The 57671-nt window shown below is 69.1% G+C and carries 48 protein-coding genes and 1 tRNA gene (2 of these 49 cut by a window edge); 24 read left to right on the top strand and 25 right to left on the bottom strand.

Annotated features, from left to right (window positions below):
• A protein-coding gene (locus tag ML539_RS02030) for an FUSC family protein (RefSeq protein ID WP_243320188.1) crosses the window boundary here: on the bottom strand, window positions 1–67 show its start. Its footprint begins 1820 nt before the window's first position; the window shows 67 of its 1887 coding nt (coding positions 1–67); it begins with the start codon at window positions 65–67; the stop codon falls past the left edge of the window.
• Window positions 64–1818, bottom strand: a complete 1755-nt coding sequence (locus ML539_RS02025; protein WP_243320186.1) for an ABC transporter ATP-binding protein — start codon at window positions 1816–1818, stop codon at window positions 64–66. Before ML539_RS02025 ends, ML539_RS02030 begins: the two co-directional genes overlap by 4 nt.
• Before the next feature lie 132 nt (window positions 1819–1950).
• Here ML539_RS02025 and ML539_RS02020 point away from each other — a divergent pair, with 132 nt between their 5' ends.
• From ML539_RS02020 to ML539_RS02010, 3 genes are read left to right on the top strand one after another with little or no spacing between them, the layout of a single operon-like run.
• Entirely contained in the window at window positions 1951–3312 is a 1362-nt protein-coding gene (locus ML539_RS02020) for an ABC transporter substrate-binding protein (RefSeq protein WP_243320184.1), read from the top strand.
• A complete protein-coding gene (locus ML539_RS02015; protein WP_243320181.1) occupies window positions 3309–3956 on the top strand; it encodes a hypothetical protein in 648 nt (215 codons plus the stop codon). Before ML539_RS02020 ends, ML539_RS02015 begins: the two co-directional genes overlap by 4 nt.
• Window positions 3953–4660, top strand: coding sequence for a hypothetical protein (locus ML539_RS02010; RefSeq protein ID WP_243320179.1), 708 nt, complete (start codon window positions 3953–3955; stop codon window positions 4658–4660). Before ML539_RS02015 ends, ML539_RS02010 begins: the two co-directional genes overlap by 4 nt.
• A 14-nt stretch (window positions 4661–4674) precedes the next feature.
• Here ML539_RS02010 and ML539_RS02005 read toward each other — a convergent pair whose 3' ends face one another.
• Window positions 4675–5928: an L-serine ammonia-lyase, iron-sulfur-dependent, subunit alpha gene (locus ML539_RS02005; protein ID WP_243320178.1), complete on the bottom strand. Its 1254-nt coding sequence runs from the start codon at window positions 5926–5928 to the stop codon at window positions 4675–4677.
• 360 nt (window positions 5929–6288) lie between these two features.
• Here ML539_RS02005 and ML539_RS02000 point away from each other — a divergent pair, with 360 nt between their 5' ends.
• Complete coding sequence (locus ML539_RS02000) at window positions 6289–6759, top strand: peroxiredoxin (protein ID WP_243320176.1); 471 nt, start codon at window positions 6289–6291, stop codon at window positions 6757–6759.
• Window positions 6760–6883: 124 nt separating this feature from the next.
• Here ML539_RS02000 and ML539_RS01995 read toward each other — a convergent pair whose 3' ends face one another.
• From ML539_RS01995 to ML539_RS01985, 3 genes are all read right to left on the bottom strand, one after another.
• Window positions 6884–7663, bottom strand: coding sequence for an enoyl-ACP reductase (locus ML539_RS01995; protein ID WP_243294240.1), 780 nt, complete (start codon window positions 7661–7663; stop codon window positions 6884–6886).
• Between the two features lie 88 nt (window positions 7664–7751).
• Complete coding sequence (locus tag ML539_RS01990; RefSeq protein WP_243320174.1) at window positions 7752–8069, bottom strand: CcdB family protein; 318 nt, start codon at window positions 8067–8069, stop codon at window positions 7752–7754.
• A complete protein-coding gene (locus tag ML539_RS01985) occupies window positions 8069–8293 on the bottom strand; it encodes a type II toxin-antitoxin system CcdA family antitoxin (RefSeq protein ID WP_243320172.1) in 225 nt (74 codons plus the stop codon). Before ML539_RS01985 ends, ML539_RS01990 begins: the two co-directional genes overlap by 1 nt.
• A gap of 109 nt (window positions 8294–8402) precedes the next feature.
• On the opposite strand from ML539_RS01985, the gene ML539_RS01980 reads away from it, so the two are divergent.
• The 3 genes from ML539_RS01980 (at window position 8403) to ML539_RS01970 (ending at window position 11067) form a co-directional block, all read left to right on the top strand.
• Window positions 8403–9491, top strand: a complete 1089-nt coding sequence (locus ML539_RS01980; protein WP_243320170.1) for a tetratricopeptide repeat protein — start codon at window positions 8403–8405, stop codon at window positions 9489–9491.
• Window positions 9492–9651: 160 nt separating this feature from the next.
• A complete protein-coding gene (locus ML539_RS15355; protein WP_279341423.1) occupies window positions 9652–10194 on the top strand; it encodes a type II secretion system protein in 543 nt (180 codons plus the stop codon).
• A gap of 90 nt (window positions 10195–10284) precedes the next feature.
• Window positions 10285–11067, top strand: coding sequence for a tetratricopeptide repeat protein (locus ML539_RS01970; RefSeq protein WP_243320168.1), 783 nt, complete (start codon window positions 10285–10287; stop codon window positions 11065–11067).
• 21 nt (window positions 11068–11088) lie between these two features.
• Here the strand turns inward: ML539_RS01970 and ML539_RS01965 are convergent, their stop codons facing one another.
• The 4 genes from ML539_RS01965 to pilB form a co-directional block, all read right to left on the bottom strand.
• Complete coding sequence (locus ML539_RS01965) at window positions 11089–11538, bottom strand: prepilin-type N-terminal cleavage/methylation domain-containing protein (protein WP_243320166.1); 450 nt, start codon at window positions 11536–11538, stop codon at window positions 11089–11091.
• Window positions 11539–11594: 56 nt separating this feature from the next.
• Window positions 11595–12797 (bottom strand): type II secretion system F family protein, encoded by a 1203-nt coding sequence (locus ML539_RS01960; protein WP_243320163.1) that lies wholly within the window; start codon window positions 12795–12797, stop codon window positions 11595–11597.
• Window positions 12798–12889: 92 nt separating this feature from the next.
• Window positions 12890–14080 (bottom strand): type IV pilus twitching motility protein PilT, encoded by a 1191-nt coding sequence (locus ML539_RS01955; protein WP_279341422.1) that lies wholly within the window; start codon window positions 14078–14080, stop codon window positions 12890–12892.
• A gap of 12 nt (window positions 14081–14092) precedes the next feature.
• Window positions 14093–15904: a type IV-A pilus assembly ATPase PilB gene (gene pilB / locus ML539_RS01950; protein WP_243320162.1), complete on the bottom strand. Its 1812-nt coding sequence runs from the start codon at window positions 15902–15904 to the stop codon at window positions 14093–14095.
• 100 nt (window positions 15905–16004) lie between these two features.
• Between pilB and ML539_RS01945 the strand changes: the two genes are divergently transcribed.
• Window positions 16005–17963, top strand: a complete 1959-nt coding sequence (locus ML539_RS01945; protein WP_243320161.1) for a hypothetical protein — start codon at window positions 16005–16007, stop codon at window positions 17961–17963.
• A gap of 41 nt (window positions 17964–18004) precedes the next feature.
• Window positions 18005–19162 carry a GGDEF domain-containing protein gene (locus ML539_RS01940; RefSeq protein WP_243320159.1) on the top strand — a complete coding sequence of 386 codons (1158 nt, stop codon included), beginning with the start codon at window positions 18005–18007 and terminating at the stop codon, window positions 19160–19162.
• 105 nt (window positions 19163–19267) lie between these two features.
• On the opposite strand, the gene dnaJ is transcribed toward ML539_RS01940, so the two are convergent.
• From dnaJ to hrcA, 4 genes are all read right to left on the bottom strand, one after another.
• On the bottom strand, window positions 19268–20428 hold the full coding sequence (gene dnaJ, locus ML539_RS01935) for a molecular chaperone DnaJ (protein ID WP_243320158.1): 1161 nt from the start codon (window positions 20426–20428) through the stop codon (window positions 19268–19270).
• 38 nt (window positions 20429–20466) lie between these two features.
• Window positions 20467–22329, bottom strand: a complete 1863-nt coding sequence (gene dnaK / locus ML539_RS01930; protein WP_243320156.1) for a molecular chaperone DnaK — start codon at window positions 22327–22329, stop codon at window positions 20467–20469.
• 78 nt (window positions 22330–22407) lie between these two features.
• Window positions 22408–23097 (bottom strand): nucleotide exchange factor GrpE, encoded by a 690-nt coding sequence (locus ML539_RS01925; protein ID WP_243320154.1) that lies wholly within the window; start codon window positions 23095–23097, stop codon window positions 22408–22410.
• Window positions 23098–23131: 34 nt separating this feature from the next.
• Window positions 23132–24181 (bottom strand): heat-inducible transcriptional repressor HrcA, encoded by a 1050-nt coding sequence (gene hrcA / locus ML539_RS01920; protein ID WP_243320152.1) that lies wholly within the window; start codon window positions 24179–24181, stop codon window positions 23132–23134.
• A gap of 53 nt (window positions 24182–24234) precedes the next feature.
• On the opposite strand from hrcA, the gene ML539_RS01915 reads away from it, so the two are divergent.
• Window positions 24235–25077, top strand: coding sequence for a hypothetical protein (locus tag ML539_RS01915; protein ID WP_243320150.1), 843 nt, complete (start codon window positions 24235–24237; stop codon window positions 25075–25077).
• A gap of 315 nt (window positions 25078–25392) precedes the next feature.
• Here ML539_RS01915 and prfA read toward each other — a convergent pair whose 3' ends face one another.
• From prfA to ML539_RS01885, 6 genes are all read right to left on the bottom strand, one after another.
• Complete coding sequence (gene prfA / locus ML539_RS01910) at window positions 25393–26466, bottom strand: peptide chain release factor 1 (protein WP_243320148.1); 1074 nt, start codon at window positions 26464–26466, stop codon at window positions 25393–25395.
• Between the two features lie 69 nt (window positions 26467–26535).
• Window positions 26536–26784, bottom strand: a complete 249-nt coding sequence (rpmE, locus tag ML539_RS01905) for a 50S ribosomal protein L31 (RefSeq protein WP_243320146.1) — start codon at window positions 26782–26784, stop codon at window positions 26536–26538.
• Between the two features lie 141 nt (window positions 26785–26925).
• Window positions 26926–27687 (bottom strand): hypothetical protein, encoded by a 762-nt coding sequence (locus ML539_RS01900; protein ID WP_243320144.1) that lies wholly within the window; start codon window positions 27685–27687, stop codon window positions 26926–26928.
• Window positions 27688–27700: 13 nt separating this feature from the next.
• Window positions 27701–28027, bottom strand: a complete 327-nt coding sequence (locus ML539_RS01895; RefSeq protein ID WP_243294257.1) for a helix-turn-helix transcriptional regulator — start codon at window positions 28025–28027, stop codon at window positions 27701–27703.
• A gap of 587 nt (window positions 28028–28614) precedes the next feature.
• Window positions 28615–28691, bottom strand: a tRNA-Arg gene (locus ML539_RS01890).
• Between the two features lie 108 nt (window positions 28692–28799).
• Entirely contained in the window at window positions 28800–29591 is a 792-nt protein-coding gene (locus ML539_RS01885) for an N-acetylmuramoyl-L-alanine amidase (RefSeq protein WP_243320140.1), read from the bottom strand.
• Between ML539_RS01885 and hisS the strand changes: the two genes are divergently transcribed.
• Window positions 29590–30837 carry a histidine--tRNA ligase gene (gene hisS, locus ML539_RS01880; protein WP_243320138.1) on the top strand — a complete coding sequence of 416 codons (1248 nt, stop codon included), beginning with the start codon at window positions 29590–29592 and terminating at the stop codon, window positions 30835–30837. The genes ML539_RS01885 and hisS overlap by 2 nt on opposite strands.
• Window positions 30838–30843: 6 nt before the next feature.
• Here the strand turns inward: hisS and ML539_RS01875 are convergent, their stop codons facing one another.
• Window positions 30844–32613, bottom strand: a complete 1770-nt coding sequence (locus ML539_RS01875) for a tetratricopeptide repeat protein (protein ID WP_243320136.1) — start codon at window positions 32611–32613, stop codon at window positions 30844–30846.
• Window positions 32614–32853: 240 nt separating this feature from the next.
• On the opposite strand from ML539_RS01875, the gene ML539_RS01870 reads away from it, so the two are divergent.
• The 12 genes from ML539_RS01870 (at window position 32854) to ML539_RS01815 (ending at window position 53813) form a co-directional block, all read left to right on the top strand.
• Window positions 32854–37179 carry a BadF/BadG/BcrA/BcrD ATPase family protein gene (locus ML539_RS01870; protein ID WP_243320133.1) on the top strand — a complete coding sequence of 1442 codons (4326 nt, stop codon included), beginning with the start codon at window positions 32854–32856 and terminating at the stop codon, window positions 37177–37179.
• Between the two features lie 204 nt (window positions 37180–37383).
• Window positions 37384–38706, top strand: coding sequence for a DEAD/DEAH box helicase (locus ML539_RS01865; protein WP_243320132.1), 1323 nt, complete (start codon window positions 37384–37386; stop codon window positions 38704–38706).
• A 76-nt stretch (window positions 38707–38782) separates the two neighbouring features.
• On the top strand, window positions 38783–39274 hold the full coding sequence (locus ML539_RS01860) for a MarR family winged helix-turn-helix transcriptional regulator (RefSeq protein ID WP_243320130.1): 492 nt from the start codon (window positions 38783–38785) through the stop codon (window positions 39272–39274).
• A gap of 182 nt (window positions 39275–39456) precedes the next feature.
• Window positions 39457–40650, top strand: a complete 1194-nt coding sequence (locus tag ML539_RS01855; protein ID WP_243320128.1) for an MdtA/MuxA family multidrug efflux RND transporter periplasmic adaptor subunit — start codon at window positions 39457–39459, stop codon at window positions 40648–40650.
• Window positions 40651–40654: 4 nt separating this feature from the next.
• Entirely contained in the window at window positions 40655–43765 is a 3111-nt protein-coding gene (locus ML539_RS01850; protein ID WP_243320126.1) for an MdtB/MuxB family multidrug efflux RND transporter permease subunit, read from the top strand.
• Window positions 43766–43850: 85 nt separating this feature from the next.
• Window positions 43851–46949: a multidrug efflux RND transporter permease subunit gene (locus ML539_RS01845; RefSeq protein ID WP_243320125.1), complete on the top strand. Its 3099-nt coding sequence runs from the start codon at window positions 43851–43853 to the stop codon at window positions 46947–46949.
• A 283-nt stretch (window positions 46950–47232) separates the two neighbouring features.
• Window positions 47233–49212 (top strand): aspartate--tRNA ligase, encoded by a 1980-nt coding sequence (aspS, locus tag ML539_RS01840; RefSeq protein WP_243320121.1) that lies wholly within the window; start codon window positions 47233–47235, stop codon window positions 49210–49212.
• Window positions 49213–49335: 123 nt separating this feature from the next.
• Window positions 49336–50703 carry an SMP-30/gluconolactonase/LRE family protein gene (locus ML539_RS01835; protein WP_243320119.1) on the top strand — a complete coding sequence of 456 codons (1368 nt, stop codon included), beginning with the start codon at window positions 49336–49338 and terminating at the stop codon, window positions 50701–50703.
• 88 nt (window positions 50704–50791) lie between these two features.
• Window positions 50792–51628 (top strand): AmmeMemoRadiSam system protein B, encoded by an 837-nt coding sequence (amrB, locus tag ML539_RS01830; RefSeq protein ID WP_243320117.1) that lies wholly within the window; start codon window positions 50792–50794, stop codon window positions 51626–51628.
• Window positions 51603–52184 (top strand): AmmeMemoRadiSam system protein A, encoded by a 582-nt coding sequence (amrA, locus tag ML539_RS01825; RefSeq protein WP_243320115.1) that lies wholly within the window; start codon window positions 51603–51605, stop codon window positions 52182–52184. Before amrB ends, amrA begins: the two co-directional genes overlap by 26 nt.
• Before the next feature lie 4 nt (window positions 52185–52188).
• A complete protein-coding gene (gene amrS, locus ML539_RS01820; protein ID WP_243320113.1) occupies window positions 52189–53292 on the top strand; it encodes an AmmeMemoRadiSam system radical SAM enzyme in 1104 nt (367 codons plus the stop codon).
• Window positions 53293–53297: 5 nt separating this feature from the next.
• Window positions 53298–53813 carry a YbhB/YbcL family Raf kinase inhibitor-like protein gene (locus ML539_RS01815; RefSeq protein ID WP_243320111.1) on the top strand — a complete coding sequence of 172 codons (516 nt, stop codon included), beginning with the start codon at window positions 53298–53300 and terminating at the stop codon, window positions 53811–53813.
• Window positions 53814–53825: 12 nt separating this feature from the next.
• Here ML539_RS01815 and ML539_RS01810 read toward each other — a convergent pair whose 3' ends face one another.
• Window positions 53826–54356 carry a flavin reductase family protein gene (locus tag ML539_RS01810; protein WP_347710736.1) on the bottom strand — a complete coding sequence of 177 codons (531 nt, stop codon included), beginning with the start codon at window positions 54354–54356 and terminating at the stop codon, window positions 53826–53828.
• Window positions 54357–54423: 67 nt separating this feature from the next.
• On the opposite strand from ML539_RS01810, the gene ML539_RS01805 reads away from it, so the two are divergent.
• Complete coding sequence (locus tag ML539_RS01805) at window positions 54424–54819, top strand: SprT-like domain-containing protein (protein ID WP_243320107.1); 396 nt, start codon at window positions 54424–54426, stop codon at window positions 54817–54819.
• Between the two features lie 343 nt (window positions 54820–55162).
• On the opposite strand, the gene rsmI is transcribed toward ML539_RS01805, so the two are convergent.
• The 3 genes from rsmI to ML539_RS01790 form a co-directional block, all read right to left on the bottom strand.
• Entirely contained in the window at window positions 55163–56011 is an 849-nt protein-coding gene (gene rsmI / locus ML539_RS01800) for a 16S rRNA (cytidine(1402)-2'-O)-methyltransferase (protein ID WP_243320104.1), read from the bottom strand.
• 275 nt (window positions 56012–56286) lie between these two features.
• Complete coding sequence (locus ML539_RS01795) at window positions 56287–57120, bottom strand: hypothetical protein (protein WP_243320101.1); 834 nt, start codon at window positions 57118–57120, stop codon at window positions 56287–56289.
• Between the two features lie 112 nt (window positions 57121–57232).
• Window positions 57233–57671: the 3' portion of a YdcF family protein gene (locus ML539_RS01790; protein ID WP_243320099.1), read on the bottom strand. It continues 263 nt past the right edge of the window; only the last 439 of its 702 coding nucleotides appear in the window; the start codon falls outside the window, past its right edge; it ends in the stop codon at window positions 57233–57235.

The raw sequence follows: 57671 nt of genomic DNA, 5'->3' as shown, positions 1-57671 counted from the left end.
CCCAGGCGGAGAGGGCCAGCACCAGCCCCCGCGACACCACGGCGCGGTCGAGGAAGGAAACCTTCACAGGGTTCCCTTCACCAGCTCCCGTTCCAGGCTCTGCAGCCGCTTGAGGCGCGCGAAGAGGCCCGGCTGAGTGGCCAGAACCTCGGGCGTGTCCAGCTGGACCGCACGGCCCTCCTCCAGCACCAGCACCCGGGTGCAGGTCTCCGCCACGAACACCCGGTGCGTGGCCAGCACCAGCGTGGACTTGCCGAGGAAGGCGCGGAGGTTCTCGAGGATGCGGCTCTCGGTCTCCGCGTCCACCGCCGACAGGGCGTCATCCAGGAGGAGCAGGCGGGGGCGGCGCAGGAGGGCGCGGGCCAGGGCCGTCCGCTGGCGCTCGCCGCCGCTGAGGGCCACGCCCCGCTCGCCCACCACCGTGTCCAGCCCCTGGGGCAGGCGGTGGATGAGGTCATCCATGGCCACGACGCGGGCGATCTCCCAGATCTCCTCCTCGGTGGCCTCGGGGCGCCCCATGGCCAGGTTCATGCGCAGCGTGTCCGAGAAGAGGAAGGCTTCCTGGGGCACCCAGCCCAGGCCGGCCCAGTGGCGACGCAGGGTGGCATCCGACAGGGACTCCCCGTCCACGAGCAGGCGCCCCGCCTGGGGAGCGCGCAGGCCCGCCAGCATCTGCAGCAGCAGGGTCTTGCCCGAGCCGATGCCGCCCACCACGGCCAGGCTGTCGCCCGGCGCCAGGGTGAGATCCAGGGGGCCCAGGCCGCGGCCGGTCTCGAAGCGGTGGCTGGCGCCATCCAGGACCAGCGCGGCGGGAACCTCCGGCAGCGCGATGGCCTCGGCGGGCGGCAGGGAGGTTTCCGGGCTGCGCAGCAGCTGGTCCAGCCGCTCCTGGCCGGCCCTGGCCCGCTGGAACAGGTTGGCCGACCAGCCCAGGCTCATCATCGGCCAGGCCAGGGCCACCAGGAAGCCCGTGAAGGCGGTGAGGTCGCCCAGGTTGAGGACGCCCCGCACCACCAGGCTGCCGCCGTAGGCCACCAGCACCAGGGCCGACACGCCGCTGATGAAGGCGGACAGGGGCGCGTAGGCACTGAAGATCACCGACTGCTTCATGCTGAGGGAGGCGTGGCGACGGCTGAGCTCGCTGAACTGGGCCACCCGGATCCGCTCCAGGCCGAAGGCCTGCACCACGCGCTCGCCGCTGATGGTCTCGTGGCTGTGAGTGGTGAGGGCCGAGAAGGCCAGCTGCAGCTTCTGCTGCACCACGTGGCTCCATTTCCCGATGACGTAGTAGCCCATGGCCAGGAAGGAGAAGGGCAGCATGACCGCGACGGTGAGCTTCCAGCTCGTGCTGAACATCAGGCCCAGCGTCACCGGCAGGATCGAGAGCACCTGGAGGAAGCTCATGAGCCCCGGCCCCGTGGCCATGCGCACCGTGCCCACGTCGTCGCCCAGGCGGGACATGAGGTCGCCCACCCGCTGCCGCTCGTAGAAGGCGAAGGGGCGCGACAGCAGGAACGTGTAGAGGGACTCGCGCTGCTCCCGCTCCACGTCGCGGCTGAGGCCGATGAGCGTGTTGCGCATGAGGTAGCGGCCAATCCCCGCCGCCGCCGTGAAGGCCAGCATCCACGCCAGGAAGACCCGCGAGCCATGCCAGTCCTGGCGCTCCAGGGCGTGCACCGCCCGGCCGGACCAGTAAGGCACCACGGAGGCGGCCACGCTGCACCAGACCGTGGCTGCCAAACCCCAGTAGAGGGTCCGCCGGTGGCGATTCATCAGCGGCCACCACCAGAACAGCTTGGATTCCGAAAGATCCGCCACGAGGCCTCCGCCAATCAGAGTAGCAACAGCCATCGTCCGGTGGTGTCCCCTGGCGGTGTCGCCTGGCAGGGTCCCTTGGCAGAGCCCTGGGCACCCGGGCATGCTGGATGAAACTTCCTCGAGCCCCCAGCCATGCGGAATCGCCTTGCCGCCCTGACCTTGGTCTTCCTCTCCGCCCTCGCTCCGGCCTGGGGCCAGATGGTCGAGGAGTCCCTGCCCCGGGATCCCGGGCCCCTGGACTTCATCCGCGGCGACAGCTACGAGCAGTGGATCCTCCAGTCCCTGGCCGGCGACTCGCTCGTGGGCCTAGGGTCCGAGGGACAGGCCGTGCCCAGGCTGGCCGCCTCCTGGAAGATCCAGAGGGACGGGCTGATCACCTTCACCCTGCGCGACGACGCGCGATTCACCGACGGCAGCCTGGTGACGCCGGACGACGTGCTCTGGACCTTCTCCGAGATCCGCCGCGACCCCTCCGCCAGCGCCACCAAGCGGGCGATTCTCGACGGCGCGGTGACCGGACAGCAGGACGGCCGGATCTGGATCCGCTCACCCAAGCCCCCCGGTCGCCTGCTGCTGGAGCTGGCCCGGGTGCCCGTGGCCCAGAAGGGCCATCCCGAGCGCGGCTCCGGCCCCTTCCGCTTCCAGAAGGATCCCGCGGCCTGGACCTTCTACCGCCGGGACCACTTCCTGAAGCCACGCATCGACGGCATCCGGTTCCGCCTGCTGCCCGACCCGACCGCCGTGCTCCAGGCCCTCCAGAAAGGCTGGCTCACCATCGGCGCCCCGCCGGCCCGGCCCCTGCCGCCGCCCACCTCCCATCGCGTGGTCGTCCAGCCCATGAACGCCCAGCTGGTGGTCTGGAGCCACGCCGGAACGGGGCCCCTGCAGCTCCTGGAGCGCTGGCGCCAGGACGCCTTCCCGCCCGGCCTGCTGGGGCAAAACGCCAGGCCCAGCCGCGGCCTGTGGCCCGAGAGCCTGGGCTTCGATCCCCAGGCCATCGACAGTCCGGCTGATCCGCCCAAGCCCCCGGGCCGGCTGAAGCTGCTCTATGCCGCAGGCGAGGCGTCCACCGAGAACCTGCTGCTGGCGCTGCGGGACCGGGCCCGGAAGGACGGCTTCGACCTCCAGCTGATGCCCCTGGAGCAGGCCATCCTGGTGGACCGGCTCCGCAAGGGCGAGTTCGAACTGGCCTGTTCCGTGGTGGTCTTCGAGCCTCATCCCTGGGCCGTCCTGGAATACCTCGAACCCAGGGGCCCCATGAACGTCACCGGCTGGTCCGACCCCCAGGTCGCCTCGCTGGCCGCCGGGCTCCGGCAGGCGGGCGATCTCGGCTGGCGGGAACTCCAGGGTGTCTGGGCCAAGCATCCGGCGGCGCTGCCCATCCTCGACTTCCAGAGCGTGGTCTGGGTGGACAAGCGCCTCGCCGTGACGCCCAGCCCCCTGGGTCTGTACCTGGCCACGCCGGGGGCCGCGGGCTGGCGCTGGAACCGGTGAGGCGGGCCAGCCTGCAGGGCCTGGCCGTCTGGGGCCTCGCCCTGGCCCTGGCCTGGAGCCTGCCCGGCGCCCTCTGGCGGCCGGTTCCGCCCCCGTCTTTTCCGGTTCACGCCCTGCTTCCGGCGGCCCTCGCCCTGGGCGCCCTGGCCATCGCGGCGCCGGTGCTGGCCTGGCTTGGCGGGCCCACCCTGGCGGTCCGGAGCTCCCTGGCCCTGCTGGAAGCCCCACCTGATTTGCTCTGGGCCGGCACCTTGCTCGCCCTCTGGCCCGCGGCCTGGGGCCCGCCGGGCCCGGGCGGCTGGCTCGCGGCCTTCCTCCTGGCCGCCCTCCCTGGCGAGGTCCGGTGGCTGGCGACGGCGCTTCCCGGCGAGGTGCCCTTCCCCGCCGCCTGGGGCCGGGCGGTGACGCTCCGGGCACGGCGGCTCGCTCTCGCACGCCTCACGGGCCGCTGGATCGCGGCGCGGCTTCCCATCTGGCTCACGGCCTCGATGGTCCTGGAACGGATGCTGGGCGTGCCGGGTCTCGGCATGGACTGGATGGATCGCGTGGCCGGTCGGGATCGCGCCGGACTTTCCGCCTGGGTGGCGGCGCTGGCCCTGCTCTGGCTGCTGTCCAGATGGATGGATCCGGAGGCCGCGCCGTGAAATGGCGCCTCGCCTTCCTTCTGGCACTGGCCCTCCCGGACCTGCCCCTCGACCCGTTCCACGGGGGGCTCCCCGCCTCGCCCGGCCATCCCTTGGGGGTGGACGACCTGGGGCGGGATGCCCTGCTGCGCCTGCTGCTGGCGGGTTCCCGCAGCGTGGGATTCGCCAGCGCCTGCGCCCTGCTGGGGCTGGGGGCCGCGCTGCTGCTCGCCTGGCACGGCCGGCGCTGGTCGGGCGCGGCATCCGCCCTGCGCAGCCTGCCGCCGGTGCTCTTCCTGCTTCCCCTGGCCGCGGCCGCCGGAGGCCTCGGCATCGCGGCCCTCTTCCTGCTGCTGGGCCTGCTGCTGGCCCCCCACCTGGAGCCTCCCCTGCGCGTCAAGCTCGACGCCTTCCGCCATTCGCCGGCCAGGGCCGCAGAGCGGACCCTGGGCGCCACGCCGGCCTCCACTCTCCGCCGCTGGTCTCCCTGGGCCCTGGATCAGGCTGCGGGCCTCTTCCCCAGCGCCTGGCTCGGGGCCCTGTGGGGCGAGGCCACCCTGTCCACCCTCGGCCTGGGCCCCGGTCCCGACCACGACAGCCTGGGGCGCCTGTTGCTGGAACAGCTCCCCCGTCTCGCCACGGACCCCACTCCCCTCGGCTGGGCTGCGCTGGCTCTGGTGCTGGGCCTGGCCTGGGCGTCCGTGCCCCGGCGGGCGAGCCTCTGAGGCGGTCTCCCTTCTCAGCCCAGCTTGGCCTGCATGATGTCCAGGATCTCCCCATCGGCGCAGGCCATGCCCTGCTGGGCCAGGCGGCCCAAATGGGCCAGGGAGGCCTCGCCGGTGGCGCCCACGATGCCATCCGTTCCGGGAATGCCGAAGCCCGCCAGGGCCAGTTCCGCCGAACGGAACGCCGCCTCCGCGCCGGTCATGGCCTTCATGGCGCAGCCGATCTTGGCCCCATCGCAGATGAGCCCCGCCAGGTTGCCCACCATGTTGTGGATGGCCAGCTCCATCTGGGGGATGCCGCCACCGCCCAGGTGCACCAGGCCCACGGCGATGCCGATGCCGGCCGCATTGGAGGCCCCGCACACCGCCGATAGCGTCCCCAGGCGGTGGGTGGTGGCCGTGGTCAGGAGGCAGGCCAGGGCCAGGGCCTCCTCGATGCGGGCCTCCTCGTACCCCTTGCGCCGGGCCCACAGACCCAGGGCGACAGACACGGTGATGCCCTTGTTGCCGGAGCCGGCCAGGGACATGACCGTGAGCGGCTCGCCGGACATGCGGCCCAGCACACCGGAGCTCACCAGGCGCGGGATGCGGAGCCAGGGCTCGCCGTCGGGCCCGGGCACGAAGCCCGGCGGGAGGTGGTTGACGCTGTGCTCGGCCATGGCGAGGTTGAGGGCCAGGCCCTCGCGCAGGCGCACCCGGTCCGCCTCGGTGATCGTTCCCGCCAGAGCCACCAATTGCGCCAGGGATCTGGTCCCGACCTGCTCCCGGATGCGGTCTCCCGCGTCCGGGTCCACCTGGGCCGCGGCGAGGGGCACCGCCACGCCATCCGTCTCCAGGCGGGTCAGGCGGGTGTGCTCCTGCTCCAGCACCGCCCGCCCCACGCCCCCTTCGCAGGCCACGGTGCAGTCAATGTAGAGCTCCGTGCGGGAGGCGTCCACCTCCACGTGGAGCGCGCCGCGGTCCAGCAGCCGTCCAGCCTGCTCGAGCGCTTCGGGCGTGACGGTTTCAAACATCTGCAGCGCCGGCGAGGGGTCCGGAAGCACGGCCCCCAGGGCGAGCGCCCAGAGCACCCCGGTGCGCCCGCCGCTGTTGGGAATGCCCACGGCATGGCAGTTCTTGTAGGTGCGCACATCAAGCACCAGCCGGGCCATGCGCGGCTCGCCGCGCCCCTGGCGGGCCGCCAGGCAGGCGGCGTAGGCCACCGCCGCGGGCTCCGTGCAGCCCAGGGCCGGCTTCCATTCGGCGGACAGGTACTCGGTCAGATCCATGGACAACCTCGCGGCCCCCATTCTGGCCGCAAGACCGCATGTCCCCGGTCACAGGCGGCGGAGGAACGGCTTCCGGGAGAAAAGCTATTTCGCCACCAATTTCGCCGATGGCGGTGATTGCGCCTCGGATGCTTCCCGCATGGGCCGTCCTCAGGCCGCTTCCGGCTTTGCCGGAAGTCATGGGGGCGCCAGGGCCTCACCTCCCCAGAAGGTCGCGACCCTGGCGCCCCCATAGAGCCCATGCTGCAGCGAGGCGGCAATCTGCTTTTCATCGACGGAATCATCGAAATCGGTGGCGGAATAATCCTTTCGAGCGGCTTCCCCCACGCCGGGGACTCGACTCGTATTAGGCTACGACCCATGACCTCGCTGATCGGACATCCCCTCCCCGCCTTCTCCCTCCAGGACGACCAGGGCGCCACGGTCACGGCCGCGGACCTCAAGGGCCGCTGGACCGTGCTCTACGCCTACCCCAAGGACAGCACCCCCGGCTGCACCACGGAGGCCTGCGACCTCCGCGACAGCTGGACCCGCATGCAGGCCCTGGGCGCCCAGGTCTACGGCCTCAGCCGCGACAGCCTCAAGAGCCACCAGAACTTCATCACCAAGCAGAGCCTCCCCTTCCGCCTGCTCTCCGACCCCGACTGCGCCCTTCTCAAGCCACTCGGCGCCTTCGGCAAGAAGATGATGTACGGCAAGGAAGTGGAAGGCATCATCCGCAGCACCTTCCTCATCGACCCCAAGGGCGTCGTCCGCCACGTCTGGCCCAAGGTGAGCGTGAAGGGGCATGTGCAGGAGGTGCTGGACGTGCTCGAGAAGCTGAAAAGCTGAGACAGGATTAACAGGATTAAGTGCTTGATTAACAGTACTAAAAAAAGCGATCTCGTTTTTTAAATTCCGTTAATCCGTCTTTCCATCCTGTTAATCCTGTCCCCACCCTTCGAACGGCCGACCCTCACCCCGCCATGATGCTGAAGCCGCCGTCCACGTAGAGCACCTGGCCGGTGATGCCGCGGCCCATGTCGCTGACGAGGAACACGCCGGCATCGCCCACTTCCAGCTGGTCCGTGTCGCGCTGCAGCGGGGTGTGGGAGCGGTGGGCCTTCAGCTTGGAGCCGATGCCGGGAATGGCCGAGGAGGCCAGGGTCTTGATGGGGCCGGCGGAGATGGCGTTCACGCGGATGCCCTGAGGCCCCAGATCCGCGGCCAGGTAGCGCACGGTGGATTCCAGAGCGGCCTTGGCTACGCCCATCACGTTGTATCCGGGCACCACCCGCTCACCGCCCAGGTAGCTGAGGGTCACGATGGAGCCGCCCTCGGCCATGAGGGGCTGGGCCGCGTTGCAGACCGCCGCCAGGGAGTAGGCGCTGATGTCGTGGGCTACGCGGAAGTCCTCGCGGCTGGTCTCCACGAAGCGGCCTTCCAGGGCCTGCCGGGGGGCGTAGGCCACCGCGTGCACCAGGAAGTCGAGCTTGCCCCACTTCTTGCGGATCTCGTCGAAGGCCATGACGATCTGGCTGTCGCTGCCCACGTCCATGGGCAGCAGCAGGGGATTCTTCAGCTCCGCCGCCAGCTCGCGGACGTTCTCGCCCAGGCGCTCGTTCTGGTAGGTCAGGCAGAGCTGGGCGCCGGCCTCGGCCACCTTCTGGGTGATGCCCCAGGCGATGGACCGCTTGTTCGCCACGCCGATGATCAGGCCCCGCTTCCCTTCCAACAATCCGCCCTTGGCGCTCATGCGATCTCCTCCAGAGCCATGTGCAAACAATCACTTAGCATAGCCGAACCCGCGCCGCCACGCTATACCCGAGGTCAGGACGGGGCCTTCAGAATCCTGCCAGCAGGAGGTCGATGGCCCGGAGAACCTCGTTCCGCGCGTCAGGAAGATCCCCGCACGGAACCCCCAGCTCCCTTCGGGGAATGCCCGCCAGCTCCGGGACCATGGCCACCAGGGAGGCACCTTGGAACCGCATCACCGGGGTCAACCGGGAAATGGCCTGCACCCCGGCGGCTTCGGCCCGGTACAGCGGCACCACCAGCCGGGTACCGAGTTCCGAGAACAGCTTCGATTGCACGTCCAGCAGGTAGGGGACCGCGGCGTTCGTCCGGGGATTAGGGTTCTTGAAGACCGTGCACACCGCCATCAGAAGGTCCGGACTCCATCGCTGAACACCCCCTGGGCCTCGATCCGCCGGTTGTAAGCCTCGATCGCCACCCGGTTCTCCTCCGCCCAGCGCTCCGCCTGCCGGGCCTTCACTGCATAGGCGATGGCTTCCTCAGCCACACCCGAAAGGTTGAGCCCCAGATCCCGGGCTTCCTTCAGCAAATCGCTGTCCAGGCTGAGGTTGACCGCCTTCTTGGATGCCATGGACCCTCCCGATACGCATTGAATATGCGCATCATCCATGCATCCGTCAACCGAATCCTGCCTGTCCGCTTTCAATCCTGTTACTCATGTCTTCGCGTTCGCTTGAAGGATGCCCGTGCCCCTCCCCGTCCCCATCGCCCTTGTGTTCCTGGCCCAGCCCGCGGCGCCCTCTTTTCGGGCCGACCTGGATGCCGGGCGCTACCTCAAGGTGCTCGCAGACGCCGAGGCCCGCCTGCGCCAGGACCCGAATGATGCCGCGGCCTGGGCGGCCAAGTCCCAGGCCCTCTCCAGCCTTCAGCGCTTCGCCGAGGCCCACTCGGCCGCGGACCGGGCCCTGGCCTTGAATCCCCGCCTGGCGGACGCCCTCCTGGCCCGGGGTCTGGCCCGGGCGGGCGAGGCCATCCGCCAGCGGGACTTCGGCAGCCTGCGCGGCGCCCTGGACGCCATGGACGACCTGCGCGCCGCCACGGAGGCCGATCCCACGCTGGCCCCCGCCTGGATGAGCCTGGGTCTGGCCTACGAGATGCTGCCGGGCATTCTGGGCGGCTCCACCCGAAAGGCCCTGCGCTGTGCCGACCAGCTCCGCCGCGTGGCTCCGGCCCGAGGGGACCTTCTCCAGGCCCTGGTCCTGGTCGAAGAAAACAAGTGGTGGGAGGCCCAGCCGTACTTCGGTCGCGCCCTGACACAGGCGCCCCAGGATCCCGAAGTGGTGGGCCAGTGGCTCGATGCCTTGGACCGCCGCCCCGCCAAGAAGGCCCTGGGTGAAGCCGGGAAGAACGCCCGCCTGCTCGCCGAGGCCGCCCGCCTGCTGCCCGGCGTGCGCACCCGCGCCCGGGGCGTGGCCGCCGTCAGCGACGCCTACCTGCACGGCGGCCGCCCCGACCTCGCCTGGCAGGTGGTCCAGGACCACCTCGCCCAGGTGGACGCCCCCAGCCTCCTGCGCCTGCAGCTGGGCAAGGTGGCCGCCGTCAGCGGCCTCCACCGCCCCGAAGGCCTGGCCGCCCTCGACCAGGTCCTCCGCGAGCCCCTCGAAGGCGGCGCCGCCGGCACCCCCGGCGCCTGGTGGCGCAAAGGCCAGATCCTCCGCGACCTGGGAAGGAAAGATGAAGCCCGCAAGGCCGCCCAGGAAACCCTGAAGCTCGATCCGAAGCATCGGGGGGCGAGGGACCTGATGGACGCGTTGGAGCAGGGGGACTGACCCATCGCGTCAGTTTCTTGACCTTCGGCCCAGCGGAGAGAGTCATGGGTGCTGAGTTGGGGGTCCTGAGGCCCTGTTCACACAAGGGTTCGGATTCCGGTTGGCCCGTTGGCACGGAGGTTGATACCTTAAGCGCGGCAATCGCCCATAGGAGAACTCCATGAAGAGCCAGAAGGGCTTCACCCTCATCGAACTGCTGCTCGTGCTCGCCATCATCGGCATCATCAGCGCCATCGCCATCCCGGCCCTGCTCGGCCAGCGCGCCCGCGCCCGCGACAAGAGCGCCCAGGAGAACTGCTCCGCCATCATCGGCGACTTCATCTCCGCCTACGACAAGGCTCGTGAGGAAGGCACTGATGTCTCCACCGTGTCCACCTTCACCACCAACATCGTCGGAACTGACGCTGCCACCACGAAGATCAATGCCCTCTGGGTGTCCAAGAACCCCTGGAACACCACTGGTGCCCTCCCCGCCTACAACCAGACGATTGTCTCGGAAACCGCTGTCGACGGAACCGCTACGCGCACAGCCGCTACCGCCACCAACCAGGGCCAGGTCCAGATCGGCTACCTGCCCCCCGATGGCACCGCCACCCCCGCCATCCCCGGCACCCTGGTGACCGCCGTGTACCTCTACAATTCCTTCACCGATGCCGCTGGTACCGCCACCCACGTGTTCTACAAGGTCAGCAACCTGGAGTAATCCAGCCTGACCTCCGAAACCGGGCCCCGAACGGGGCCCGGTTTTCGTTTGAACCGCGCCCTCCTTACACTTATTCCTGGGAACCGATCGATGAACAGCGAGCACATGAAGACCGCCCTGCCCATCCTGCTGCTGGTCAGCCTGCTCCTCCTGCTGGGTTGGAGCATTCTTTTCGGTTTCTATCTGAACCGCATCGGCAGCCAGGGACGGGCTTCTGTCTTCCGACTGCTCCGGACCTTCCGTTGGGCCGGCCCTCTGACTGTGCTGATCTCGGCGATTCTGCTGCATGGCCCCCTGGCCTGGGCCTTCGCCGAAGCGACCTTCGGCAAGGCCGAAGCTCAGCGTGCGCTTGCCATGGACTACTTCTCGGGGAGGGGACTGCTTCCACAGGACCGCATCCAGGCAAGGGCCTGGTTGACCCGGGCAGCCAGCCAGGGTGACCGGGAAGCTGAGTTCACCCTGGCTCAGATGTGGTATGGGGGGACGGGCGGCCCCTCGGATCCCATTGCTGCCCTTCGATGGGCGCGCGCTGCAGCGGCTCAAGGCCATCCGTTGGCGATGCTCCTGGTTGGAGAGATCCTGACTGTTCGCCCCGGCCTTGCCGAACCCGGCGAATCAGCACAACAAACCTATGCGCAGGCCCGAACTTTCATTCAACGGGAGGCGCAGCTGGGGAATACCAATGCGATCTTCGCTTTCGGGCGGATGCTTTCAGAGGGTCTGGGTGGATCTGCCGATCCCGTGGAAGGCTACCGTTGGCTGTTGAAGGCCAAGGCCCAAGGGTTGGACCCCTTCCAGCAGATCTACGTGCAATCCATGGGGCAGAGACTAAATCAACAGCAGAGACGCGCCGTCATGGAGCGCCAGGACTAATGAACCCCTGTCACCCCGGGGTCAGTGGAGGCGTTTCAGTTCCTGACCGGCTTGGTTGGTTTGAAAAGCGGTTGCCCCACCCAGGGTGGTGTCCGTGACCGTCAAGGTGTAGGTGAGACCGCTGGCATCCACCACAAGGGTGTAGTCCATCTTGCTGTTGCCTTGGGGCACGAACGTGGGGAGGAGGGCGGGACCGGTGGTAGCTTTGCCATCCGCCGTCCAATCATAGGTACCCTCCACAGCATAGAGACCCGTTTCGGCCCTGCGGTTCTCAAGAATCATCTGGAGGGTCTTGGCGTTGGACATGGCATCGCCGATGACCCGGGCCCGGCGCCGCTGCCCCAGGTAGCTGGGGATGGCGATGGCGCTGATGATGCCGATGAGGGCCAGGACCAGCAGGAGCTCGACCAGGGAAAAACCGCGCGCCCGGTCGGCACGGCGGGGCGACAGGCGGGACAGCAGACCGGACATGGGGACCTCCAGGATGTTCAGGTAAGCATGCAAGGCGCGTGCGGAACGGCGCCCGCTCAGTCTTTCCCGAACACGTTGGCCAGGTTGAAGATGGGCATATACATGGCGATGACGATGAAGCCGATGATGCCGCCGAGCATGGCGATCATGACGGGTTCCATGAGGCTGGTGAGGTTGGCCACGGCGTTGTCCACCTCGTCCTCGTAGAAGTCCGCCACCTTGGAGAGCATGGCGTCCAGGGCGCCCGTGGCCTCACCCACGCCCACCATCTGCACCACCATGGGCGGGAAGACCTTGGTTTCCGCCAGCGGAGTGGCGATGTTGCGGCCCTGTTCCACGGCGTCCTTGGATTTCAGGATGGCGTTCTGAATGACCATGTTGCCGGCGGTGCGGGCCGTGATGTCCATGCCTTCGAGGATGGGCACGCCAGAGCTGATGAGGGTGCCCAGGGTGCGGCAGAACCGGGCCACGGCCACCTTGCGAAGCACGTCGCCGATGATGGGAATCTTCAGCATGAGGCTGTCAATCTGGAGCCGGCCCGCCGTCGTCTTATAGTACTGGCGCAGGCCCACCACGATGAGGGCGATGGCGATGATGATGAGCCAACTGTAGTTGATGAGGGCATTGGAGAGGGCCATGCAGACGAGGGTGGGGAATGGCAGCTTGCTGCCCAGGCCGTCATACATGGCGGAGAAGACGGGAATCACCTTCACCATGATGATGACCACCACGGCGATGGCGATGGAGATAACGGCCACCGGGTAGGTCATGGCGCCCTTCACCTTGGCCGTGAGCTTGACGGCCTTCTCGATGTAGCCCGAGAGCCGCTGGAGGATGACATCCAGGATGCCGCCGCTCTCGCCGGCGCCCACCATGTTCACGTAGAGGTCGTTGAAGGCCTTGGGGTGCTTGGAAAGGGCCGCCTGCAGGGTGAGGCCCTTCTCCACGTCCTCGCGCACGGCCTCGATGATCTTCTGGAAGCCCTTGTCCACCTGCTGGGCGCCCAGGATCTCCAGGCACTGCACCAGGGGCAGGCCCGCATCGATCATCACGCTGAACTGCCGGGTGAAGATGGCAAGATCCTTGGGCTTCACCTTGCCGAAGGACTTGGTGCCCTTGGCGGCCATGGCGCTGATGCCCGTGACTTCGATGCCGTTGCGCTTCAGGGTGGCGGCGGCGGCATCCCGGGATTCGGACACCAGGACGCCCTCCTGGGCCTCCCCCAATCGATTCTTGCCTTTCCATGCGTATGCGGGCATGCGGACCTCGGCGGACAGCTGGGAACGATGGTGCCTTCAGGATAGGCAGGAATGGATCAGTGGTGAAGAGCTAATGGGTCGCAGGGAATGGTTTAGGTGTACTTGATGTTGGGATTCCGGCCCCCCAGTGCGGGATTGCTGGTGGCGGCCGGCTGGGCCGGAGCCGCCCCGCGGCCGCCGGCCGCGCCGACGCCCACGCCCCGGTTGATGAGCTCCCGCAGCTCGTCGGCGTTCGAGGTGTACTCGAAGGCCTGCTCCTGGCTGATCTCCTTGCGGAGCACCAGGTCCGAGAGGCTCTGGTTGAAGGTCTGCATGCCGTATTTTGTTTGGCCGGACTGCATGGTGCCGTAGATCTGGTGGATCTTGTCCTCGCGGATGAGGTTCCGGATGGCGGAGTTGGGGATCATGATCTCCAGCGCCAGCGCCCGCCCCTTGCCGCCCACCTTGGGGATGAGGCTCTGGCAGATGACGCCCTCCAGCACCAGGGAGAGCTGGGCCCTCACCTGGGCCTGCTGGTGGCTGGGGAACACGTCGATGATGCGGTTGATGGTCTGCACGGTGCTGTTGGTGTGCAGGGTGGCGAAGGTGAGGTGGCCCGTCTCGGCGATGGTGAGCGCCGATTCGATGGTTTCCAGGTCGCGCAGCTCTCCCACCAGCACCACGTCGGGATCCTGGCGGAGGGCCGAGCGCAGGGCCTTCTTGAAGCTGTGGGTGTCCGCGTGGATCTCGCGCTGGTTCACCAGGGCTCGCCGGTGCTTGTGCACGTACTCCACCGGGTCCTCGATGGTGAGGATGTGGACGGGTTCCTCGGCGTTGATCTTGTCCACCATCGCGGCCAGGGTCGTGGACTTGCCGGAGCCCGTCACGCCGGTCACCAGCACCAGGCCGCGGGGCTTGTCGCAGAGGGCCTGGACCGAGGGCGGCAGGCCCAGCTGGTCGAAGCTGCGGATGTTCTCGGGGATGGTGCGGAAGACGCCCGCCGTGGCGCCCCGCTGGTTGAAGACGTTGGCGCGGAAGCGGGCCACGCCCTGGAGGCCGAAGGAGAAGTCCACCTCCAGGTCCTCCTCCAGGCGGTGCTTCTGCTGGTCGGTCATGACGCCGTAGCAGAGCCAGCGGGTCTGGGAGGCGTCCATGGGGGGCAGCTTGAGAGGCACCATGCGACCGTCGATGCGGATCTGCGGCGCCGAGTCCGTGGTGATGTGGAGGTCGGTGCCCCCGTACTCCACCATCGTCTTGAGCAGCTGCTGCAGCGGAGCTACGTAGTTGGAACCGATCTCACTCATGCCGAACCTTTCCTAGAGGACTGTCTCGCGGATGATCTCTTCGATGGTGGTGACGCCGTCGAGCACCTTGCGGCAACCGGAGCGGCGGAGGGTGATCATGCCCTCCTTCTGCCCCTGCTCGCGGAGTTCGATGGCCGAGGCGCCCGTGAGGATCATGTCCTTCAGGGTCTCCGACATCTCCAGCACCTCGTAGAGGCCGACGCGGCCCTTGTAGCCGCGCTTGTTGCAAATATCGCACCCGACAGGCTTGTAGAAGGTGATGCCCCGCTGGATCTCCTCCGGCGTGAAGCCCACCTCGCGCAGGGCCTCCTCGGGCTGATGGTGGGTGTCGACGGCCTTGCAGCTGTTGCAGAGGCGCCGCACCAGGCGCTGGGCGCAGATGATGTTCACCGAGGTGGCCACCAGGAACGGCTCCACGCCCATGTTCATGAGGCGGTTGATGGTGCTGGGGGCGTCGTTGGTGTGCAGGGTTGAAAGCACCAGGTGGCCCGTGAGCGAGGCCTTGATGGCGATCTCCGCCGTCTCGAAGTCGCGGATCTCGCCCACGAGGATGATGTTGGGATCCTGGCGGAGGAAGGAGCGCAGGGCGGCGGCGAAGTTGAGGCCGATCTGCTCCTTCATCTGCACCTGGTTGATGCCGGGGAAGTTGAACTCGACGGGATCCTCGGCCGTCAGGATGTTGGTGTCCACGGTATTGAGCTTGGCGATGGAAGAATACAGCGTGTTCGTCTTGCCCGATCCCGTGGGTCCCGTCACCAGCACCATGCCGTAGGGCTTGGAGATCTGCCGGTCCCAGCGCTCCAGGCTCTCGGGCTCGAAGCCGAGCTTGGTGAGGTCGAGCATGAGCTTGTCGCTGTCCAGCAGCCGCAGCACGATCTTCTCGCCGAAGAGGGTGGGCAGGATGCTCACGCGGTAGTCGATGACCTTCTGCCGGCCGCCCATGTTCACGCGCAGCTTGATGCGGCCGTCCTGGGGCAGGCGCTTCTCGGCGATGTTGAGCTTGGCCAGGATCTTCACGCGGGAGGTGAGGGGGTCCCTCAGCTTGAGGTTCGGCCGCATCACCTCCTGGAGGATGCCGTCGATGCGGAAGCGGATGCGGTAGTTCTTCTCGTAGGGCTCGACGTGGATGTCCGAGGCGCCGCGCTTGATGGCGTCGATGAGCACCATGTTCACGAGCTTCACCACCGGGGCATCCTCGCTGCCCTTCTTCAGGGCGCCGACGTTGATGCTCTCTTCGTCGTCGTCCGTGGCTTCGTACTCGGCGTCGGCGTCCAGCTCCTGCTCCAGGTCCTGGAGGTCGAATTGCTCGTCCTGCTCATTGAATGGATTCGAAGGGCCGGTGTCGGTGGGACCGGCCGCCGCCGCGCCGCCCATGGTGGTCCGCGCGCCCTGGGCATCCGCCAGGCGCAGGCCGCTGGAGCCCCCGTAGTACTTCTCGACGGCCCGCACCAGGCCCATCTCGCTGGAGACGACGGGATCCACGTTGTAGCCGGTGTGGAACCGCACGTCATCCATGGCGAAGATGTCCGTGGGATCGGACATGGCCAGGGTCAGGACATTGCCGGTGCGCTGCAGGGGCAGCACCTTGTGACGCTGGGCCAGGTCCTTCGGGATCAGCGCGATGACAGCGGGATCGATGGGCGGCCACTGCTCCAGGTCCGCTGCGGGGACGCCGTACTGCATGCCCAGGAAGCTGACGATGTCCTGGTCCGAGCAGTAGCCCTGGCGCACGACGATGCTGCCCAGCTTGCCGCCTTCCCGGCGCTGGATCCTGATCACTTCTTCCAACTGGGCATCCGTGAGGAGCTGAGCTTTGACGAGCATTTCCCCTAGCTTGCTGACCACTGGCTGCCTCCGGGTGGGGTGATGCGATGGTAACACCTCCCGGAGGTATCCCACGCCCGGCCCATTGTATGCTTTCGCCATGCCTGCCCCAGGGACTCCGCCCCAGCGTCTGATGCTGGCCCGGCAATTGATCCGGGAGAAAGGCCTATCCAGGACGGACCTGGCCCTGCTGGAGGACATCCTGCGGGAAGGGGCCGGAGACCTGGATCCCCTGCTGGAAGCGCCTTCCGGTGAGCCTGCCAGCAGCGAGGAGTCCCCGGCCCAGGCCAACCTGCGACGCAACCTCGGACTCTTCCTGGCCTTTCTGCACCAGTTCTCGCCCCGCCGCCTCGGCGAAGCCCGGGTCGCCATGGGGCTGGTTCTGCAGCACAGCCTCGGGCGGCTGGCCCACCTGACCGGCACCGCCCATCGGGAGCTGATGGTGGAACACGACCAGCCGGCGTGGGTGGGCCTGCTGCTTGATCTCCTGGCCTCGCTCCGGACCATGGCCGCCCCGCCCGGAGAGGAAGCCGGAACCCTTCAGGCCTTGTGGGCGGCCTTCCTGGAAGATCACCGCGATTCCTTCCGCCAGATCCTGACCGCGCTCCAGACCTGCAAGGACGGACCAGAGGCCGTGGCGCGGCTGAACGCCCAGATGAAGGTGGTGAACCGGGCCATCCAGGGCCAGGGCCGGCTTGAGGAGTCCCTGGCCCGGCTGGCGGAGCACCTGGAAGCCTGCATCCCTCCGGAGTTCCATGCCCGCGTGGAGCCCCTGCTGCTGCTGCAGCACGTGGTGTCCAACCTGCGCCTGGGCCTGATGCGGCCCATGGATCGGGGCATCCATTGGCCTGCGGTGGAGCAGGTGCGAGGAAGCCTGCGCTGGCTCTGGGACCACCTGGGCTGGGTGCTGCCCCGCATGGACGCCGAGCTGTTCAGGGACCGCACCCCGGTCGAGCTGCGGCAGCTGCTCCGGGATCTCCGTGCCGGGGATCCGGCCCTCTTCTCCGTGGTGGCCCGGGCCATGGCCAGCCACATCTCCCTCCTGGGGTTGATGGAGTCCCTGGAACCTTCGGCCGGAGCCGGCGCCCAGGAGATCTACGCGTCCGTGCCCACCTTTCTGGTCATCGAATCCGAGCTGGGGCGGGTGGCGGAACGCGCCTACGACCCTGGCCGGGCCGCCCTGGTGAACCCCGACCGGCCCGAGGCCCCCCGGCTCCGGGCCTACCTCCGCCAGGCCGTGCTGAGCCTGCGCCAGGACCAGGGGACCCTGCGGAGCCTCCTGCAGCAGGCCCTGGCCGGGGCCGACGCCGAGCAGGTGGCCCACGCTCAGGACAGCCTGCGCGGCCTGCTCCTCAATCACCAGAAGCAGCTCATGGGCGAGCTCGTGGGCCTGTTCTCTCCTGACGTGCAGCAGCGCCTGTTCCCGGACTCCCCCAGCCTGATGGAAGAGGGGGATCGCCTCCGGCTACGCATCCAGCGGCTCTGGGAGCAGGTCCCGCCCATCCACACCCACCTCCTCCTGAGCCTGGAGCTCCAGGACTGGCCCCGGCTCGCCCTCGGGCTCGCCCAGGCCTACCGCCACCTGCTGGCCTTCCGCCGCAGTCCGGAGTTCCCGCTGATGAGGCGGCCCGACCGCGAGGAGGCCGAACGGCTCATCGCGGACCTGGGCCAGCTGCTGGAATCCCCGGAGGAGGTCCACCAGGCCCTCCGTGACGCCATGGACGTGCTGGGCGAGCTGCTGCGATTCCTGGAGCTGTTCCTGCTCCGGATCAACGCCCGGGTGCCCCTCATCCGGCAGGACCTGGAAGTGGCCCAGGAAGCCCTGCAGCTCATCGCCAGCCTGAGGGGAAGCCCGGCGGGACCCGAGCGCGCCCGCCTTTCCCACAAGCTGATCCAGAGCACCAAGCGCCTCGGCGTGCGCGACGCCCAGGCCGTGGTCCTTCTCAAGCGCTGGATCCGCGCCGAGCGCGGGCAGCGGGAAGGCTCGCTTCCCGTCCTGGAGCCGCTCGCCGCCCACCTCGGCCAACTCGCCATGAGACTCGAAGCCGCGCTGGGCTGACCGCCCGCGAACGACCCGACCCCCCACCTCCCCGGAGCCCCATGCACCACATCCACTGGCTGGAACCGCAACCGTCCACGGCCGGTCATGCGTTGCGAGCGGCCCTGGAGGCCTGGGGCCACGACGTGGTGCCGGGGCCGGGCCCCGGTTCGCTGGTGCTGGTGGCGGAACGGCCCGATCCGCGGCTGATTCCGGCGGAAGGATCGGAAATCCTGTGGTGGGTCCAGGAGGCGGAGGCGGAGGAGATCAGCGCCGTGCTGGAACAGCGGCCGGGCTGGGTGATGCGCCAGGACCGCCCTCTCGAGGCGGCCCGGGAGGCGCTCCGGCACCTGCGGCAGCGGGACCTCGGCAGCGAGGGATGGCTGCGCCAGATGCTCCATCTGGCCTCCCTGGACGAGCTGCTGAAGCTCATGCTGACCCGCGCCATCCGGCAATCCCGGGCGAAGGGCGGCGCGATCTGGCTCCGCAAGGAGAACCGGTTCTACCAGCGGGCCGGCGACGGGTCCTTCCCGGAGGCCCCCCTGCCCCGCCACGAGGCCCTGGACCTGGTTCGCCGGGGCGAGGCCTTCCTCCTGGCCGCCTCGGAGCAACTGGGCCTCCTGCGCCTGCTGAACCCTCTCGAGCCACCCGAGCGCTTCCTCCTGGGCTTCGAGGACGTGGAGCCCCTGCTGCTCAACGCCTGGCGCCTGGAAGAGAGCAAGGCCCTGTCCTTCAAGGACGACCTCACCGTGGCCCAGAATCGCCGGTGCCTGGAGACGGAGCTGCCCCAGACGGTGCGCGAAGCCGCCGCCAAGGGGGAATCCGTGGCCCTGGTGTTCATCGACGTGGACGACCTCAAGCAGGTGAACAGCCAGTACGGCCACCCCGCGGGAAGCATCGTGCTCGAGGCCGTCGCCCGGACCGCCCAACGTCTCTGCCGCGCCCATGACCGCCTCTACCGCTATGGGGGGGACGAGTTCTGCCTCATCATGCCCAGTACCCGCTCCCTGGGGGCTCAGAAGCTGGCGGAGCGCCTCATCGAAGTCACCCTGGGCCAGCCCGTCGCCATCGGGAACGACCGCCTGACCATCTCTCTCAGCGCCGGCGTGGCCGCCTTCCCGGAGCACGCGGACGGGGCCGGCCACCTCATCGAACAGGCCGACCGCGCCCTCCTGCGCGCCAAGCGGGAAGGCAAGCGGCAGGTGGTGGTGGCAGGGTAAGGGGACAGTCCTCGGTCCTCAGTCCTCAGTTTTGCGTCAACCCACCAGAGCGGCCCGGCAGGTTCGCATCTTTTACTGAAGCCTGAGGACTGAAGCCCGAGTCCCCTACTTCCGCTTCTTCTTCCCGCCCTTCTCGGCCCCGAATACCTTGGCCAGGAAGCCTTCTTCCCCCTCCCCGGCGGGTTCGCCGTCGAGGCTCCGGCGGAGTTGCTCCAGCAACTGGCGCTGCTCGGCCGTAATGGACTTCGGCACGGCCGCCCGCAGGTGCAGATAGAGATCGCCCCGGCCGCTGCCCTGGAGCCGGGGAACGCCGGCGTTCACCAGCTTCACCACATGGTCCGCGGGAGTTCCCGCCGCCAGCTTCACCTTGTCCGCGCCGTAGGGCGTCTCGACGTCGAGCGCGCCGCCGGTCACGAGCAGGGGCCAGGACACCTCCAGCCGCTGGTGGAGATCGAACCCGTCCCGCTCGTACTTCGGATCCTGCTCCACGTCGAACACCACGTAGAGATCGCCGGTGCGGCCTCCGAAGCGTCCGGCCTCGCCCTGATTCTGGAGGCGGAGGCGCGTGCCCCGGTCCACGCCCGCGGGCACCTTGAAGCTCACCTTGGCCTTCCGATGGACCCGTCCCTCTCCGCGGCACTCGCGGCAGGGCTTCGGGATGATGCGGCCCTTGCCTTCGCAGCGGGGGCAGGGCGTGAGCATCTGGAAGAAGCCCTGGCGCATGGCCACCTGGCCCGCGCCACGGCACTGGGGGCAGGTCTCCGGACGCGTGCCCGGCTCACAGCCCGAGCCATGGCAGGTGCCGCAGGCCTCCAGGCGCGGGATGCTGAGCTCCACGCTCTCCTTACCGAAGACCGCGTCCTTGAAGCTGAGCTTCAGGTTGTACTGCAGGTCCGAACCCCGCTCTTCGCCGCTGGCCCGCCGCCGGCCGCCGCCGAAGAGGTCGCCGAACAGCCCGCCGCCGAAGAAGCTGCCGAGGATGTCCTCGAAATCCGCGAACTGGTTCGGGTCGAACTGGAACTGCTGGCCGCCGCCCCCCGCGCCGCCCAGGCCCGCGTGGCCGAACTGGTCGTACACCCGGCGCTTCTCGGGATCCGACAGCACGCTGTAGGCCTCCGCGGCCTCCTTGAATTTCTCCTCCGCCTCCTTGTTGCCCGGATTGCGGTCGGGATGCAGCTCCATGGCCAGCTTGCGGTAGGCCTTCTTCAGTTCATCCGTCCCCGCGTCCTTCGAGACGCCGAGGACTTCGTAGTAGTCACGCTTCATGCACCCATCCTGGATTCCAGGATAGCCGATGGGCCGGCCTAATTCGGCCCCGCCCCTTCATCCTCGCCATCCAGGGAGGCCATCATGGCCTCGCTGGCGGCCAGGACGGCGTCGGTCAGCAGGTTCTGGGCCTCGAGCAGCTGGCCCTCGCAGGCCCGGAGAGCCGTGGAGTCCTGCGAGGCCACGGCCTGCCGGGCGCGGGAGAGCACCTCGCGGATCATGATCTGCTGGTCTTCCGCCAGGTACTTGCCGCATTCCGCGAAGCTCTTGTCGCAGGAGAAGATCAGGCCCTCGGCGGAGGCGATGTACTTCAGCGCGTCGCGCTTCTTCACATCGGTCTCGGCGTTGGCCAGGGCCTCGCGGATCATGCGCTGGATCTCCAGTTCGGACAGGCCGGAACTGGGCCGGATGCTCATGCTCTGCTCCAGGCCGGTCATGAGATCCCGGGCCGAAACCTTCACGATGCCGTTGGAGTCGATGTCGAAGGCCACCTCGATCTGAGGCACGCCCTTGGGGAGGGGCGGCAGGTTGATGAGGTCGAACCGGCCCAGGCTCTTGTTGTGCTCGGCCAGTTCGCGCTCGCCCTGCAGCACGTGGATCTCCACCCGGCTCTGATTGTCCGTAACCGTGGTGAAGGTGCGCGCGTCCCGGGTGGGGATGGTGGCGTTGCGCTGGATGATCTTCACGAAGCCGCCGCCCTGGGTTTCGATGCCCAAGCTGAGCGGCGTGACGTCCAGCAGCACCAGGTCCTTGATGTCGCCCTTCAGGACCGCGCCCTGGATGGAGGCGCCCGTGGCCACCACTTCGTCCGGGTTGATGCTGCGGTTGGGCTCCTTGCCGAAGAAGTCCCGCACCAGGCGCTGCACCATGGGCATGCGGGTCTGCCCGCCCACGAGGATCACCTCGTCCACCTGCTTGGGCGTCTTGCCGCCCTGCTCCAGCGCGTCCTTGATGGGGACCAGCGTCTGCTCCACCAGCGCGCGGGCCATATCTTCGAGCTGGTCGCGAGTCAGGGTGGCCTCGAGGTGCTGGGGGCCGCTTGGGGCCTGGGCGATGAAGGGCAGGCGGATCTCCACCCGGTCCAGGGTGGACAGCTCGCACTTGGCCTTCTCGCTGGCCTCTTTCAGCCGCTGAAGCGCCATGCGGTCGAAGGATAGGTCGATGCCCGTCTTCTCACGGAACTGCTGCACGAGCCAGTTCTGGATGGCCAGATCGATGTCCTCGCCGCCCAGGAAGGTGTCGCCGCTGGTGGCCAGCACCTCGAACACGCCGTCGTTCATCTCCATCAATGTGAAGTCGAAGGTGCCGCCGCCGAAGTCGTAGATGGCTAGGATCTGCTTCAGGCCCTTCTTGTTGAAGCCGTAGGCCAGGGCCGCCGCCGTGGGCTCGTTGATGATGCGCTGCACGTTGAGGCCGGCGATCTTGCCGGCATCCTTGGTGGCCTGGCGCTGGGCATCATCAAAGTACGCCGGGACCGTGATGACCGCGTCCATCACGTCCTCATGGAGGAAGGCTTCGGCCGCCTGCTTCAGAGATCGCAGGACGATGGCCGTGACCTCGGGCGGCGCATAGTCCCGCTCGCCCACGCGCAGCCAGGCATCCCCGTTGGGCGCGGAGACCACGGGGAAGGGCAGCCGGCCGATGGCCTCCTGGACCTTGGGGGCGTTGAACCGCTGGCCGATGAGGCGCTTGACGGCGAACAGGGTGCGCTGCGGGTTCGTGACCGCCTGGCGCTTGGCGATGTGGCCCACCAGCACGTCACCCTTGTCCGTGAAGGCCACCACCGAGGGAGTCGTGCGGCTCCCCTCCCGGTTGGGGATCACCCGCGAATCGCCACTCTCCATCACGCAGACGCAACTGTTCGTCGTACCGAGGTCAATGCCGATCAGTTTGCCTGCCATGGGTGGAACTCCCGGTGAATTGCAACTTCATGATAAATCGGATTCTTGGGTCATCCAAAGGCACGGGGCGGGCGGCCGCTAGGGCTTCCCGGAATCCTGGAGCCGATTCACCACCACGCGGGCGGGACGAAGGAGCTGTCCCTTGAGGTTGTAGCCGCGCTCGTAGACCGCGGCCACCGCGCCGTCCGGAAGGCCCGGATCACTGAAGGTGGTGAGCGCTTCGGCGTGAAGGGCGTCGTACGTGTCTCCGACTTTCAGCGGAAGCGGCTCGACGTTCATGCGGCGAAGCGCTTCCGCGAACTGCTTCTGGATCAGCTCCACGCCGGCCCGGAAGGTGTCGACATCCTGGTATGAGGCGCTGAGTCCCCGCTCGAAGTTGTCGAGGACGGGAAGCACTTCGAGGAGAATCTTCCGCTCGGCCTGCTCCACGGCCAGGGCGATGTCGCGCTGGACGCGATTGCGGAAGTTGTTGAAGTCCGCCGCCAGACGCCGGTGCTGATCCATCAGCTCGGCCTCCCGCCGGAGCATCTCCTCCATCTGCCGCTCGGCTTCGGTGAGGGCCGCCTCCAAACCCTCCCGAGAGCCGTCGAGCTCCGTGAGCTCGCCCTCCTCGAGAGATGGTGCGGGATACCCCGAGGCCACCTCGTCCGCGACGGACTGGAGATCCGCCTCCAAGGCATCGTCCAGGCTGAGATCCACCACATCCTCGGGCTCGCCGGAGGGTGGAGCGGGCAGGTCGTTGGGCTCGCGGGGAGTGCCGGTGGTCATCGCAGCAGTATACGCAGTCCGGCGGGGAACCGCGTCAGGATCCGCCCTGCCGCCGCTGGACCTGCCTGGACCACCACCGCAGGCCACCCATGACCCGGCCGTAGTCCATGCGGAGCGGCCCCACCAGGGCGAAGGTGACATAGCCCGCCGGTCCCAGCCCCACCGTGCGAACGGCGGTGGCCAGAGGCCAGCCGTCCAGATAGGGATTCTCCGACCCCAGCAGTAGCTGGATGTCCTGGGAGGCCCTGTCCGCGAAGGCATTCAGCAGGCGGGCCAGGCGGCCCTGCTCCTCGAAGGCGGCCACCAGGCCACGAAACCGGGCCACATCCTCGAATTCGGGAAGCTGGCCGAGACGCCCCAGCCCTGACACCAGCACGGGAGGGTCGCCAGCTTGCCGCTCCTCGGGCCACTGGGAGGCCAGCTCCTGAAGCCGGGTCCGGAATGTCTCCCCCTCCCGGGCCCCCGCCTGCAGGGCGTCCAGCAACTTCGACCGCATCTCCCCAAGGGTGAGGCCCGCGAACTGGGCAGTGGCGAAGTTCGCCAGCTCAGTCAGCACGGTATCGCTGTAATTCCAAGGGTTATCCATGATGCGGTGATCGACCTCGCCCAGGCTCCCCACCCAGATCGCCACCAGGCGGCCCGGTCCCACCGGCACGAACTCCAGGCGCACGAGGCGGCTCTGGGTCAGAGGCAGAGGCAGGGCCAGGCAGACCCCTCCCATCACCTCCGCCAGCGTCCGGCTGGCGTGCCGGGCCCACGACTCGGGATCCAGGTCGAGGCCATCCAGCGCCGTGGCAAGACGCCCTTCCAGCTCGGAGTCCGGGGGTTGCGCCTTCAGCCAGCGATCCACGTAGTAGCGATACGCCCGCTCCGTGGGGACCCGCCCGGCCGACGTGTGCGGCTGGGCCACCAGGGATTCGTCCTCCAGGTCCGAGAGCACGTTCCGGATGGTGGCGCTGGAGAGGGGTTCCGGGAACCGCTTGGACAGCAGGCGCGAACCCACGGGCTCGCCGGCCTCCAGGTAGGCCTCGATGAGGGTGCGCAGCACGGATTCGCCGCGGGGATTGAGGTTGGGGGTGGCCATGGTAGGTAAACTTTGCGGGCTGTCATACTATATACCCCCCCAACGGAGGTCCCATGCGCACAGCCCTGATCCGAATGTCCCTCGCCGCGGCGCTTGTCCTGGCCGTGGGATGCAACCGCAAGAGCGAAGCCGCCATCCAGGCGGACGAAGCCGCCAAGGCAGCCGAGGCCAAAGTTGCCCAGCTCGAACAGCAGCTCGCCGAGGCCAAGTCCGGCAAGGTCACCGGAGAGGACGCCGAGACCGTCAAGCAGGTGACCAAGTCCCAGGTGAAGGCCCTGGAGCGCCAGGTGGCTGACGCGAAGAAGCGCGCCGAGGCCAAGAAGCAGGAAGCCGCCATGCTGGCTTCCGCCCCCGTCGCCAAGGAGGCGCCCAAGCCCGTGGTGATCGACGTGCCCACCGGCACGAAACTCGAGATCACCCTGGCCCGCGAGCTGGCAACGGACAAAGACCAGGCCGGGGATGCCTGGGAGGGCTCGCTGGCCTCTGACGTCGTGGTGGACGGCAAGCTGGTCTGGAGCGCCGGCAGCCCCGCCCGGGGCGTCGTGACCCAGAGCGCTGCGGCGGGACGTCTCAGCAACGGCAAGGGCGCCCTGGGCATCCGTCTCACCGAGGTCGCCGGCGTCGGCATCGATACGGACACGCATGTGGTGGTGGCCACCGCCCGCGGCGAGCGCAACGCCAAGTACATCGGCGGCGGCGCGGCCCTCGGCGCCCTGGTGGGCCTGCTCTCCGACAAGAAGAACCAAGGTGACCACGCCCTCGGTGGCGCGGCCATCGGCGCCGCCGCCGGCACCGCCGTGGCCGCCGGCACCGCCGACACTGTGATCAAGATCCCAGCGAGCAAGCCCGTCGCCTTCAGCCTGACCTCGCCGGAGAAGGTGACGCTGAAGAAGTAGCTGCCGGCCATCAGCTGTCAGAAACAACAAGGAAGCGGGAGGCTCGCCTCCCGCTTCTGCTTTTACTGAGAGCTGACAGATGATGGCTGATAGCCAGTTCACGCCTCCAGCGCCTGCAGGCGCTCCGCCTCGAACGCGGCGCGCAGTGGCTCGATGATGGGCTCGAGCTGGCCGGACATGGGGGGCCCCGCTCCGTGAGCCCGGGCCCCAAGGGCCGGGCGAACGGGAGGGCGGTCCGGGGGACCGCCCGATCGCGGGCTGCCAGTCGCAGCGTACGCAGAGCCGCGTATGCGGCGAGCGCTCAGCGGCAGAGCTTCACGCCTCCAGCGCCTGCAGGCGCTCCGCCTCGAACGCGGCGCGCAGGGGCTCGATGATGGGCTCGAGCTGGCCGGACATGAAGCTGTCGATCTGGTGGATGGTGACGCCGATGCGGTGGTCGGTGACGCGGCCCTGGGGGAAGTTGTAGGTGCGGATCTTCTCGCTGCGGTCGCCGCTGCCCACCTGGGACTTGCGGAGGGCCGAGTGGGCCGCGTCCGCCTCGTCCTGGGCCTTCTGGAGCAGCCGGCTGCGCAGCACAGTCATGGCCTTGGCCATGTTCTTGATCTGGCTGCGCTCGTCCTGGCAGCTGACCACCGTGTTCGTGGGCAGGTGGGTGAGGCGCACGGCGGAGTACGTGGTGTTCACGCTCTGGCCGCCCTTGCCGCCGGAGCAGAAGGTGTCGATGCGCAGATCCTTCTGGTGGATCTCGATGTCGACCTCCTCCGCCTCGGGCATGACGGCCACAGTGGCGGCGGAGGTGTGGATGCGGCCCTGGGTCTCGGTCTTGGGGACCCGCTGCACGCGGTGGACGCCGCTCTCGAAGCGGAAGAGGCTGTAGGCGCCGTCGCCCTGGATCTCCGCAGTGGCCTCCTTGAGCCCGCCCGCATCAGCGTCGCTCTCATCCAACACGGATACCTTAAAGCCCCGGCGCTCGGCGAAGCGGATGTACATGCGGAAGAGCTCCGCGGCGAAGAGCGCCGCCTCCTCGCCGCCGGTGCCGGCGCGGACCTCGAGAATCACGTTCTTGGCGTCAGCGGGATCCTTGGGAATGAGCAGGCGCTTGATCTCGGCTTCGCCTTCGGCGATGGCCTTCTTCAGGTCGGGGATCTCCATCTCGGCCATCTCGCGGAGGTCCGCGTCCATGGTCTTGTCGCCCAGGATGGACTCGGCCTCCTCCAGCTGCTTGAGACGCGTGCGCTGGGCCTGGAAGGCCTGGACCACGGGCTCCAGCTCCGCGCGGAGCTTGGTCAGCTCCCGCAGCCGCTTGGGGTCGGACACCACGGCGGGATCCTGCAGCTGCGCCTCCACTTCCTGGAAGCGGGCATCCACGGCTTCTAGCTGGTCAAGCATGGGGCCTCCAGAGCACCGGTACGAAAAAGGGAGGGGCCGAAGATCGGCCCCTCCCTCGGAATGGTGCAGCTAGGCTTCGGTCGTCTCGACAGCGGCTTCGGGAGCGGCGGCCGGGGCTTCCTTCTTCGCGTACTTCTTGTTGAACTTCTCCACGCGGCCCTCGGTGTCCATCAGGCGCTGCTTGCCCGTGAAGAACGGGTGGCAGTTGGAGCAGATTTCCACGCGCAGCTCCTTCTTGGTGGAGCGCGTCATGAACTCGTTGCCGCAGGCGCAGTGCACCTTCACATCGTGCAGTTCGGGGTGGATTTTTTCCTTCATCTCTTCCTCCTGGGACCGACCGGATGCCCCCATGGGCGGGGTGAACGCACGCGGCTTGTCCACGCAAGATGGATAGCTTATCGCCAAATCACCCGTCCCTCAAGGAGGATTCCCCGGGCAGGGCCCGGAAACAGGCCTGGATCAGCCCTCCTGCTCCTGGGGCGTCAGCACCCAGCGCTCGGCCAGGACGCGGCGCAGCTTCAGCGCCAGCATCACGCTGACCAGCAAGGTGGCGTTGAAGCTGAGCTCCAGGGGCACTTGCCACCACCGGAAGCGGATCCGGCCCAGGAACCCCGTCTCGAGGGCGAACATGAAGGCCGTGAAGAGGACAGGTTCCAGGAGGGTCTGCCAGAGCGGGCGCTCCTGGCTGTGGCGCTCCAGGAGGAATCCCGTATAGGCCCCATAGAACAGCCGCGTGGGCTTGAACCCGTGGGCCGTGGTGAACCCGAGGGGGATCGAGAGCAGGGAGGTGAGCAGCACGGCCACGGCCGTTCTCGCCCAGGGATCGAGCCGGAGCCAGTGGCGCCGGGCCCAGAAGTAGCCGGCCCCCACGGCCAGCCCCTGGGCCGCGGCGAAGGCCACGCAGATGTACCAGCGCCAGCCTTCGAACCACATGTGGCTGCCCGTGGCGATCCCGATGATCATGCCCGCGGCCAGGGCAGTGCCCCCGCGGTGGGTGGCGTCCTGGCCCTCGCCCGCCGCCAGTTCCCCGGCCAGCAAGCCGGGGCGCTCCTTCTCGGCGAGCAGGGCCGCCATGGCCGATTCACCTTCGATGCCCCTGGCCTCGGCCTCATCCAGCAGGTGGGCCTCCAGCTCCCGCAGCAGCCTGAGGCGCCGCCAGCGGGACACTCCCCTCAGGCCAGCAGCCACTTGCGCGAGGTAGCCGTCGAGCGCGCGGGACACGGTGAGGGATCCTTCAGGCCCTCGGCCCGACGAAGGCCTGGACCATGTCCACGAACTGGTTCCACTCCTTCTTCTTGGCGGTCAGGAAGGCCTGGCCCGCGGGCTGGATGGCGTAATAGCGCCGTTCCCGCCCGTTCTCCTGGGTTTCCCAGTACGAGGTGATGAACTCGGTCGCCTCGAGCTTGTGGAGGGCCGGATACAAAGCCCCTTCCTTGAGGGTGTAGGTTCCCCCCGTTCTCTGGCGGACCGTCTCGATGATCTGGTAGCCGTACATGGGCCCCTCGCAGAGCAGCGACAGCAGCAGCAAGGGAGTGCTGCCTTTCAGGAGTTCACGATCCACTGGGACCTCCGGTTTAGGCAGGATCATTGTGCCTCGCAAAATGAGGCCAGTCAAGGCGCCCCCACAAATGTTTTCACAGGAAGGAACTTCCCACCGGCGGGGGGCAGGCGGCCCGGTCGGGAGTCGAACCGTGCGGCTGCGCCGCCTTGGCCCGCGCCGGCGCCACCGAGGCTCCGGCTCCGCCAACGAGCGGAGCTGAGGAGCGGGAGGACAGCGCTGGCCCTGTCTGTCAGACGGAGGCAGCGCCTTCGGCGGCCAACCCGCTGGTTCGAATCCAGGGAACCGCAACAAAGGCAGGGGGGCCATGCGGCCCGGTCGGGATTCGAACCGCGCCGCTTCGCGCCGCCGGCCCGCTTCGACGCGCCATCTAGGCGCGTCTCGGGCGGTCCACTCGCTGGTTCGAATCCAGGGAACCGCAACAAAGGCATGGGGGCCATGCGGCCCGGTCGGGATTCGAACCGCGCCGCTTCGCGCCGCCGGCCCGCTTCGACGCGCCATCTAGGCGCGTCTCGGGCGGTCCACTCGCTGGTTCGAATCCAGAGACCATCAACAAAGCCAGGGGGGCCATGCGGCCCCCCTGGCTTTGTTGGTGCACCCGACTGGATTCGAACCAGCGACCTTTGGCTTCGGAGGCCAACGCTCTATCCAACTGAGCTACGGGTACTGCGGCCTTCCATCATGGCGGCGATCGGGGTTCTGTTCAAGGTTGAGGCTCGGGAGGCGGGGTTCCCGCGACCATTGGCTTCGGAGGGCAGAGGACGCTGAGGGGCGTTCAGCCTGGTCCGGCCACGGTCTTCCGGCGCACGCTGCCGTTGGCCTGGGCGAAGTAGCGGCGGACGCCGCGGGTGATGGCATCGGCCACCTTGGCGCGGAACGCGGCCTCCTTGAGCTTCCCCTCCTCCTTGGGGTTGGAGATGAAGGCCACCTCGACCAGCACGGCGGGCATGGCCGCGCCCCGGAGGACGATGAAGGGGGCCTGCTTGACCCCCCGCTCCTTGATGCCGGCCAGACGGTTCAGCTGGCCCTGGATGGCCACGGCCAGCCGCTCGGAGTCCTGGAGGAAGGCCTTCTGGGCCAGGTCGTCCAGGATGCTCGCCACCACGGTGTCCGCGCTGGCCGGGGCGTCCCCGGCGCCGGCGTTCTCGGCCGCCACCACCTCCTCGTCATCGCCCTTCCCCAGGCTCAGGAAGTACACCTCGGAGCCCCGGGCGGCCCGGGCGCGGGCGGCGTTCAGGTGGAGGCTGATGAAGAGGTCGGCCCCCTGGGCGTTGGCGGCCTTGGCCCGGTCCCAGAGGGGGATGAAGGTGTCGTCCTCGCGGGTGAGGACGGCTTCGAAGCCCGCAGTCTCGAGCTTGGCCGCCACGGCCCTGCCGATCTCCAGGGCCGCCGCCTTCTCCTTCAGGCCCTTGGGCCCCCGGGCCCCCCCGTCGTCGCCCCCATGCCCCGGGTCGACCATGACCTTCAGGCGGGGGGGATGGAGGGCCGGACCGGCGGGTTTGGGACTCTGGGCCCAAGACAGTAGGCTGAAGGTGGCGAGCGGCAGAAAGCTCAGGAGTCGGATCATGGCCCAGTCGGTGAAAGGTATGCGGGATCTGTTCGGGGCGGAGCTTCGCTGGTTCCAGCATATCGAGGAAACCGCCCGGCGCGTGTTCGGCCGCCACGGGTACGGGGAGATCCGCACGCCCATCCTCGAGGAACTCGATGTCTTCAAACGCAGCGTGGGGGAAAGTTCCGACATCGTGAACAAGGAGATGTACGAGTTCACGGACAAGGGCGGCCGCCAGGTGGTCATGCGCCCGGAGAACACCGCCGGCGTGGTGCGGGCCGCCATCCAGCACAAGCTGCTGGCCTCCAGCGATCCCGCCCTGTTCTATTACATCGGTCCCCAGTTCCGCTACGAGCGCATGCAGACGGGCCGTTACCGCCAGTTCTGGCAGATCGGGGCCGAGAGCTTCGGCGTGGCCACGCCCGAGAGCGAGGCCGAGAGCCTGCTCATGCTCCACAGCTTCCTGAAGGAGCTGGGGCTCAAGCGGATGGTGTTCTCCATCAACAGCGTGGGCACGCCCGAATCCCGGCCGGCCTTCTATGAGGCCTTCCGCGCCTTCTTCGCGGCGCGGGAAGCGCAGTTCTGCGCGGACTGCCACCGACGCATCGAGTCCAATCCGCTGCGCGTGTTGGACTGCAAGAACGAGAGCTGCCAGGCGGCGCTGGAAGGCCACCCGGTCATCACCGATTACCTCGATGAGGCCTCGGCGAAGCACCACGCGCGGCTCAAGGCCCTGCTCACGGAGCTGGACATCCCCTTCGAGGAGAACCCGCGCCTGGTCCGCGGCCTGGACTACTACACCCGCACGGCCTTCGAACTGCTCAGCTCCGACCTTGGCGCCCAGAGCGCCCTGCTGGGCGGCGGGCGCTACGACCTGCTGGTGAAGCACCTGGGCGGCCCTGATGTGCCCGCCTTCGGCTGGGCCATCGGCCTGGACCGCCTGGCCATGGTGCTGGAGCAGGTGCGCGGCGAGGCCCCCCAGGCCGCTCCCGCCCTGCTCATCCCTCTTGGCGAGCGGGCCACCGTCGAAGCCTTCAAGCTCGCGCGCCAGCTCTGGGACGCGGGCATCGCCCTCCAGCTGGAGACCCGCGGCGGGGCCCTCAAGAAGGCCATGGCCACGGCCAACCGCACCGGCATCCAGACCGTGCTCATCCTCGGCGACGGGGAACTGGATGGGGGCACCATCACCGTCAAGCACATGGCCAGCGGCGAGCAGGAGAGCTGGCCCCTGGGCGAACTGGCGGGGCGCCTCGGACGGTCCTGAGCTCTCCTACCGCCGGACGGCCTTGAGGAGATCCTTGAACCGGGGGTCCCGGCGAATGGGATCCGCCATGGGCTCGCGGTCCAGGTAGATCAGGTACTCGCAGCGCTCCTCCAAGGCCCTTTGCAGGCTGCGGAACTCGCCTTCCCGATCCCCCAGGCCGCCCTGGAGCCCAGCCAGGTAGAGGGCCGGCACGTACACCGGCTTCCCATGGAAGTCCGGGGGGTGGTTGAGGAGATTCAGCATCTCCTGGGCCTTGCCGCGGTTCCCCTTGGCCGCGTAGGCCAGCCCCAGGAAGAGCGTCATGCCCGGGGCCCGGCCGGAGCGCTCCCAGCCTTCGGTCAGGGCCGTGATGGCCTCCTCGTGCCGCCCCTGCATGACCAGGGCCCGGCCCAGGTTCAGGTAGCCCAGGATGAACCCGGGGTCCAGCTCCAGGGCCTTCTGCGAGGCCGCGACGGCTTCGCCGTAGCGCCGGTTGAAGTAGTGGGCCTCGGCCACGGCGGACTTCACCGCGGGCGACAGCGGGTCCAGCTCCTCGGCCTTCCGCAGCTCGGCCAGGGCATCGTCGCTCCGGCCCACGGCGCTGAGGTAGAGGGCGTACCACTGGTGGGCGGTGGCGTAGCCCGGGTTCAGATCGAGGGCCCGGTTGAAGGAGGCCTCGGCCCCATCCCAATCCCACTCGTAGATCAGTCGGATGTGGCCGAGCGAAGCGTGGGCCTCGGCCGATGCGGGATCCAGCTCCAGCGCGGTCGTCACCTCCCGCTTGGCCAGGGGCATGGCCTCGCCGGGCCGCAGGGCGCCCATCTCGGCGGAACCCAGGAGCGCGTAGCAGTCCGCGATGCCCACGTGGGTGGGGGCGAAGGTGGGATCCAGCCGCGCGGCCTCCTGGAATCGTTCCAGCGCAAGGTAGAGGTCCTGCGGGGTGCGCTTGTTCCAGAGGAAACGGCCCCGGAGGTAGGCCTCGTAGGCCTCCGGCTTGACGGGCCTGGGGTGGGCCCGTCCGGGCTCCAGCTTGAGGCTGATTCCGCTGGCGATGGCATCCGCCACCTCCCGCTGGAGCACCAGGACATCCCGCACGTTGCGGTCGAAGCTGCTGTCCCAGATGTGCGTCTCGTCGGCGCCGCGCAGCAGGTGCACCGCCACCCGCACCCGGTCGCCCGACCGCCGCACCGACCCCTGCAGCAGGTAGTCCACGCCCAGCTCGCGGGCCACCTGGCGGGGCCGCTTCTCCGTATTCCGGTAGCCCAGGGCCGAACGCAGGGCCACCACGCGGCCACCCTCGCCCTGCTGCCGGCCGAGCTGGGTGATGAGTTCCTCGGTGAAGCCGTCACTGAAGAATTCCTGGCCACGCTCTCCGCCGAGGTCCACGAAGGGGAGCACCGCCAGGGCCGGGCCCGGCCGGGAGGGCCTGAAGCCCAGGCGCCAGACCAGGGCGAGGACGCCCGCCAGCACCAGCGCCGCGGTGAGGGACCAGAGCACCCAGGGCATCGCGCCCCGCGGTTCCGGCCGGATCACCTCGACCGGCGCGGGCTCCGCCGCGGCGACGGCCTCCGGCGCCGCGGCCGGTCCTTCCCCGTCGGGGGCCAGGATCCGCCCGGCCCGCCAGGCGTCCACCTCCGAGCGGTGGGCGAAGACGCTGCCCTGCTTGTCGTGGAGGTGCCGGTGCACGGGAAGGCCCTCTCCCTTCTCCCAGCGCTGGACCGTCCGGACATCGCGGTCCAGGTAGGCCGCGATCTCCTTCCAGGATTCCAGCCGCTCCTCCAGGGCCTCGTCTGCCATCGCCACTCCCGGGGAGAACCTTTCCTCCACCTTCCGACGCCGGATGATCCCATTGAAAATGCAACGGAATTCTACCGATACCCCCTTGACCGTCAAGCCAAAACCGCGGATCCATGGAGGGATTACCCGAATCCCGGAAGGGCACGACAAAGGACGACACCCGCGCCTTGCCGCTGGCCGCTGGCCTCTGGTCACACCCATCCTGCCCGGGAACCCATCGGGTGATCGTAGGGAGACGCCATGGCACGCTTCATCGGCCTCGATCTCGGCGCGGAGACCCTGAAGGCGGTGGAGCTGGTGGGCGAGGCCGGGGCCTGGACCTGGACCCGCCGGGCCCGGGTGCCCCATGGGAAGGAACCCGGCAAGGTGCTCGTGGACCTGCTCGGCGCCTGGGACTGGGGCAGCGTGGACGGCGCGGCGGTGACCGGCCGCATGGGCCGCCCCGTGGCACTGGCGCGGGTGCCGGGGCGACAGGCCCTGGCCGCGGGGTTCCGCCTCCGTCACGGCGCGACGCCTGCCACCGTGGTGTCCATCGGCAGCCGGGGCTTCTCCGTGCTGGAGCTCCGGGGGGAAGGCCGCGAGATCTTCCGGGAGAACGGCCGCTGCGCCCAGGGCACGGGCAACTTCCTGCAGCAGCTGGTGGGGCGGTTCGGCCTCACGGTGGAGGAGGCGTCCGGCCTGGCGGAGGGCGTGACGGACCCGGCGCCGCTGTCGGGGCGCTGCCCCGTGATCCTCAAGACGGACATGACCCATCTGGCCAACAAGGGGGAATCCCGGGAGCGCATCCTGGCGGGGCTGCTCGACGCCATCGCCGAGAACGTGCAGGCCCTCATGAAGCCGAAGGTCTGCCCCGAACGCCTCCTCCTGGCGGGCGGCGTGGCCCGCTCGGCGCGCGTCCAGGCCCACTTCCGGCGCCATGCGGCGGCCCACGGCCTGACCTTCCTGGAGACCGGGGAGGAGGATCGCCTCTTCCTCGAAGCCCTGGGCTGCGCGGTGCTGGCCGCGGAGACCCCGGCCGCCGTGCCCGGACTGGGCGCCCTGCTGCGCCCGCCGGACCGGGCCTCCCTGGAGGTGACCGAGCCCCTGGCCTTCCACCTGAACCGGGTCCGCCGCCTGGCGGAGCCGTCGGGCCCCCTGGCCGCCGGGCCTGTGTCCTCCGGGTCTGTGGACATGGAGCCCCGGGAGGTGGTCGTGGGCTTCGACATCGGCTCGACCGGATCGAAGGCCGTGGCCCTGGACGCCCGGCTGGGCGCGGTGCTCTGGGAGGGCTACCTGCCCACGGACGGCGCCCCGGTGGCCGCCGCCCAGGCCCTCATGCGCCAGCTCCTCGCCAGCCCCGCCGCCACCCACCGCATCCAGGGCTTCGGCGTCACGGGTTCGGGGCGCGAGATCGTCGGCTCGCTGCTCTCCGTGTGCTACGGCCGGGAGTCGGTCTGGGTGATCAACGAGATCGCCGCGCACGCCACCGGCGCCCTCCAGTGCGATCCACGGGTGGACACCATCTTCGAGATCGGCGGGCAGGACGCGAAGTACATCCGCCTCGCGGACGGCAAGGTGGTGGACGCCGCCATGAACGAGGCCTGCTCCGCCGGCACGGGCTCCTTCATCGAAGAGCAGGGGCGGCGGTTCACCGGCATCGAGTCCGTGGCCCAGCTGGGACAGGTGGCCCTGTCGGCGGACAGCTGCATCTCCCTGGGACAGCATTGCTCGATCTTCATGGCAGAGGTCATCGACGAGGCCGTGGCCGCCGGCGCCCCGCAGGCCAGCATCATCTCGGGCATCTACGACTCCGTGGTGGCGAACTACCTGAACCGGGTGAAGGGCAGCCGATCGGTGGGCCAGGTGGTCTTCTGCCAGGGCATGCCCTTCGCGTCGGACGCGCTGGCCGCGGCCGTGGCCCGCCAGACCGGGGCGGAGGTCATCGTGCCGCCGCGGCCCGGCCTCATGGGCGCCGTGGGCATCGCGCTCCTGGCGGCGCGGGAGGTGGCCTGGGAAGAGGTCGGGCCCCTCGACGGCGCCCGCTTCCTGCAGGCGGAAGTGGCAGCCAAGGACCAGTTCGTCTGCACGGCCACTCAGGGATGCGGCGGCGCCGGGAACAAGTGCCGCATCGACCGGCTCACCACCCAGGTGGATGGCCGGGTCACGAAGTTCACCTGGGGCGGCGGCTGCTCGCTGTGGGACAAGGGGACGCGCCGCGCCAAGCTGCCCGACCTGGCCCCCGACCCCTTCCGGGAGCGCCGCGAGTGGCTGGCCCGCCTCTCCGAGCGCCTCTCCGAGCGGCGCGGCCGCCCGCTCATCGGGATCAGCGGTGAGTTCCAGCTGCAGGGCACCTTCCCCTTCTTCGCCACCTTCCTCCACGAGCTGGGCTTCGACCTGCAGGTGGCGCCCTCCCCGGGCCGGGAGGCCCTGAAGCGCGGCATCGAGGAAGCCGGGGTGCCCTTCTGCGCCCCCATGCAGCAGTACCACGGCCTCGTGGCGGGCATGGCCGAGGACCGGCCGGACTACCTGTTCCTGCCCATGATGCGCGAGCTCCCGCGGGTGGGCGGAGAGACCCACTCCGTCGTCTGTCCCATCTCGCAGGGCGCGCCGGACGTGCTCCGGCTTCTGCTGGGCGAGGACGGGCCCAAGGTGCTCTCGCCCGTGGTGGACCACGGCGCCGGCGCCTTCGACTCCCGGACCTTCCTCGCCGCCTGCCGCACCCTCGCCACGGACCTGGGCCGGCCCCTGAGCTGGCGCCCCGCCTGGCGGATCGCCCGCGCGGCGCAGCTCGCCTTCGAGGCCGACCTTCGCGAGATGGGCCGCCGGGCCCTGGCCTTCTGCCGGGAGCGCGGGATCGTGCCGGTCGTCCTGCTGGGGCGGGGCTACACCCTCCACAACGACGTGCTGAACTCCAACGTGCCCGCCATCCTCCGGGAACAGGGGGCCATCGGCATCCCCCTGGACTGCCTGCCCGTGGCGGAGGACGCGCCCATCTTCGACGAGATCTTCTGGGGCCACAGCCAGCGCATCCTGCGCGCCGCCTGGCAGGTCCGGAGGACGCCGGACATCTACAGCATCTTCTGCTCCAACTACGCCTGCGGGCCGGACAGCTTCACGGTGCCGATGTTCGCCTGGCTCATGGAGGGACGACCCTATGCCGTGATCGAGACCGACGGCCACTCCGGGGACGCGGGCACCAAGACGCGCGTGGAGGCCTTCCTCCACTGCGTCCGCGAGGACCGGCAGCGGACCACCCGGAGCGCCCCGCGGGACGCGTCGGACCTGTCCGTGGGCACCCGCACCTTCCGGGAGATCCAGAGCCTGGGCGAGCGCCTGCTGATCCCGCCCATGGGTCCGGAGACCGAAGCCGCCGCGGCCACCCTGCGGGGCATGGGCGTGAACGCGGAAGCCCTGCCCCCCTCGGACCACACCGCCCTGCTCCTGGGCCGTCGGCAGACCTCCGGGAAGGAGTGCCTGCCCATGACCCTCGTGCTGGGGAACCTCCTGGCCCACCTGGAGCGCCATCCCGGCGAGCGCGTCAGCCTGCTGCTCCCCGCCGCCTCGGGCCCCTGCCGCATGGGCGCCTACCGCACCCTGCACCAGCTGGTGCTGAAGCGGCTGGGCGAAGAGGGGCGCGTGCGGATCTGGTCACCCCCCTACGGCGACTATTTCGGTGGCCTGCCCGCCGGCTTCAAGGCCATCCTCTTCGCGGGCATGGCGGCCTTCGGCACGCTGGAGCGCGCCCTCGGCCTGGTCCGGGCCGCGGAACGGCTGCCGGGTCAGGCGCAGTCCATCCGGGACCGCTGGGCCGGCCGCCTGGCCGCCCACCTGGAAGCGGCCGCGAAGGGAGACCTCAGCGCGACCCGCGTGATCACCGAGGTCGCCACGGGGCGCGTCTACGGCCTGCCCGCACTGCTCCGCCAGGCCCTCGGCGAGCTCCGGCAAGCGGACAGCGGCGCCGACCTGCCCCGCGTGCTGATGACGGGCGAGATCTACGTGCGCCTGGATCCCTTCGCCAATGGGGAGGCCGCCCGTGCCCTCGCGTCCCGGGGGCTCCGGGTGGACATGGAGGCCACCACGGAGTTCATCCAGTATTCCGAGTACACGTCGCGGGCCCAGGGCGCCAAGAAGGGCCCCGCCACCCAGGTGGAGCGCTGGATCCGCGAGCGGATCCTGGCCGTGGCCGAGGGCCTTCTGGAGGCGGAGCTGGGCTGGCCGCGCCGCGGGTCCCTGCCCCGGGTCCTGGAGGCTTCCGCCCCCTACCTTCGCGAGGCCCTGGAAGGGGAGGCCGTGCTCACCCTCGGCGCCCCCATCCTGGGCTGGCGCCGGGGCGAGATCGACGCTGCCGTCCTGGTGGGCCCCCTGGAGTGCATGCCCTCCAAGCTGGCGGACGCCCAGTTCGTCCACGTGGCCGAACGGGAGGGGCTGCTCACGCTCTCCCTGTCGCTCAACGGCGAGCCCCCGGATTCCGAGGCCCTGGACGCCTTCGCCTTCGAGGTCCACCGCCGGCACCACCACCGCCGCCATCGCCGCGCCCGCCGCCCGGCCCCCGCGGATGCCCTGCTGCGCACGGCGTCTTCCATCTGAAGCGCCCCATCGTTCCTGGCTCTATGGCCGACCTGGAACGCCTGTCTGGAAGGTGGCTGGCGAAATCCTGACTATTCAGATAAACTAATGGCTTCGTGATCGCAGGCGACCCCCGGTCTCCGCCTCTTTTCAGTCCGAATACCCCTTTCTCGCCCTGACCGGGCCCCCGGAACCATCCGCGGGCGGGCCCTTCCAGGAGCGACCATGTCCTTCGACACCCTCGGGCTGATGCCCGAGCTGCTGCGCGCCGTACGCGAGCAGGGCTACGAAACCCCCACCCCCATCCAGGCCCAGGCCATTCCCCTGGTGCTGGAGGGCCGCGACCTGCTGGCCCGCGCCCAGACCGGCACCGGCAAGACCGCGGGCTTCACCCTGCCCCTGCTGCAGCTGCTGGCCCCCCACGCCAGCACCTCGGCCTCGCCCGCGCGCCACCCCATCCGCGCCCTCATCCTCACGCCCACCCGCGAGCTGGCCATGCAGGTGGAGGAGAGCGTCCGCGCCTACGGCAAGCACATCCCCCTGCGCTCCACCACCATCTTCGGCGGCGTGAACATCAACCCCCAGACCAAGGCCCTGCGGGCCGGCGTCGAGATCCTGGTCGCGACCCCCGGCCGCCTGCTGGACCACCAGGGCCAGGGCAACCTGAACTTCAGCCAGCTCGAGATCCTGGTGCTGGACGAAGCCGATCGCATGCTCGACATGGGCTTCATCCGCGACATCCAGAAGATCCTCGCCCTGCTGCCCACCAGCCGCCAGACCCTGCTCTTCTCGGCCACCTTCACGGACGAGATCAAGCAATTGGCCTCCAAGTTCCTCAAGAACCCCGCCTCCGTGCAGATCACCCCGCAGAACACGGCCGCCGAGCTGGTGCGCCAGGTCGTGCATCCCGTGGACCGGGAGCGCAAGCGCGCCCTGCTGGCCCACCTCATCCAGAGCCGCAACCTCGAGCAGGTGCTGGTCTTCACCCGCACCAAGCACGGCGCCAACCGGCTCTCCGAGCAGCTGGACAAGGACGGCATCAGCTCCATGGCCATCCACGGCAACAAGAGCCAGCCCCAGCGCATCAAGGCCCTGGAGGACTTCAAGAAGGGCGCGGTCCGCGTCCTCGTGGCCACGGACATCGCCGCCCGGGGCCTGGACATCGATCAGCTTCCCAACGTCGTGAACTACGAGCTGCCCCAGGTGCCGGAGGACTACATCCACCGCATCGGCCGCACGGGCCGCGCGGGCGCGGAGGGAGAGGCCCTGTCCCTGGTCTGCGTGGACGAACACAAGCTGCTGCGCGACATCGAGAAGCTGCTCCGCAAGGAGCTGCCGAAACAGGTGGTGACGGGCTACGCCCCGGATCCCAGCATCCCGGCCGAGCCCATCCAGACGGGGCGCCAGGGCGGGGGCGGCGGCCGGGGCCGCGGCCCCGCGCGCAGCTCCCGCCCCAACTCTCGCTCCGGCCCCCGCTCCGACCAGGGCCAGACCCCCCGGGGCGAGCGCGGCCGCCATCCGGCCCGACCCAGCACCCGCGGCAAGTAATCAGGCGACCTGCCAAGTCAACAAAGGCGCTTATACCCCTTGACACGAGGGTAGATGGGGCGCAGCCTTGTTGCTTATGCAAGATCGGGTTTCCATCTCCCTCTCTGACGCCAACCCCGGCACCCTGGCCGCCGCCGTCCGGCGGGTCCTCAAGCAGGTGGTCTGGGCGCGGCTGGCTCCCTACGGCCTCAGCCCCCAGCAGTTCTGGGTGATGCTGGTGCTCCTCGAACAGGGCCCCTCCTCCCTCCACCCCCTGGCCCAGCAGGTCTGGATGGACGATCCCACCGCCAGCCGGGTGGTGAAGGCCATGGTGAAGCGGGGCTTGCTCACCGCCAAGCCGGACCCCCGGCACGGGCGCCGCATCCTCATCGAGCTCGCCCCGGGCGCCCTGGCCCTGGCCCACGAGCTGCGGGATCTGGCCACGGAGATCCGGGAGTCCATGACGGCCGGCCTGACTCCGGAAGAGCAGCGGGTCCTGACCCACAGCCTGCGGACCATGGTCGGCAACCTGGAGGCCATGTATGCCGCCACGGTCGCCCAGAGCACGGACCAGGCTCCAGTGCCATGACCGGGCCGCGGCCTGCCTCATCCGTCCCATCTGATCGGGGTCATGTCCGGCCCGCCGGGAGCAGGTTTTCTACTTTCATGGCCAACCGGGTATCCGGCTGGATGGTCCAACCATTGGACCTGTCGCCGGTCCGGAGCTGAGCTCATCCTCCGCCCCCTCCTTGAAAAGGCTTCGACTCCCGCATGGACGCCACCGATCCCATCCCGTCGTATGAATCCAGCGCCGCCCGCCCCGCCCTCCTGAGCGGTTGGCGCCTCTGGGCTGTCCTGGGAGCGGTCGCGATCCTCGTCTGGGCGATCTTCTTCCGTGGCGGCACGAAGAAGGACGCCGGCAAGAACCCCGCGGGGGGACGCCCCGTTCCCGTGGTGGCGGCCGCCGCCCGGCAGGGCGACATGCCCATGAGCCTCACGGGCCTTGGCACGGTCACTGCCCTGAACACCGTCACCGTGAAGAGCCGCGTGGATGGCCAGCTGGTGCGCGTGGCCTTCACCGAGGGCCAGATGGTGCGCCAGGGCGATCTGCTGGCGGAGATCGACCCTCGGCCGTTCCAGGTGCAGCTCATGCAGGCCGAGGGCCAGCTGGCCAAGGACCGGGCCGCCTACCAGAACGCGCTCGCGGACCTGAACCGGCTCCAGGGACTGGTCCAGCAGGGCATCATCTCCCGGCAGCAGTTGGACACCCAGAGTTCCTCCGTGGCCCAGTACGAAGCCACCCTCAAGGCCGACCAGGCCCAGGTGGAAAGCGCCAAGCTGAACCTCACCTACAGCCGCATCACCGCACCGATCTCGGGTCGGGTGGGCCTGCGCCAGGTGGACGCCGGCAACATGGTGCGGGCCAGTGACGCCAACGGCCTGGCGGTCATCGCGCCGATCCAGCCCATCAACGTCGTGTTCGCGGTGCCCGCCGACAACATCCAGAACGTGCTGCGGCAGACCGCCAAGGGCGCGAAGCTGCCCGTCGAAGCCTGGGACCGGGACCTCAAGGTCCGCCTCGCCACCGGCTCCCTCGCGGCCATCGACAACCAGGTGGACTCCGCCACGGGCACCGTGCGCCTCAAGGCCCTCTTCACCAACGAGGACCGCACCCTCTTTCCCAACCAGTTCGTGAACGCCCGACTGCTGGTCGACACCCTGCGCGGCGTGGTGATCGTGCCCACGGCCGCGGTGCAGCGCAGCCCCCAGGGAGCCTTCGTGTACGTGGTGAAGGCGGACGGCACCGCAGACATGCGCCCGGTGGAAGTGCTCGCCACCGATGGCGACGACACCGCCCTCAAGCAGGGCGTGGCGGGCGGCGAGACCGTCATCACCGACGGCCTCGACAAGCTCCGTCCGGGCAGCAAGGTCGCCCTTCCGAAACCCCCGGCCGCGAAGGGCTGACCCGATGAATCCATCCCGGCCCTTCATCCTTCGGCCGATCGCGACCTCGCTGCTGATGGCCGGGCTGCTCCTGGTGGGCCTGCTGGCCTTCCGCCAGCTCCCGGTCTCGGCGCTTCCCCAGGTGGACTACCCCACCATCCAGGTGGTCACCTTCTATCCCGGCGCCAGCCCGGACGTGATGGCCTCCGCCATCACCGCCCCCCTGGAGCGCCAGTTCGGCCAGCTCCCGGGCCTGAACCGCATGTCCTCCTCCAGCTCCGGTGGCAGTTCGATCATCACCCTCCAGTTCGTGCTGGACCTGAACATCGACGTGGCCGAGCAGCAGGTGCAGGCGGCCGTGAATGCCGCAGGCACCTACCTCCCCCGCGACCTTCCCAATCCGCCCATCTACAGCAAGATCAACCCGGCCGACGCACCCATCCTCACCCTGGCCCTCACCTCGAAGACCCTGCCCCTGTCGAAGGTCGAGGACTTCGCGGACACCCGGCTGGCCCAGAAGATCTCCCAGCTTCCCGGCGTGGGCCTCGTGAGCATCAGCGGCGGCCAGAAGCCCGCCGTCCGCATCCAGGCCAACCCCGCGGACCTGGCAGCCAAGGGACTCACCCTGGGCGATGTGCGCACCGCCGTGGCCCAGAGCAACGTGAACCAGGCCAAGGGCAGCTTCGATGGCCTGCGACAGGCCTACGCGATCGGCGCCAACGACCAGCTGCTCTCCAGCGAGGACTATCGGCCCCTCATCATCGCCTACAAGAACGGCGCGCCGGTGGCCCTGTCCGAGGTGGCCACCGTCGCCGACGACGTGGAGAACGCGCGGCTCGCCGCCTGGATGAACCGCACGCCCGCCGTCATCCTCAACATCCAGCGGCAGCCCGGCGCCAACATCATCGCCGTGGTGGACCGGGTAAAGGACCTGATGCCCCAGCTCCGGGCCTCCCTGCCCGCCGCCGTGGAGCTCAACATCCTCACCGACCGCACGGTCACCATCCGCGCCTCGGTGGCGGACGTGGAGTTCGAGCTGATGCTCACCATCGCCCTGGTGGTCATGGTGATCTTCCTGTTCCTGCGCACCCTGGCCGCGACGGTCATCCCCAGCGTGGCCGTGCCGCTCTCGCTGGTGGGCACCTTCGGGGTGATGTACCTGCTCGGCTACAGCCTGAACAACCTCACGCTCATGGCCCTCACGATCTCCACGGGCTTCGTGGTGGACGATGCCATCGTGATGATCGAGAACATCATGCGCTACATCGAGGAGGGCGAGCCGCCTCTCCAGGCGGCGCTGAAGGGCTCGGGCCAGATCGGCTTCACCATCCTGTCCCTGACCGTCTCGCTCATCGCCGTGCTGATCCCCCTGCTGTTCATGGGCGACATCGTGGGCCGCCTCTTCCGCGAGTTCGCCGTCACCCTGAGCGTCACCATCCTGGTGTCCGCGGTGGTGTCGCTCACCCTCACGCCCATGATGTGCGCCAAGCTGCTGAAGCACACGCCGCCCTCGGAACAGGGCCGCTTCTACCAGTCCTCGGAGCGGGTCTTCCAGCGGATCATCGCTTTCTACGGCCGCACACTCTCCTGGGTGCTCAAGCACCAGACCGGCACCCTCGTGGTGGCCATGGCCACTCTGGCGTCCACCGTGCTGCTCTACCTCGCCATCCCCAAGGGCTTCTTCCCGGTGCAGGACACCGGCGTGCTCCTGGGCATCTCCGAGGCTTCGCAGACCGTGTCGTTCTCCGCCATGGCCGAGCGGCAGCAGGCCCTCGCCGCGGAGATCCTCAAGGACCCGGCCGTGGAGAGCCTGTCCTCCTTCATCGGCATCGACGGCACGAACACCACCCTCAACAGCGGGCGCATCCAGATCAACCTCAAGCCCCTCGAGGAGCGCGGCCTCAGCGCCATGGACGTCATCCACCGCCTCCAGCCCGAGTTGGCGAAGATCCAGGGCATCCGCCTGTACCTCCAGCCCATCCAGGACCTCACCGTGGAGGACCGGGTCAGCCGCACCCAGTACCAGTACACCCTCGAGGACGCGGATCCAAAGGAGCTGGGCCTGTGGGTCCCCCGCTTCGTCGAGCGCATCTCGTCGCTGCCGGAGCTCAGGGATGTCGCCAGCGACCAGCAGAACGCCGGCCTCCAGGTGCGCATCGTCCTGGATCGGGCCACCGCCTCGCGCCTGGGCATCACGCCCCAGATGCTCGACGACGCGCTCTATGACGCCTTCGGCCAGAGGCAGGTCTCCACCATGTTCACCCAGCTGAACCAGTACCGCGTGGTGCTGGAGGCACGACCGGGCCAGTACCAGAGGCCCGAGGATCTGCAGAACATCTATGTCCGGTCGGCCTCCGGCGGATCCGTGCCCCTCAGCGCCTTCACCCGCATCGAGACCGTCACCGCGCCCCTGGCCGTGAACCACCAGGGACAGTTCCCGACCGCCACCGTCTCCTTCAACCTGGCCCCCGGCGCCTCTCTCGGCGACGCGGTGAAAGCCATCCAGCGCGCCCGGAGCGAGCTCGACATGCCCGCCAGCATCAAGGCGGGCTTCCAGGGCACGGCCCAGGCCTTCGGCGCTTCCCTCACGAACACGCCCTTCCTCATCCTCGCCGCGGTCCTGACGGTCTACATCCTGCTGGGCGTGCTGTACGAGAGCTACATCCACCCCATCACGATCCTCTCGACCCTGCCCTCGGCCGGCGTGGGCGCCCTGCTCTCGCTCATGATCTGCCGGACCGACTTCAGCGTGATCGCCCTGATCGGCATCATCCTGCTCATCGGCATCGTCGAGAAGAACGCCATCATGATGATCGACTTCGCGCTGGAAGCCGAGCGCAAGGACGGCCTGCCGCCGGAGGAGGCCATCTACCAGGCCTCCCTGCTGCGCTTCCGGCCCATCATCATGACCACCATGGCGGCCCTGCTCGGGGGCGTGCCCCTGGCGCTGGGCACCGGCGTCGGCGCCGAGCTGCGCCGCCCCCTGGGCATCGCCATCGTGGGCGGCCTCATCTTCAGCCAGATCCTGACGCTCTACACGACGCCCGTCATCTATCTAGCTTTCGACCGGCTGGCCAGGAGGGTGCGCCGCTGGCGAGGCGCAGAACAGGCTTCGCCTGATATGGCCGAGTCATGAACGGCCACGCCCACCCCATCTCTCCGCGCCGCGCCAGCGGCACCATGCTCCAGGCGGAACGCCTGGAGCCCCTGCCCGCACGCCTGTGAGCATCTCCACGCCCTTCATCCACCGGCCCGTCGCCACCACGCTGCTGACGGTGGCCCTCGCCCTGTTGGGCGCCATCGCCTACCAGTTCCTGCCGGTCTCGCCCCTCCCCCAGGTGGAGTTCCCCACCATCCAGGTTTCGGCAGGCCTGCCCGGCGCGAGCCCCGAGACCATGGCTTCCTCCGTGGCGACGCCCCTGGAGCGCCAGTTCGGCCGCATCGCGGGCATCACGGAGATGACTTCCGCCAGCTCACTGGGGTCCACGAACATCACCCTCCAGTTCGACCTGAGCCGCAACATCGACGCGGCGGGCCGGGACGTGCAGGCGGCCATCAACGCGGCGCGGGGCGACCTGCCCTCGAACCTGCCGAACAATCCCTGGTACCGGAAGGTGAACCCGGCCGATTCGCCCATCCTCATGCTGGCGCTGACGTCGAACCTGATCCCCCGGGAGCGCATGTACGACGTGGCCTCCTCGGTCCTCCAGCAGAAGCTGTCCCAGGTCCAGGGCGTGGGCCAGGTCTTCGTGTGGGGCGGCGCGCTGCCCGCCGTGCGCGTGGATGTGAATCCCGCGGCGCTGAACGCCCAGGGCATGGCCCTGGAGGACGTCCGCCTGGCGATCGCGGCCGCCAACATCAACCGGCCCAAGGGGGACATCGCCAGCCCCAGCACCACCTGGTCCCTGTCCACCACGGACCAGCTGATGAAGGCCGCGGACTACCAGCCCCTCATCGTGAGGTACCGGAACGGCAGCGCCGTGCGCCTGTCAGACGTGGCCCAGGTCACGGATTCCGTGGAGAACGTCCGCAACCGCGGCCTCTCCAACGGCGTCCCCGCCATCATCATTCCCATCTTCCGCCAGCCTGACGCCAACATCATCGACACCGTGGACCGCGTGCGGGCCATCCTCCCCCAGCTCCAGGCCTCCCTGCCGCCCACCATCGAGCTGAAGGTGCTCATCGACGCCACCCGCACCATCCGGGCCTCGGTGAAGGACGTGCAGCTGGCCATGAGCATCTCCATCGGCCTGGTGATCCTGGTGGTGTTCGTCTTCCTCCGCAGCGTGCGGTCCACCCTCATCCCCAGCGTGGCGGTGCCCATCTCCCTCATCGGCACCTTCGGCGCCATGTACATGCTCGGCTACACCATCGACAACCTGTCGCTCATGGCGCTCACCGTGGCCACGGGCTTCGTGGTGGACGATGCCATCGTGGTGGTGGAGAACATCACGCGCCACCTCGAGGACGGCATGCAGCCCATGGAGGCGGCCCTCTACGGAGCCAAGGAGATCGGCTTCACGGTGGTCTCCATCAGCATCTCCCTCATCGCCGTGTTCATTCCCATCCTGCTCATGGGCGGCATCGTGGGTCGGCTCTTCCGCGAGTTCGCGGTGACTCTCTCCGTGGCCATCCTGGTGTCCATGGTGGTCTCCCTCACCACCACACCCATGATGTGCTCGCGCCTGCTGCGGCCCCACGCCGAGGAGCGGCACGGCCGCATGTTCATGGCCACGGAGCGGGCCTTCCAGTGGGTCATGCGCCACTACGAGACCTCGCTGGCCTGGGTGCTGCGGCACCAGCGCTTCACCCTGGGCCTGGCCCTGGGCACCATGCTGGCCACCGTGGGGCTCTACGTGGTCATCCCCAAGGGCTTCTTCCCCCAGCAGGACACGGGCCGCCTCACCGGCTCCATCCAGGCCGCCCAGGACATCTCCTTTGCGGGCATGGAGAAGCTGATGACGGGCTACGTGGCCATCGTCCAGGCGGATCCCGCCGTGGAGAACGTCACGGCCTTCATCGGCGGGGGCAACACGGGCCGCATGTTCTGCTCGCTGAAGCCCAACGATCAGCGGAAGGAGACCGCCGACCAGGTCATCGCCCGCCTGCGGGGGAAGACCGCCCACCTGCCCGGCGGCACGCTCTACATGCAGCCCGTCCAGGACATCCGCATCGGCGGCCGGCCTTCCAGCTCCCAGTACCAGTACACCCTCCAGGGCGATGACGCCCGGGAGCTGTTCGACTGGGCGCCACGGGTGCTCCAGAAGCTCCGCACCGTGCCCCAGCTGGCCGATGTCAACACGGACCTCCAGAACAAGGGCCTGGAGGCGACGCTGGTCATCGACCGTCCCACCGCCTCCCGCCTGGGCATCACGCCCCAGGCCATCGACAGCACCCTCTACGACGCCTTCGGCCAGCGCTTCGTCTCCACCATCTACACCACCCTGAACCAGTACCACGTGGTCATGGAGGTGGACACGCCTTTCATGCAGACCCCCGACGGCCTGCGCCACACCTACGTGCGCGCCAGCTCGGGGAACCTGGTGCCCCTCAGCGCCTTCACCCGCCTGGAGCGGCGGAACACGGCCCTCTCCGTGAACCACCAGGGCCAGCAGCCCTCGGTGACCCTCTCCTTCAACCTGCCGCCCGGCGTGGCCCTGGGCGACGCGGTGGCGGCCATCGACGCGGCCCAGCAGGAGATCCGCCTCCCGGGCACCATCCGCGGCAGCTTCATGGGCACGGCCCAGGCCTTCAAGGCCTCCCTGGCGAACCAGCCGCTGCTCCTGGCAGCGGCGCTGCTGGTGGTTTACATCGTGCTGGGCGTCCTGTACGAAAGCCTCATCCACCCGCTGACCATCCTCTCCACCCTGCCTTCCGCGGGCGTGGGGGCCCTGCTGGCCCTGCTGGCCTTCCGCACGGAGCTGAGCGTCATCGCCTTCATCGGCATCATCCTGCTCATCGGCATCGTGAAGAAGAACGCCATCCTCATGATCGACTTCGCCATCGAGGTGGAGCGCCGGGAGGGCAAGACCCCGGAGGAGTCCATCTTCCAGGCCTGCCTGCTGCGGTTCCGGCCCATCACCATGACCACCATGGCGGCCCTGCTGGGCGGCCTGCCCCTGGCCATCGGCATGGGCACCGGCTCCGAGCTGCGCCGCCCCCTGGGCATCGCCATCGTGGGCGGCCTCCTCTTCAGCCAGCTCCTGACCCTCTACACCACCCCCGTCATCTACCTCTACATGGACCGCGCCCGGCTGCGGTGGGCCCGCTACCGCGCCGCCAACCGAGCCAAGGTCGCTGTGGCGCCTGGGGGGAACTGAAAAGGAAAAGGAATCGAATAAGCGGAGGAAGGCTGAGGGGCGGAGGAGAGCGGAGAAAAGACCGTACCTGCCCCGGCTCAGCATGGGCTCCGTGGGGGTGCCATGGCCCTATCGCCGCAATCTGCGAAATCAGCAGCGAAAAGAACGCTCTGGCCCAGCCTCACGATCACCAACCCCCGGCCACCCACCGCACTCCTCCGCCCCTCCGCCATCCTCCGCTTAATTCCCCTTCTTTTCCGCCCCGCCTTGAGCGACCCGGCCCAGGATGCGATCCTGGAAGGCTATGAAACTCGATCGGCTCGGCGACTTCCAACGCACCCACCGCAACGGCGACCTCCGCCTCGACCACGCGGGCCAGACCGTGCGCCTGCTCGGCTGGTGCCGGCGCGTGCGCAACCTCGGCTCCCTCGTGTTCCTGGACCTCCGGGACCGCTGGGGCCTGGTGCAGCTGGTGGCCAACGAGGAGACCGCCGATCCGGAGCTGCTGGCCCGGCTCAAGGCCGTGCGCAGCGAGTTCGTGCTGGCGGTCGAAGGCGTGGTGGCTGAGCGGGAGAGCAAGAACCCCAATTTGCCCACCGGCGACATCGAGATCCGCCTGACGGGCCTGCGGATCCTCAACACCGCCGCCCCCCTGCCCTTCCCCCTGGAGGACGAGGGGGTGGGCGAGGACCTGCGCCTCACCTACCGCTTCCTGGACCTGCGCCGGGAGCAGCTCCAGCGCAACCTGGTGCTCCGCAGCGAGGTGGCGAACCTCACCCGGAACCACTTCCGGGAGCTGGACTTCATCGAGGTCGAGACGCCCATCCTCACCAAGTCCACGCCCGAGGGCGCCCGGGACTACCTGGTGCCCAGCCGCGTCCATGCCGGGGAGTTCTTCGCGCTGCCCCAGAGCCCCCAGCTCTTCAAGCAGCTGCTCCAGGTCTCGGGTTTCGAGCGCTACGTCCAGATCTGCCGCTGCTTCCGCGACGAGGACCTGCGCGCCGACCGCCAACCCGAGTTCACCCAGATCGACATCGAGATGAGCTTCGCGCGCCAGGAGGACGTGCAAGGCGTCATCGAGCCGCTCATGGTCAAGCTGGCGAAGATGGTCGGCAAGGACGTGACCGCGCCCTTTCCCCACCTTCCTTACCGCGATGCCATGGAGTGGTACGGATCCGACAAGCCCGACCTCCGCTGCGCCATCAAGATCCAGGACGTCACCGGCCTCTTCGCCCAGAGCGGCTTCAACCTCTTCCGCGCCGCCTCCGAGAGCCAGGGGCACCGCCGGGTGCGGGCCCTCTTCTTCCCCGGCGAGGCCGCGGGTTCCCTCAGCCGCAAGCAGCTGGACGAGCTGGGCGAAACGGCCAAGCAGCTGGGTGCCGGCGGCCTGCCCTACGCCAAGTGGGGCAAGGACGGGCTCTCCAGCAGCTTCAAGAAGTTCCTCGAACCCGCGGATGAAGCCGCCCTACGACAGCGTCTCGGCGCGACCGGGGATGGCCTGGCCATCTTCGCCGTGGGACCCGACGCCCAGACCAGCCGCGTGCTGGGCGAGCTGCGCCTCCGCCTCGCCCGCCAGTTCGGGATGCTGGACGAATCCCGGTTCGACTTCCTCTGGGTCGTGGACTTTCCCCTGCTGGAATGGAGCGGCGAGGATGACGGGGAGGGCCGCTTCGTGGCCTGCCACCATCCCTTCACCAGCCCGCACCCGGAGGACCTGGACCTGCTGGAGAGGGATCCCGCCCGCTGCCGCGCCGTGGCCTACGACCTGGTGCTCAACGGCTTCGAGGTGGGCGGCGGCAGCATCCGCATCCACGATGCCGAGACGCAGAGCCGAATGTTCCGGGCCATCGGCATCGGCCCCGAGGAAGCCCGCGCGAAGTTCGGCTTCCTCCTGGACGCCCTCAGCTACGGCGCCCCGCCCCACGGCGGCCTGGCCCTGGGCCTGGACCGGCTCGTCATGCTGCTGGCGGGCGTGGACAACATCCGTGAGGTCATCGCCTTCCCCAAGACGGCCCAGGCCCGCTGCCTCATGACGGACGCCCCCAGCCCGGTGGACGAGCGCCAGCTTCGCGAGCTGCACCTGATGCAGGACGCGAAGCAGACCTACCGCGTGGGGGCCGTCTTCTTCGAGAGCGCCGAAGGCGGAAGTCCCGAACTGCGGGGCCAGGCCCTCCAGCAGATCAGCCAGATGACGCCTCGCCAGGCCCAGGGCCTCGTCACCCTCGACGCCCAGGGCCAGATCCTCGACGCCCAGACCCTCAGCGGCCCGACCTTCGAGTTCTGAGGCCCTCCGTGGAACCTTACCGGTCGAGCGGCCACCATTCATGGGATCCTCCCTTTCGGCGAGACCCGGTCCACCCTTCCATCACGCTTCGGCCCACGGGGTCTAGTTTTTCGGAGAGATTCGATGATCCAGGGATGTCCTAGCCTGGTCGGGGCCGCCGGTTCGATGCGGGCCCGGCTCCTGTCCCTATCGACGGTCCTCCTCCTGGCGATGGGCCTGGCACTGGGGACGGCATGTTCCGGCCACAAGTCCGCCGATGCCTCCGCCCCGGGCACCCCGCCGGCCATCACCGCCGCCCCGGTGAACGCCAGCACCGTCACCGGCCGCCCGGTCACCTTCTCGGTCACCGCCACCGGAGCCGCCACGCTGGCCTACCAGTGGGCCAAGGATGGCCAGAACATCCTGGGGGCCATCAGCTCCAGCTTCACCCTCTTCCAGCCCAGGGTCGAGGATGCGGGCGACTACACCGTGACCATCACCAATCCCAACGGCACCGTCACCAGCGGCATCGCCACGCTGACCGTGACCGCCGCCGTGATGTTCCCTGCGCCGGTGGGCCTGGCCTACGACGCCTCGGGCAACCTCTTCGTGTGCGACATGGACGACCACACCATCTGGAAGGTGGACGCCACGAACCACAAGACCCTCCTGGCGGGCAGCTCTGGGCTGGCCGGTTCTGCCGACGGCCTGGGCGCGGACGCGCGGTTCAGCCATCCGGGCGGCCTCGCCGTCGATCCCGCCGGAAACCTGCTGGTGGCGGACACGGGCAACCACACCCTCCGGCGGATCGCGCCCGATGGCACCGTGACCACCCTGGCCGGCGCCGCGGGACAACCCGGGACCACGGACGGCCCGGCTGCCCAGGCCCGCTTCAATGCCCCCGTCGGCCTGGCCGTGGACGCCGCCGGCGGAACCTACGTCGCCGATACCCAGAACCACACCATCCGCTACCTGGCCGTGGACGGAACGGTCTCCACCTACGCGGGCAAGGCCGGCGCGCCGGGACTCGTGGATGGGACCGCCGCGGCCGCCCAGTTCAACCAGCCCAACGGGATCGCCCTGGCACCGAACGGGACCCTGTACGTGGCGGACTATGGCAATTCCTGCATCCGCGCCATCGCGCCGGGCGGCATCGTGACCCGGCTGGCCGGGCAGACCAGCACCTACGGCTTCGCCGACGGCAACGGCCTCTCCGCCGCCAAGTTCAATTCCCCCGTGGGGATCGCGCTGGATGCCGCCGGGATCCTGTGGGTCGCCGACACCCAGAACCACGCCGTCCGGCGCATCGGAACCGATGGCACGGTCAGCACCCCCGCCGGGACGGGCGGCACGGCCGGCAACGCGGACGGCACCGGCACCGCGGCCCTCTTCTTCCGGCCCTGTGGCATCGCCGTCACCCCCGCGGGCAACCTGGCGGTGGCCGATACGGCCAACCACCTGCTGAGGACCGTGACCCCCGCCGGCGTCGCCACGACCTTCCTCGCGCCCTGAGCGGGCTCCCCGCCGCGCCGACCTTCGTCTCCACCCTATTCTCTCCGCAACCCCTGGCCCGGTCCGGTCCAGGGGTTATTTTTGCGGCATGGACACGACGATGGATGTCCGTGCGGCCGCGGTGGCCGGAATTTTCTACCCGCGGGAGAGCAGCGAGCTGAGCCAGGCCATCCAGGCGATGTTCGCGGACGCCACCGGGGCCAATCCCTGGCTGGGGCCCCCCAAGGCCCTGATCGTCCCGCATGCGGGCTATGTCTACTCCGGGCCCATCGCCGCCAGCGCCTATGCCTCCCTGAACCGCCTGCGGGGCATCATCCGGCGGGTGGTCCTGCTGGGCCCGGCCCATCATGTGCCCGTGGTGGGTCTCGCCCTGCCCGGCGTTTCCGCTTTCGACACACCCCTCGGGCGGATTCCCGTGGATATCTCGGCCGCGGAGGTCCTCCAGCCTCTGGCCGGGGTGACCACAAGCCCCGCAGCCCACGCCAGGGAGCACTCCATCGAAGTCCAGCTTCCCTTCCTCCAGCAGGCCCTGGGCAGCTTCCAGCTGGTGCCCCTGGCCGTTGGCCATGCCACCGCGGAGCGCGTGGCGGAGGCCATCGAGGCCGTCTGGGGAGGGATGGAGACCCTGATCGTGGTGAGCTCCGACCTGTCCCACTACCTGCCCTACGAGCGGGCGCAGGCCCTGGATCGCCGCACCTGCGCCAGCATTTCGGACCTGAACCTGCTGGCCAGCCACGACCAGGCCTGCGGCGCCACGGCAGTGAACGGGCTGCTGCTGACCGCCCGGAATCATCGGTTGACGCCTCATCTGATGGACCTGCGCAACTCCGGCGACACCGCCGGAGACCGCGACCACGTCGTGGGCTATGCCGCCTTCGCGTTCATCCAGGAGGGCGCCCATGACCCATCCGCCCGCGAGCATTGACTGGGGTCCTATCCTGCTGCGGATCGCCCGCGGCGCCATCGCGGAAAAGCTGGGCATGGCGGCCCCGCCGGTTCCGACCGCCGCCTGGCTCGAGGAGCCCGCCGCCACCTTCGTCACCCTCCACCGTCTGGGCCAGCTCCGGGGGTGCATGGGCACCCTGGAGCCCCGGCGGCCCCTGGGCGAGGATGTGGCCGAGAATGCCCGGCAGGCGGCCTTCCACGATCCCCGCTTCCCGCCCCTGGCCCGCAGCGAATTCACCGACCTCCAGGTGGAGGTATCCCTTCTCTCCGCCCTCGAGCCGCTCCCTTTCAACAGCCAAGCTCAGCTGCTGACCCTGCTGCGGCCGGGTGAGGATGGCCTGGTGCTGGAATGGCAGGGATTGCGGGGCGCCTTCCTGCCCCAGGTCTGGGACCAGCTGCCCGAACCCGGGGACTTCCTGGCCCACCTGAAGCGGAAGGCCGGCCTGCCCATGGCCTTCTGGGATGACGGAATCCGGACCACCCGGTTCACGGTGACGCGCTTCCACGAGGAAGCCGAGGTGGGCAGCCCGGGGTAGCGCCATGGATCCCGCCTCCCATCCGACCTCCCGCCCCGCCCCCCACCCGGCTCGCTGGTGGCATCGCCTGGACGATGGACGGCTCCAGTGCGACCTCTGCCCCCGCGACTGCAAGCTGGCCGAAGGCCAGCGCGGCGCCTGCTTCGTCCGGCAGAACCTGGGCGGCGGCATGGTCCTCACCACCTACGGCCGGTCGTCGGGCTTCTGCGTCGATCCCATCGAGAAGAAGCCTCTGAATCATTTCCTCCCGGGCTCGCGGGTGCTGTCCTTCGGCACCGCGGGCTGCAACCTCATGTGCAAGTTCTGCCAGAACTGGGACATCAGCAAAGCCCGGGACATGGACCGGCTGACGGACCAGGCCTCGCCCGAGGCCATCGCCCGGGCCGCCGCCGAGGCCGAGTGCCGGAGCGTGGCCTTCACCTACAACGACCCGGTGATCTTCGCGGAGTACGCCATGGACGTGGCCGACGCCTGCCACGAGCGGGGCCTGCGCACCGTGGCGGTCACCGCGGGCCACATGCATGCCGAGCCCCGCCGGGCCTTCTACGCCAAGATGGATGCCGCCAACGTGGACCTCAAGGCCTTCACCGAGGGCTTCTACGCCCGGCTCTCCGTGGCCCACCTCCAGCCGGTACTGGACACCCTCTTGTACCTCCATCACGAGACGGAGGTCTGGATGGAGATCACCACCCTGCTCATCCCCGGCCAGAACGACTCCAGCGAAGAGCTCGCGGCGCTGTCCACCTGGATCGCCCGGGAGCTGGGCCCGGATATGCCCCTGCACTTCACCGCCTTCCACCCGGACTACAAGATGACGGACCTGCCGCGAACGCCCGCCTCCACCCTCACCCGGGCACGGGAGATCGCCCTTGCCGCAGGCCTCCACTACGTCTACACCGGCAACGTGCATGATGCCGCGGGGGGGACGACCCACTGCTCCGGCTGTCAGGCCCCCCTCATCGTCCGGGATTGGTACCGCATCGAGCGGAACCGACTGGCCTCCGACGGCCGCTGCCCGGACTGCGGCACCCTGATCCCGGGCCATTTCGAGGCCGATCCCCGACCCTTCGGCCCCCGGCGCATCCCCCTCGCCATCCAGGACTTCTGAGACCCATGATCCCCGTCCTGCTGCTCCCCGCCCTGCTGGCCTTCTCGCCGGCGAAGGAGGCCCGCATGGAACTCCGGATGTCCGCCTTCCCGAATGGGGGCACGATCCCCCGCGCCCACACCGCGGATGGCGCTGATCGCTCGCCGGCCCTCCAGTGGGGCGAACCGCCCGCCGGCACCGTCGCCTTCGCCCTGATCGTGGATGACCCGGATGCCCCCGTGGGCACCTGGATCCACTGGGTCCTCTACGACCTGCCCGGCACGGCCCGGTCCTTGGCGGAGGATCATCCCCGCACGGCCGCCCTTCCGGGCGGCGCGCACCAGGGAAAGAACAGCTGGGGCCGCCTGGGCTGGAACGGCCCCTCGCCCCCGCCGGGGAAGCCCCACCGCTACTTCTTCCGCCTCCTGGCCCTCTCGGCGCCGCTAGGCCTCCCCGCCGGCGCCAGCCGAACCCAGGTGGACGCAGCGGCGAAGGGCAAGGTCCTGGCCGAAGGCACCTGGATGGGCACCTACGGGCGCTGAGCGATCGGATTCTCAGGGCTTCCCGGAGTTCAGCCGGATCGTCTCCCCGTCCACCGCGAAGACGCCGCGCCCCTGGTGGTGGAGGGTCTTCGGCTTCTTCTGGGCGGGATCGATCCAGGCCTGCACCACCTCCAGCACGAAGAGGTTGTAGCGGTTCACGAAGCGCGTGTCCGCGACCCGGCACTCCAGGTTCGCGAAGCACTCGGCCACCAGCGGCGCGGCCACCTTCTTCGCCGGCAGGCGCGTGAGGCCGAAGGCCGCGAACTTGTCCACGTCGCGGCCCGAGGCGTTGCCCACCTTCACCACCTGCTTCGCCAGCCCGGCCGCGGGGATCGCGATCACGCACTGCCGCGTCTTCCGCAGGGCCTCGAAGCTGTGGTTGGCGCCGCTGACCAGGCAGCCCACCAGGGGCGGATTGAACTCCATCATCATGTGCCAGGACATGGCCATGACGTTGGCATGGCCTCGGTGCGCGGTGGCCAGCAGCACCACGGGCCCCGGCTCCAGAAGGGTGTACACATCTGAGAGTGGAAGGGCCTTCATCATGGGCGCCTCCTGCCGTCCAAGCCTACGCCCTTCGGAAAACCCGGACCTGCCCCACAATGGAGACATGCACCTCACGCTCCGCGCCCGCGCCCAGGCCATCCTCGACGGCGCGGGCTGGGACCTTACGCCGCCACCCGTCATCTGGTCGCCCCGCATGGCCCGCTGCGCGGGGCTCTTCGTGATCGAGAAGGATTCGCGGGGGAAGTGGCATCCGGAGATCCGCCTCAGCATCCCCCTGCTCCGCCGCCGGGACTGGCCCTGGCCCCAGCCGGTCTGCGGGATGAACTGCCACACGCCCGACGACATCCAGCGGCGCATCCTCGAGCACGAGCTGATCCATTTCAAGCTCTGGATGGACCGGGAAAAGGATTGGGGCCACACGGAGCGGTTCCGCCAGCTGGCCTGGGAGGTGTTCGGGCACCAGAGCATTACCCACGGCATCGGCTCAGAGCCCGAGTAGCCCAGCGCGCGAGTTCAGCATGATTCGCTCCTTGTGGGGCCCCGCTCTGCAGGCTCCCCCGGAGCCTGCTCCGCGACCCACATGGTCGCGACCCACGGCATCGGCTCGGAGCCCGATTAGTCCAGCGCGCGAGTTCAGCATGATTCGCTCCTTGTGGGGCCCCGCTCCGCAGGCTCCCCTGGAGCCTGCTCTCCGACCCACCTGGTCAAACTCGCTCCCTGTGGGGCCCCGCTCCGCAGGCTCCACCGGAGCCTGCTTCGCGACCCACATGGTCGCGACCCACGGAATCGGGCACGAGTCGGGGTGAGGGCTGGGACCGGCCCGCCAGTAGATCAGGTCTTCCCTAGAGCTCGGCCGCCAGGCGGTAGAGCTCGGAGGCGGACACGCCCAGGTGCTTGGCCAGGGGCTTCACCGCTTCGCGAAGGGTCATGCCGCCTTCGCGGGCGGCGGCAAGGTAGGCCTTGGCCCAGTCCGGCAGGGTGCCGTCGAACGCCGCCTGCCCCTCGTTGACGATCCGCTTGGCCCCGGCGCCCGCCAGCACCAGCACCATCTCGCCGCGATCCTCCCGGCCCAGCTGGGCCTTCACCTGGTCCGGCGTGCCGCGGTACCAGCTCTCGTGCAGCTTGGTCAGCTCGCGGCCCAGGGCCATCTCGCGGTCCGGCAGCAGCTCCGCCAGATCGGACAGGGTCTCGTGGATGCGATGGGGCGTCTCGAAGACCACCACCGTCTCCTCCTCGGCACCCAACTTCCGCAGAAGGGCGCGGCGCGGCTCGCTGCGGTTGGGCAGGTAGCCCCAGAAGCTGAAGGCGTGGCTGGGCAGGCCCGAGGCCACCACCGCCAGCAGCACGGCCGAGGCGCCGGGCAGCACCGTGACCTTGGCTCCCGCGGCCCGGGCCGCCCGGGCGATCTCGAAGCCGGGATCATTGATGCCGGGCATGCCCGCGTCGCTGCAGTAGGCCACGGTTCGGCCCGAGGCCAGCTCCAGGCCGATGCGCTCGTAGGCCGCGGCGCCGGCGTGGTCGTCGAAGCGCAGCAGGGGTTTCTCGATCCCCAGATGCTTCAGCAGGCCGCCGGTGCGGCGGGTGTCCTCGCAGGCCACCAGGTCGGCCTCCGCCAGGGCCTCCTTCGCGCGGTCCGTGAGGTCGCCGAGGTTGCCGATGGGCGTGGGGACGAGGATGAGATGACCGGTCATGATCCATCCAGTCTGGCAGCCCTCGATCGGACGCGACAAAGGCTCCGCCTCCGAAAGCCCGCAGGGCGAGCGGGAGCGCCCTGCGGGGCAGGGGGCGTCAGGCGGAAGTCGCGTCCTCCCACTCAGCCGGCGCTTTCGCTTGGCTTCGCGGAGAGAGGCCCCCGGTTGCCGATGGGCGTGGGGACGAGAATGAGGTGGCCGGCCATGGCTTCATTCTGGCAGGGCAGGCGGAGGGCGCCGCATCCGCAACGCCCCTCCGGTCCTGTTTCCGAGGCCTACTTTGCAGCCGCCGCCTTCGGAGCGGGCTTGGCCGTCCAGGCTTTCCAGAACTCGGGGTCCGCGGCAATGTCCCCGGCATCCGGATAGCTCATCTTCGGATCCACGGCCAGCAGCTGGGCGTCCTCCCGCAGGAAGCAGTCGGCGACGAGCTTCGAAAGGCCTTTGAGTTCCTCGGGACCAGCGGATTTGGCCATCTTCTCGTCATCGGCCATGGTCGCATCCGCATCGGCCAGGCTGTGCAGCGGCACCACCCAGAGATACGTGGGATTGGCGGCCCCAGCCACGGCCTGGTACACGGCCCACCGGGGCTTCAGGCCAGCCTTCTCGCAGAGCTCGGCGTATTTCTTCGCGCCAGCCGCGAACTCGGCGTCGTGGCCCGGCTTCACCTGGATCGTGGAGGTCCAGTAGTAGCGGGGCGCCATGTTCCCGATCTCCCGGCTGAGGTCCCCACGCAGCATGTAGGCCGCGCTGCTGTAGGTCGTGATGTACTCGGCATCCTTGACGGCCAACGCCTCGACCTGGGCCTTGAGGGCCGGGTGCTTCTCCATGTAGGCCTGCTGCGCCTCCATGCCCGCCAGGGAATCATAGAACCACACCCACGTGGCCTGGTTCGCGCCGACCACCGGCACCAGGCCCAGGAAGTGGTAAGGGCTCTTCGCCTGGGCGAGGACCTTGGACCAGGCGAACTCGTTCTTCTGGTGGGCGGCCTCCTTGCCGGGCTTCACGTCCTCCACGCCGATGCGCAGGACCTTGGGCCAGCTCGGGACCGGCGGTTCGCCACCCACGAGCGTGGCGCCGAGGGAAAGGCAGAGCAGGATCCGGGTGTCCATGGACTCCTCCTTGAGTGAGGCCCATGAGGCTACGCCCAAATGCTCATGAATATATCTTTTTTTTAAGATACCTTGTAAGCATCTACACGCGATTCATGTCGATCATCCATAATCACGTTACCCGGTTGAGCTGTCGTTCGCTGCGGATCAGGCGGCTGTAGGCCAGGCCGGTGTGGTACCAGTGCAGGAAGAAGGCTTCGAGGGCGGCCCTCCGCCACCAGGCCAGGCTTCCCGGCGTCGGGGGGCAGCTGGGCGCGGGGCTGCAGCGCACCGCCAGGCCCAGGCCCCGCGCCAGGGCCCCCGCCCTGGCCAGGTGCAGGTGGTCGGAGACCAGGATGAGGGTCCGCCAGCCCTCGGCACGCAGGGTCTCCCGCACGTGGAACAGGTTCTCGAGGGTGTGCTGGCTCTGGTCCTCGGTCCGGAGGGCCTCATTGAGGATTCCCTGGCCGCGCAGCCACGCGCAGCCCGCTTCGGCCTCGCTGATCCGCGCGCGCCCCGTCAGCCCGCCGGCCACGAGGATCCGCTGGGCGAAGCCCCGCCGCCAGAGGTCG

Origin of the sequence: Geothrix sp. SG200 (assembly GCF_022808935.1) — a bacterium.
Lineage (GTDB): Bacteria > Acidobacteriota > Holophagae > Holophagales > Holophagaceae > Geothrix > Geothrix alkalitolerans.
Note: the sequence above shows the minus strand (reverse complement) of the source record. Positions and strands in the feature narration are given on the sequence as shown.

Bases quoted from the DNA above. Each gene is read 5' to 3' on its own strand.
- ML539_RS02020 (WP_243320184.1), top strand. From the start codon at position 1,951: ATGCGGAATCGCCTTGCCGCCCTGACCTTGGTCTTCCTCTCCGCCCTC.
- ML539_RS02005 (WP_243320178.1), bottom strand. From the start codon at position 5,928: ATGGATCTGACCGAGTACCTGTCCGCCGAATGGAAGCCGGCCCTGGGC.
- ML539_RS02000 (WP_243320176.1), top strand. From the start codon at position 6,289: ATGACCTCGCTGATCGGACATCCCCTCCCCGCCTTCTCCCTCCAGGAC.
- ML539_RS01995 (WP_243294240.1), bottom strand. From the start codon at position 7,663: ATGAGCGCCAAGGGCGGATTGTTGGAAGGGAAGCGGGGCCTGATCATC.
- ML539_RS01990 (WP_243320174.1), bottom strand. From the start codon at position 8,069: ATGGCGGTGTGCACGGTCTTCAAGAACCCTAATCCCCGGACGAACGCC.
- ML539_RS01985 (WP_243320172.1), bottom strand. From the start codon at position 8,293: ATGGCATCCAAGAAGGCGGTCAACCTCAGCCTGGACAGCGATTTGCTG.
- ML539_RS01980 (WP_243320170.1), top strand. From the start codon at position 8,403: ATGCCCGTGCCCCTCCCCGTCCCCATCGCCCTTGTGTTCCTGGCCCAG.
- ML539_RS15355 (WP_279341423.1), top strand. From the start codon at position 9,652: ATGAAGAGCCAGAAGGGCTTCACCCTCATCGAACTGCTGCTCGTGCTC.
- ML539_RS01970 (WP_243320168.1), top strand. From the start codon at position 10,285: ATGAACAGCGAGCACATGAAGACCGCCCTGCCCATCCTGCTGCTGGTC.
- ML539_RS01965 (WP_243320166.1), bottom strand. From the start codon at position 11,538: ATGTCCGGTCTGCTGTCCCGCCTGTCGCCCCGCCGTGCCGACCGGGCG.
- ML539_RS01960 (WP_243320163.1), bottom strand. From the start codon at position 12,797: ATGCCCGCATACGCATGGAAAGGCAAGAATCGATTGGGGGAGGCCCAG.
- ML539_RS01955 (WP_279341422.1), bottom strand. From the start codon at position 14,080: ATGAGTGAGATCGGTTCCAACTACGTAGCTCCGCTGCAGCAGCTGCTC.
- pilB (WP_243320162.1), bottom strand. From the start codon at position 15,904: ATGCTCGTCAAAGCTCAGCTCCTCACGGATGCCCAGTTGGAAGAAGTG.
- ML539_RS01945 (WP_243320161.1), top strand. From the start codon at position 16,005: ATGCCTGCCCCAGGGACTCCGCCCCAGCGTCTGATGCTGGCCCGGCAA.
- ML539_RS01940 (WP_243320159.1), top strand. From the start codon at position 18,005: ATGCACCACATCCACTGGCTGGAACCGCAACCGTCCACGGCCGGTCAT.
- dnaJ (WP_243320158.1), bottom strand. From the start codon at position 20,428: ATGAAGCGTGACTACTACGAAGTCCTCGGCGTCTCGAAGGACGCGGGG.
- dnaK (WP_243320156.1), bottom strand. From the start codon at position 22,329: ATGGCAGGCAAACTGATCGGCATTGACCTCGGTACGACGAACAGTTGC.
- ML539_RS01925 (WP_243320154.1), bottom strand. From the start codon at position 23,097: ATGACCACCGGCACTCCCCGCGAGCCCAACGACCTGCCCGCTCCACCC.
- hrcA (WP_243320152.1), bottom strand. From the start codon at position 24,181: ATGGCCACCCCCAACCTCAATCCCCGCGGCGAATCCGTGCTGCGCACC.
- ML539_RS01915 (WP_243320150.1), top strand. From the start codon at position 24,235: ATGCGCACAGCCCTGATCCGAATGTCCCTCGCCGCGGCGCTTGTCCTG.
- prfA (WP_243320148.1), bottom strand. From the start codon at position 26,466: ATGCTTGACCAGCTAGAAGCCGTGGATGCCCGCTTCCAGGAAGTGGAG.
- rpmE (WP_243320146.1), bottom strand. From the start codon at position 26,784: ATGAAGGAAAAAATCCACCCCGAACTGCACGATGTGAAGGTGCACTGC.
- hisS (WP_243320138.1), top strand. From the start codon at position 29,590: ATGGCCCAGTCGGTGAAAGGTATGCGGGATCTGTTCGGGGCGGAGCTT.
- ML539_RS01885 (WP_243320140.1), bottom strand. From the start codon at position 29,591: ATGATCCGACTCCTGAGCTTTCTGCCGCTCGCCACCTTCAGCCTACTG.
- ML539_RS01875 (WP_243320136.1), bottom strand. From the start codon at position 32,613: ATGGCAGACGAGGCCCTGGAGGAGCGGCTGGAATCCTGGAAGGAGATC.
- ML539_RS01870 (WP_243320133.1), top strand. From the start codon at position 32,854: ATGGCACGCTTCATCGGCCTCGATCTCGGCGCGGAGACCCTGAAGGCG.
- ML539_RS01865 (WP_243320132.1), top strand. From the start codon at position 37,384: ATGTCCTTCGACACCCTCGGGCTGATGCCCGAGCTGCTGCGCGCCGTA.
- ML539_RS01860 (WP_243320130.1), top strand. From the start codon at position 38,783: ATGCAAGATCGGGTTTCCATCTCCCTCTCTGACGCCAACCCCGGCACC.
- ML539_RS01855 (WP_243320128.1), top strand. From the start codon at position 39,457: ATGGACGCCACCGATCCCATCCCGTCGTATGAATCCAGCGCCGCCCGC.
- ML539_RS01850 (WP_243320126.1), top strand. From the start codon at position 40,655: ATGAATCCATCCCGGCCCTTCATCCTTCGGCCGATCGCGACCTCGCTG.
- aspS (WP_243320121.1), top strand. From the start codon at position 47,233: ATGAAACTCGATCGGCTCGGCGACTTCCAACGCACCCACCGCAACGGC.
- ML539_RS01835 (WP_243320119.1), top strand. From the start codon at position 49,336: ATGATCCAGGGATGTCCTAGCCTGGTCGGGGCCGCCGGTTCGATGCGG.
- amrB (WP_243320117.1), top strand. From the start codon at position 50,792: ATGGACACGACGATGGATGTCCGTGCGGCCGCGGTGGCCGGAATTTTC.
- amrA (WP_243320115.1), top strand. From the start codon at position 51,603: ATGACCCATCCGCCCGCGAGCATTGACTGGGGTCCTATCCTGCTGCGG.
- amrS (WP_243320113.1), top strand. From the start codon at position 52,189: ATGGATCCCGCCTCCCATCCGACCTCCCGCCCCGCCCCCCACCCGGCT.
- ML539_RS01815 (WP_243320111.1), top strand. From the start codon at position 53,298: ATGATCCCCGTCCTGCTGCTCCCCGCCCTGCTGGCCTTCTCGCCGGCG.
- ML539_RS01810 (WP_347710736.1), bottom strand. From the start codon at position 54,356: ATGAAGGCCCTTCCACTCTCAGATGTGTACACCCTTCTGGAGCCGGGG.
- ML539_RS01805 (WP_243320107.1), top strand. From the start codon at position 54,424: ATGCACCTCACGCTCCGCGCCCGCGCCCAGGCCATCCTCGACGGCGCG.
- rsmI (WP_243320104.1), bottom strand. From the start codon at position 56,011: ATGACCGGTCATCTCATCCTCGTCCCCACGCCCATCGGCAACCTCGGC.
- ML539_RS01795 (WP_243320101.1), bottom strand. From the start codon at position 57,120: ATGGACACCCGGATCCTGCTCTGCCTTTCCCTCGGCGCCACGCTCGTG.